Here is a 46,940-nt window from a genome sequence, read left to right on the forward strand (position 1 = left end):
AAGCATCACCGTAGTCAGGTGCCTGTCGACAGCCTCACGGGTTAGCTGCTTGTAAACGTTGATTTCCCGCTGTCGCACACGCTCCTGCAGCCGGCCGATTTCAGTGGACGAGGCTTCGGCTTCGATCAGCGCCTCCAGTTCATCATGCAACGACTGCGGAACACTGAGCCGCCCGGAATATTTTTTCGCCAGATATTCTCTCCAGAAGCGGGTCGTCGACAGGTAGTCCACCAACACATCCCTTGACTGGACTGCCCTGACACTGCGTACTGCAGCAAGAAGGTCTTGCGCCGACAGGCTGGCGACACCGGGGTTCAGCATCTCGTCATGCTCGATGGGCAGGTCGAGCTCATCGACAAGGCTCAGGCGATACGCCAGGGCAAATTCAAGCGATTCGTCAGGCCTGCCCACCCGTATGGCATGCCAGCCACCGACATCATCGAGCACCTCCATACGCCAGCACTGCGCGCCCAGGTGCAGCAGTACCCGCTCCTGATCGCCCGAAACGTCATCGTGCAAAGCCTTCCATTGACTGACACGCACCTCCAGGTCACTGAAGCGCAATGTGGCATTGTCCTGACAGTGCTCAGTCAACGCATGCTCGTACAGCTCGGTTTGCAACGCCGGCCGCTCAGCCATGTAATCGAGCATTCGCAACATGCGTAGTGCCAGGTAGCGGGACAGGAACTCATTCTGGAAATCCGCCGAAGTGGTCAGCCGCCCCAACAAGTGAAAGAAGTCTCTTGAAGCACTGTTGCCGTAGAGTTTGCCCCAGGTGTTGGCCATGCGATCACGTTGATCCTCAGCCACCCGATCAAGCCAGCGCTGCTTGAAGGGTACTTGGTCATCCGGCGCCTCCCCCCATACATCCTGTACTTCCAGCAACGGGTTACCCGTGAGCCTGACCCGGCCTGAACGCCACAATCTCGAACGATAGAATGCAAAAGGCAGCACACGGATGCTGTTATCGCCTACATCGAGCGTGTGCAGGCTCATGGACTCCACCACGCTGCCAGGCATCTGCGTCAATTGCGCATTGCGCAGCATCAGGGCATTGAGGTTGGGCATCCCGAAAATGGAAAACGCACGTTGCAATGGGTTATGCGAGAGATTGAGATAAATCAACCGCCTGCAGCGTACAAGCACATCAAGACCATCGGCGCCCAGGTGAATCTGGTTGCCGGACAGGTCAAGAATACGCAGGCGCTCGGCCAATGCGGCCGTCAACGGCAGGCCGCTCAAGCGGCAATTGGTGATGCTCAATGAGGTCAGCCCATCGAACGCCCGTAGAAACTTCTCTGGCACGCTGCGTAGCTGCAAGGAACGCAGTGCCATGTCCGAGACGTGGGCAAAACTGACGTTCGCAGGAATACTCGGCAGTTCATCAAGATCACTGCCGTAAGTGCTCAGAAGATAGCCACGCCCTTCTTCTAACCCGGCGGGCAGTTGAGGTACCAGATAACGCCAGCAATCGATCAGCCCTCGTGCAAATTCACGGCGGGCACGCCAACACCAGACTTTTACGGTCGCGGTCTGCCAGCTACCCAGGCGGGTGCGCAGGGCCTCGAGCTGCCGCTTCAGCTCAGACAACTCACTGGCAGGATTTCGTTGCAACACGCGAAGGCGCGCTAGCCATTGATCGACTTCTGCATCATCGAAGCCCGGGTACAGGTCCCGTAATTCGGCGGCCAGGTTTCTCACCGCACCTCTACCAGCGCCAAAGCGCTGCCGCCAGCCACTCAACGGGTACCCGAGCCGGCCATTGACCAGTCGTGGCGGCGCCAGGAAGGTATCCCCCGGCTGGACGATACCAAGCGCTTCGGCGATCAGCGCCTGTCGTTGTGCGACACAGCGTGCCATGTACGCGCGCAGATGCACGGCAAAGGGTTTGCCGACCAGCAGCGCATCCTGTTGCTCGGAGCAATACCCGGCAGCCAGTTGCTGAAACAGCTCGCCCGGCTCAACCAGCGCATTGCCCTGCTCGTCGCTACACTCAAATTCGCCAGCCCGAAAACGAAGGCGCCGTAACCCCTGCGTGCCAATGCTGCTCGACAGGGGCGCTGCCACGTCACCATTGAACAGTTCCCATCGTGGGCCGCTGGCGGCCCCCGGCATTTGCTCAAGCAGCTTGAGCACGACACGGGCCAGGTCAAGGTTTTGCGGTGTATCGAACAGCAATGCCTCATGCACCCGAATACAGCGAATGCGCTTGACCAGTGAAGCAGCCGACGCGTTCAGATGCGCCTCCTCGACGGTCCTCAACAACGCTTCGGCGCCCAGTCGATGAAGGCTGGCGAAGTCACGCTGCAGCACTCGCGTGTCAGCCGTCACAGGATACTTCTCGTAATAGAGCTGCTGGAACAACGACCGTCTGCGGCCCCACACCCGCTCGGCCAACCCAACATCTGTAACTGTTTCGCTGTCAGCCCAACGGTGAACCTTGGCAAGCAGTGCTGAGTCCGTTGTTGCCCTGCCCGTGCGCAGGTCAGCGACCAGGGCCAAAATGCGGTTCACCACTTCGACGCGGCTTACGGTATCGACCAGGCAGGCGTCCGGCGCCTGACCACACATATGCAAGCCGCGCAGATAGCCGCCATCCAGACCATGAATGGCCAGCACCTGGTCGACATGCCCATCTTCAAGGCGACTGAATTCATTGCCCAGACGACGAAACAGTGCCCGTGGCTCGTCCCACTCGATCGGTTGCTCGCACCAGACCCGCCAGGCACCGGCGCCGTTATGCCGAAGCTGCGGGCCATGACCCTGCTTCGGCACTATTTGCCACTGCTCGTCGCCCCGCTGAACCACCTCGTAGAAGTAACCATGCATGCTCACCCAGCTACGGCCCTGCAACCGGTAAACGCCCTCGCTGTCGACAAGCGCCTGCACCGGCGGCGGCGCAGCGCGAAACGGCGTGAGGTCGAAGCGCCAGAGTTTCTCACTGCCGTCTTCCAGGCGGGCTGTCGCCATTTCGTCAACCGCGCGCCACTCGCGTGCCACCGCCGTCGCAACCACAGACGTGACGCCGACCATGACCACGGTCTCGGCAAGGTTTACCAGATGCTCAACCGCTGCGTGAACGTCACCTGCGCGCCAATCCTCCACGGCGTGAAAAGCCTCCTTCAGCATGTCCCAGATCAGCACGGCGCCCAAGACCAGGCCAACGCCAGGCACGATCAGGCCTACCGCATTGACGATCATCCACGCCGCCGATACCCGGCGTTCATGCCTGGCCTGGCTGAGCAAGCTGTCGATAGCCTTCACAGGCACGGCAACCACTGCGGCATCATCCTTGATCTGGTCAACCTGCGCTTGCGCCAGGTGGTCGAACAACGGCAATGGATAGGCGACCATGTGCTGGTCCATGTCGCGCGAGGCCCACGCGGCCACATCCATCAGTTCGTCAGCCACCATGGCGAAGAACATCGCGCTGTCGCGGCGGCGTATAAAGCGGCTGAAGAAGCGCTGATAAGGCTCATCGCCCAGGCGCTTGCCTAACGTCCGTCGAATGAATGTGTCGAGGTCTGCTGCGGCATTCCAGGGGCTGACCGGGTCCCCCGGGATGTACACCAGCACGCGCTGGCTGGACGAAAAGCCTAACGTGGTGGTGGTCTGGTCAAGCACGAGCACCTGTTCGACCTTGCATCCATACACGCTCAGCTGTTTGGCGATCACCGCTTTGCCGCCAAGTAAACCTGGCCGGGCGTCGCGGCACAGGTCGAAGATCAGCACCAGTTCGTCCGCTGTGAGGGCCCCCTCGGTCTTGGCCTTGCAGGCGTCAAGCAACATCGTCGCGACCTGCAATGCCTTGAAGGAAGACTTGAAGCCTGTCCCATCCGCAGCCGAGGTATCGAGTACCGAGGCCAGATGCTGCTGATATCGCCCGCCCAGATCTATCTGCCGACAACGCTTGGCGAACGCTGATATGGACAGCTGCATGAAGGTGCTGCCGTCGGCTTTCACCAGACGATCATCGCGTGGCAAGCCCCCAACCAACGACTCGTCCTCGGTGAAATTGGCCAGTGCTGCATCGAGCAGAGGGATGTCGTAGCTGCTTTTTTCCTGTTGCGGTACACGCCCCATGCTCCCTTCAGGCGCGGGGGATACGCTGAAGTAGAAGTGTCGAAAAAACAGCGTATCGCAATCGACCGGTATGTTCAGCGCACGCTGCAAGAGCGGCCTGCAATACTGATGAACATCCTCGATCCGACTGGTTTCACGGAGAAGGCGCTGGTGGCTGACGTAACTGGTTTTCAGTGCCTCGAAGACTTTCGTCAGTTGCTCGACAGTCAGTGAATGACTCGCAAGGTTGCGTATCCATGCCGGCAGACGACGGGCGATCACGCCGTCCTGAAACGCTTGCTCGATGGCCGTATTGGCATTTTGCAGTTCAATCGGGCTTTCGCTGGTTTTCATATCGCACCTCCGAAAATGAGAGGAGCGAAGCTAATCTCCAGCATTGGCGGGTAAGTGCTAGATACCTACCCCAAGTTTCAGAACAAGAGAAGCTGGCGATCGGTCAGAGCACTGAAATCGTCCCCGACAAACGGCAGGATGGCATCCGCCACTGGCTGCAGCTGGCGGCGCAGGTAATGTTCGTAATCGATGGACGCCTGCAGGTTTTCCAGCGGCTCGGGGCCGGCAGTGGTGATCAGGTAGCTGATCCAGCCACCACGCTGGTATTGCCGGGGGCGACCGAGCCGAACGTTGAAATCGTCCGCCAGGCGCGCAGCACGCACGTGCGGTGGCACGTTGCGCTGATAGTCGGCCAATGGCCTGCGCAGGCGCTTGCGATAGACCAGCAGCTCATCCAGTTCACCCGCGAGGGTCTGCCGCACGTACTCACGCAGGTAGTCGCGATAAGGTTGGCCACGAAAAATCCGCCCGTACAGTTCTTGCTGAAACCGCTGGGCCAGCGGCGACCAGTCGGTGCGCACCGACTCCAGCCCCTTGTAGACCACGTCTTCGCTGCCATCGGCGCGCTGCACCAGGCCGGCATAGCGCTTCTTGCTGCCCTCGTCGGTACCGCGGATGGTCGGCATCAGGAAACGCCGGTAATGCACCTCGAACTGCAGCTCGAGCGCGCTTTCCAGGTTCATGGACGTAAGCAGGTGATCACGCCACCACTGGTTGACCTGTGCCACCAGGTCCCGACCGATACGGGCCGCCGCTTCTTCGCCATGGGCGCCCTTGAGCCAAACAAAGGTAGAGTCGGTGTCTCCATAGATCACTTGGTAACCCTGCGCCTCGATCAGCGCGCGGGTCTGACGCATGATCTGATGGCCGCGCATAGTGATCGACGAGGCCAGGCGCGGGTCGAAGAAGCGGCAGCCACTGGAGCCGAGCACGCCGTAGAAGGCGTTCATGATGATTTTCAGCGCCTGCGACAGTGGCGCGTTGCCCTCGCGCTTGGCCGCCTCCCGGCCTTGCCAGACACGCTCGACGATAGCCGGCAGGCAATGCTGGGTACGCGAAAACCGCCCGCCACGAAAACCCTCCACCGAGTGCTCGTCATCGGGCAGGCGCAAGCCCTCTACCAGGCCCACCGGGTCGATCAGGAAAGTGCGGATGATCGACGGGTACAGGCTCTTGTAGTCCAGCACCAGCACCGAGTCGTACAGCCCCGGGCGCGAATCCATGACGAAGCCACCGGGGCTGGCTTCGTCCGGACGGCTGCCGAGGCTGGGTGCGACAAACCCCATGCGGTGCATGTGCGGGATATACAGGTGGCAGAATGCGGCGACCGAGCCGCCACTGCGGTCCACCGCAAGCCCGGTGACCGACGAACGCTCCAGCAGGAAGTCGAGCAACCGGGTGTGGGCAAAGATGCGCGTGACCAGCTCGCAGTCCTTGAGGTTATAGCGGGCCAGGGCCGGTTTGTCCTCGGCGAAACGACGGTTGATCTCGTCCATGCGCTGGTAGGGCGTGTCGATGGCCTTGCCTTCGCCGAGCAGGGTCTGGGCAACGCTTTCGAGGCTGAACGAGGGGAAGCTCCAGGTCGCCGAGCGCAGGGCTTCGATGCCGTCGATCAACAGGCGCCCCGGGGCATCGGCGAATACGTGGCCACCACCGGCATGGCTGCGCAAGGTCATCGGCGCGCCATTGCGCCCCAGCGCCAGCGGCACTTGCAGCACCTTGGCGTGCTCGTGCAGCAGGCGCAGGTCGAACTGGATCAGGTTCCAGCCAATGATCGCATCCGGGTCATGCTCGGCCATCCACTGGTTAAGGCACGTCAGCAGCTCGGCGCGGTCTGCGCAGTAGCGCAGGTCGAAATCCACACCTTCGGCATCACCATTCGCCGGGCCGAGCATGTAGACCTGGCGCTGGCCACAGCCTTCCAGGGCGATGCTGTACAGCTCGCCGCGCTCGCTGGTCTCGATGTCCAGCGAGGCCAGGCGCAAGGTCGGGCGATAGTCTGGCAGCGGCTTGAGCTGGGCCTCGCAGTACACGCCCTGCGCGTCCCGCTGGCCGGTGAACTGCACGGGCGCTGTGATGAAGCGCTCCATCAGGTAACGCTCTGGCGGGCGGATATCGGCCTCGAACACGTCGATGCCAGCCGTGCGCAAGCGTTGCTCCAGCTGCATCAGCTGGCGGTGCTGGCGGGTGTAGAGGCCCAGCATCGGACGCTGGTCGAAGTCCTTCAGGCGCAACGGTTTGAGCTGAGCGCCCTGCTCCTTGGCCAGCAACACCCGGGCGTGCTCGGCCTGCGCCTGCGGTATGAACGCCACCGACTCCTGTGGCGCCAGGCGCAACAAGCGTGGCCCGGCATCGGTGGCCAGCCAGAATTCCACGCAGGTGCCTTCGGGCGTGTCATGCCAATGCCGGGTCAGGACAAAGCCCTGCTGCAACTCCACCGCGTCAACCTCTGCTGAAAACGTCGATTCTACGCTAGCGCGGCCCGGCCACGAAGCCGCTTCTGCGCGTCGCCAGCACCATCAGCAAGGCCGCTGCGATCAATGCCAACACCACACTGCCGAATGCCTCGACGCCCACGCCGGCCAGCAGCACCCCTCCGACGATCCCGCCCAGGGCAATAGCACTGTTCCACACCGTCACCAGCATCGACTGCGCAACATCGCCGCCCTCACCCGCCGCATCGGCGCAAGCGGTCTGCAACAGGGTCGGCGCACCGCCGTAGGTCAGGCCCCACAACGCCACGCTCAGGTAGATGGCCCAGGACGTGGCCTGCCCCAGCAACAGCGTGGCCAGGGCAAACCCTGCCAGGCTTAGCACGACCAGCTTGCGCAAATGGCGATCGACCATCAGGCCGACCATGACGATACCGGTCAGCGACGAGAGGCCAAACAGCATGAGTATTTGGCCGACATCGGCCGCCATCCCTGCCGCCGCCAGCACCGGCACGATATAGGTGTAGAGAATGTTGTGGCCTAGGATCCAGGCAAGGATCACCAGCAGCACCACGGCCACGCCGGGTGTACGCAACACCTGTAGCGTCGATGGGCGCTTGCCGGGGGCCTGCCCCGGGTAATCCGGCACCGCCCGGAGCACCCACACCACCAGCAGCAGCGCCACCAGCGTGACCACGGCAAAGGTGGTGCGCCAGCCCAGACCGGCGCCCAGCCAGGTCGCGATCGGCAAGCCCAGCGACAGGGCAATCGGCTGGCCGAGCATGGCCACGGCCATTGCCCGCCCCTGCAGGGCTGCCGGCACCATGCGCCGGGCATGCCCGGCGATCAGGCCCCAGGCCAGGCCGGCAGCGGCACCGGTGAGAAAGCGCAGCAACAGGGTCAGGGTGTTGGAAGGCGAAACGGCGGTCAGGCCGTTGAACAGAACAAAACCGACAATCGCCAGTAGCAGCGCCCGGCGCCGGTACCAGCCCTGGGTCAGGGTCACCAACGGGATGGCAGTGAGCAAGGAGCCGAGCGCGTAGGCCGTCACCCATTGCCCGGCCATGGCCTGGCTGATGTGCATGCCATCGGCGATCTGGTCGAGCAGGCCTGCCGGCAGGGTTTCACTGAGGATGGCGATGAAGCCAGTCATGGCCAGCGCCAGCAGCCCGCTCAAAGGCAGGCGCTCGGTGCTGGCAAGTGAAGCAGTCGATGTCTGGGACATTTCAGGATGCCTTGTGGTTGCGATCAAGGCCCACAGTCTGCAAGGCCGCGCATTGCGGAAAAAGACGGTTACAATGCCGCTCACCCAGGACGTGGATGTCCGTAATCAGGAGCGAAAATGGACAGCCTCAGCGGCTTCGTAGTGTTCAATCGGGTCGCCGAAACCCGCAGCTTCGTCGCCGCCGGCCAGTCGCTGGGCATCAGCGCCTCGGCCGTGGGCAAGCGCGTGGCGCGCCTGGAAAGCCGCCTGGGTGTACGCCTGTTCCACCGCAGCACCCGCAGCATCACCCTGACTGCAGAAGGTACGCTGTTTCTGGAGCGCAGCCGGCGCATCCTGGCCGAGATCGAGGCCACCGAGCAGGAACTGTCCCAGGCCAGTGAAACACCGCGCGGCCGCCTGCGCGTGAGCCTGCCCCAGGTAACCGGGCTGGTGATGCCGGCCTTGGCCGAGTTCATGGAACGCTACCCGCAGGTGGAACTGGACCTGGAGTTCACAGACCGCATGGTCGACATTGTCGGTGAAGGCTTCGATGTGGTGATGCGCGGCGGCCAGCCGCTGGATTCGCGGCTCAACGCCAAGTTTCTCGGGCACTTCCAGCATTGCCTGGTGGCCTCACCCGAGTACCTGCGCGCGCGTGGCACACCGCTGCACCCGCGCGAACTCAGCGCACACACCTGCCTGCACTACCGCTTCCCCAGCAACGGCAAGCTGGAAGCCTGGCCGCTGCGCCAGGAGCACCCCGAGCAGGGCTACGACATTCCCATCTCGATGGTCTGCAACCACGTCGAGACGCGCATCTGCTTCGCCCTCAACCACCGCGGCATCACCTGCCTGCCGGACTTCAGCGTGCGTCGCGAACTGGCCGCTGGCACCTTGATGAGCGTGCTCGACGGCTTCATCGAACGGCGTGGCAGCTTCTACCTGCTATGGCCGTCAGGGCGCCACGTGCCGCCCAAGTTGCGGGTGTTCATCGACTTCATGCTGGAGCGCGTGTTCAGCCGTACAGGTAGTTGATGTCCTTGTAGCTCAGCGGTGGCACCTGGCTGAGCAGAAAGTCGCGCAACTTGTGCATCTGTCGCGCCTTGGGGCTGCTCTTGAGCCAGGTCATGTAGTAACCGTCACCGGTCGATACCGCATGCTTGAACGGCGTCACCAGGCGCCCGGCCGCGAGGTCGGCACTGGCCAGCACCAGGTCGACCACCGAAATGCCGAGGCCCTGTTGCGCCGCCGAGATGCCTTGGTCGAGGGTATCGAATACCTGGCCCTGGTCGATGCTGATGTCCAGCGCATCCATGCGCGCCAGCCAGCGCCGCCAGTCGCGGCGGTCCGGTGAGGGGTGAAGGAATTCACACTGGCGCAGGTCGGCCAGTTCCGGTTGCGCGTGCGCCATGTAGTCCGGGTGGCACACCGGGATCAGCCACTCATCGAACAGCTTGACGCTCTCGACATCGGCCGGGAAACGGCCGTTGGCCAGGAGAATGGCGCAGTCGTAGGGTTCGGAGTAGAAGTCCACCGAGTCGATGTCCATCCACACGCTCGACAGCTGCACGCTGCAGTTGTCTTCGAGCTTCTTGAAACCGTCCAGCGCCCGCAGCAGCCAGCGCACGGTCAGCGTCGAGGGGGCCTTCAAGCGCAACCCATAACGGTCCTGGCGCAGCAGCGCACAGGCGTTTTCGATGATCTTGAAGCCGACCTTCAGCTCCTGAGCCAGCACCCGTCCATGCTCGGTGAGGCTCAACTTGGGGCCGCGTCGCTCGAACAGGTCGCAGCCGAACATGGATTCGAGGGTCTTGATGTGATGGCTGACCGCGCCTTGGGTCAGGGCCAGCTCTTCGGCGGCCCGGGTAAACGAGCCGTAGCGCGAGGCTACCTCGAACGCACGCAGGGCGTGCAATGCTTGAATCCGTTCCGACATGGCGCCCTCGAAGCATGAGTGAGACTAATAGTAGGTCATAGTTCCACGCGTTTTACAACGTGAACAGCGTCTCAGAAAATGCGGGTAAATAACAAAGATAAGTATCCAACCTGCCTGCATATGAGTGGAACGCTCACTTACTTGAATCTCCTGGGGAAATCATGTTTACGGTTTATGGAAACTGCTATCGCCTGGATGCGCTAGAGCTGGCCGAAGAACATGTACGGAACACTCAGCACTGGACGCACCAAACCCTACAACATTTTCGCAGCGTACTCGCCAACCCCGACTTCCCGTGCCTGTTCGGGCGTAAAGCGGTAGCCGGCGCATCCTGCCACATCCTCTTCGCCCGTGCCGAACAACTGGCCGATGATATCGCCCAAGGCCTGGCCGAGTATGTCCGCACCATTACCCCCGTGCCGATCAAGCAACGCATCGGCAGCCCGCTGGTGGTGTTTCTCGAAACCGCCGCCGACAGCGCCCTGGCCGAACAACAGGCGCTGGCCTGGAAAGTCCTGCGTGGGGTCCACGCCCGTGACCCGCACCCGTGGCCACAGGCGATCCCCACCGACCCGCACGACAACGCCTGGTCGTTCTGCTACGCCGGCATGCCGCTGTTCATCAACATGAATTTCCCCGGCCACCAGCAGATGAAAAGCCGCAACCTGGGCCCGCACATCACCTTCGTCATCAATCCCCGGGAGAACTTCGACGAGGTGGCCAACGCCAGCACCGAAAGTGGGCAACGCATTCGCGCCCGCATTCGTGATCGCGTGCGCCACTACAACGATGGGGTCATGCCTGAAACCCTGGGCTTTTTTGGCCAGGACGACAACTTTGAATGGAAGCAGTACCAACTGCAGGAAGCAGGCTCGCTCAATCCGTCGCGCTGCCCCTTTCATGCCCACGCACATGCGACATCTGACACCCTGACCGAGAACTGACCGTGAATACCGCACTGACACTGACTTACGCACTCACCGTGCTGCTGTTGATCGCCACCCCCGGCCCGGTGGTGGCGCTGATCGTCAACACAGCCGCGGCCTCCGGCTCGCGCAAGGCCATGTTCACCGCCGTCGGCACCAACTGGGCCTCACTGGTGCTGATCGGCGCCGCCGCCTGGGTCATCCTCACCAGTGCGGCCATCGACAAGGCCTGGCTCAGCGGCATGAGCCTGCTGGGCTGCCTGTTCATCGGCTACATCGCCGTGGGTACCTTGCGCGAGTGCCTGCAGGCGCCGGCCATCGACGAAGCCGAACTGCAACCGGCCAAAGCCGGGCGCGGCGGTTTATGGCAAGGCTTCATGGTGGGCATTTCCAACCCGAAGGACATCATCTTCTTCATTGCCTTCTTCCCGCAGTTCATTCAAATCACCGAATCGTTCGGCAAGAGCATGGTGGTGCTGTCGCTGTTGTGGGTGCTGATCGATTTCGCCGTGCTCAGCCTGTACATCTTCACCATCGGCAAGATCACCTCGCAGCGCAGCAACCGCATGATTTCCCTGGCCTCGGGGGTTGTGCTGCTGCTGATCGCCGCCGGCGGCCTGGCCTATAACCTCAAGGAGCTGGCGGGCTGAACGTCCTGCGCCGCTGCAACGCCCGCCGAGAAGGAGCGCCCATGACACCGTCCGCAACCACCACGCACGCCCAGGGCCTCGCTTCGCCACTGCATCAGGACTACCAGCGTTTTCTGTTGCTGGGTAGCCGCCGCGCACCGCACACCCTGCATGTGCACGAAAGCGGCTACCGCTCCAGCACCATCAACACCGACGCCCTTGGCCTGCGCTACAGCCACTGCGCCGGCAAGCGCTTCTCGGCCGCCGAACGCGGCGGTGCGCCGCGCATCAACCTGCTGGTGGGCGGCTCGACCGCCCTGGGCATCGGCGCCAGCTCCGATGAACACACGGTGGCTTCACACCTGTCGATGCTGACCGGTGAGGTGTGGCTGAGCCTGGCGGGCTGCGGGCTCAACGCGAGTCAGGAGCTGCTGATGTTCCTGACCCACCAGCACCGCTTCGGCGAAGTGGGCCATGTGGTGCTGCTCAGTGGCTTGAACACCTTGGCCCATGAAGCCCTCGGCGAAGTCCTGGCCGGCCCTCACGACCCACAGCAAGCCAAGGCTCACCAGGCTTACCTGAACAGTTTCAACGAAGGCATGCCGCCAACTGGCCCGGCCCGCCGCGAGTCATTGTGGCAGCGCCTGGGCCAGGCACTGGCACCGCGGCGTAACGAGCCTCCCCCCACCTGGTCGCTGTCCGCCCCGGAAAAGCGCCTGGCACGCGCGGCCGACAGCATCGGCCGCACCTTGCGCCAATGGGACCGCATGCTGGCTGACAGCCACGCCACCCTGACCTTCATCCTCCAGCCTCTGCTGCCCTGGTGCCGGGAAACCCTGCCGGCAGGTGAACAAGCGATGCTCGCCGCCCTGAAGCAGCAACCGGCAAATTTCGATCGCCTGCTCGAAGACACCTTCGACAGCCAGCTGCACATGGCCTTCTTCCGCCGCATCAAGAGCCAGGCCGACCCGGTGCCCTGCTACGACATGAACAGCATGCTCAGCAGCTCGCCGGTTTTCGGCGCCGACCTGTTCGTCGACCGCTTGCACCTGAACGACCTGGGCAACAATGCCTTGGCTAAAGTGATCACTGCCAAACTGGGGCTGGCCCAGGAACGACACGCCCAACGCAAGGTCACACCGATCAAGCTGGTCTGACAGACGACCGTCGGGGTTTCGGTTTCTGCCCGCGCTTGGCTAGAATAGCCCGTCGTTCCGATTCACCCGAGGCGTACGCGCAGTCGTGACCCATCATCAAGCCGCCCACCCGTACCTGGCAGCCTGCCGGCTCCGTCCGTTGCTTGGGGCACGCCTGTGAGCCGCATCACGCTGGCACCAGCATTGTTCATCGCGCTGACCCCGGTTGCCGCTAACGCGCTCGAAGTACGCATCGACCCACACGCCGACCTGCTTTACCGCCAGGCGCTGCCATTGCTGGAGCAGGCCGACAACCAGGACGACAACAGCACCCTGCGCACTGCCCTGGGCGTCGACCCGGAGCTCAACCGCCAAGGCCGGGCGATGGCACACACTCTGCCGACGGCAGTGGCCTTGCTGAAGAAGTCGGTGGAGCTTGGCCACCCGGTGGCGCAGTATCGCCTGGCGCTGTACTACACCACCTACCTGCCTGCAGCACAGATTGCCGATGCTGCCTGCCCGTTGCTCGAAGCCAGCCTGAATCAGGGCTTTGCACCACCGGCGACAGCGATTGCGACCTGGTGCCCGGGCTACAACGCCAGCCCGGCCTACCGCGAAGCGCTGGAAGCGATCCCGAGCATGGCCACCCTGTATGCGCCCTACTACCCGCAGCCAGCCGCCCGCCTGGCCTGCAGCCGCGCCCACCCGCAGGGGTTGGAGATGCAATGGGGTCGCCAGCGCGACTACCAGGCCGAGGTCTACCGGCTGCTCGGTGACCTTGATCCACAGCATCGCCAGGCACTGCTGCAAAAGGCCGTGGACATCAATGGCTGTGTGGCGGCGCAGCATCGGCTGACTACGCGTTAATCACCTGCCCACCACTAGTACAAAAATGACGCTATTCCTGCAGGAGCGGATTTAGCCGCGAAGAGGCCGGCACAAGCAGCAAACAAGCAAGATCGTTCAAGCCACCCGCCCCACCGCTCTGTCATGCTGACCTACCTAGCAAAGTGTGTCGCAGCCATCATGCCCAGCAGCCCCCCCATCGCCCGCCAAGCCTTCTTGCACGGCGCTATTGCCATCCTGCCGCTGTCCCTGGCCGTCGCCCCGTGGGGCCTGCTCGCCGGCTCCATGGCCATCGAGGCCAACCTCAGCGCCTGGCAAGGCCAGGGCCTGTCGGCGATCGTCTTCGCCGGTGCCGCGCAACTGGTGGCCATCGGCATGCTCAAAGGCGGCGCCAACCTGCTGTCGATTCTGCTCACCACTCTGCTGCTGACCTCCCAACACCTGCTCTACGGCCTGTCCATGCGCCCGGTGCTGTCGAACCAGCCGTTGCGCTGGCGGCTGGGCCTGGGCTTCCTGCTCACCGACGAGTTCTTCGCCCTCACCAGCCACTATGATCAGCAGCAGTTCAACCGCTGGTACGCCCTCGGCGTGGGCCTGACCTTCTACGTTGCGTGGAACCTGTTCACCCTGGCCGGCATCGTGCTGGGCCAGAACATCCCGCACCTCGACCAGCTCGGCCTGGACTTCTCCATCGTCGCCACCTTTGTCGCGCTGATCGCGCCCCTGGTGCGCAACCTCGCCACCGTGGTGTGCGTGGCGGTATCGCTGTTCTGCTCGGTACTGTTCAGTTATTGGCACTGGGAAACCGCGCTGGTCGCGGCCGGCCTGCTGGGCATGGCGGCCGGTTTCATCTGCCAGAAATTCACCGGAGGCCGCCCATGACCTGGCTGCTGATCTTCGCCATGGGCGCCGTGGTATTCCTCAACCGCTACGCCTTCCTGGAACCACGCCTGCCCCTGCGCCTGAGCTCCAACGCCCGGCAGTTCCTCGGCTTTGCCGTGCCAGGCATGCTCACTGCGATCTGCGGGCCGATCATTTTCATGCCCGGCCACCAGCTCGACCTGAGCCCGCTCAACCCCTACCTGCTCGGCGCGCTGGTGGCCGTTGCGCTGGTCCTGTTGACCCGCAGCGTGTTGCTGAGCATGCTGGTGAGCATGTTGATCTTCTTCCTGCTGCGCAGCTGGCTGGCATGAGCACGCCCCTGCGCGAACAGACCCACCTCTGGCAGGCGCCGGCCCTTGGCGACGTCGAGATGTTGCATGCGCGCTACTTTCAGCAGCGCTTCGCCCCCCATGTGCATGAAGGCTACGTGTTCACCGTGATCGAGTCGGGCGCGCAGCGCTTCTGGCACCGCGGCAGCGAACACCTGGCGCCGGTCGGCAGCATGGTGCTGATCAACCCGGACGAGCTACACACCGGCGCCACCGCTCACGAGGCTGGCTGGCGCTACCGGGGGTTTTACCCTGAGCATGAGCGGGTCACCGGCGTGCTGGACGAGCTGGCGCTGGGCCGCCACGGCATGCCGCGTTTCAAGGACAGCGTGATCCAGGACCCTGCCCTGGCATGGGCCTTCAGCCAGCTGCATCAGCTGTCGGAAGCCGGTGCCAGTGCCCTGGAGCAGCAGACCGCCTGGCGCCAGGCAGTGCTGGCGCTGGTACAGCGCCACGGCCATTGCCCCGAACCTTCAGCCCCTGGTAATGAACCGCTGGCAGTGGCACGTGCGCGGGAATTACTCGAAAGCCAGTTGGCGGACCCGCCATCACTGGAGGCCTTGGCAGCTGCAGTCAATCTGTCGCCCTTCCACTTTGCCCGGGTGTTCCGCCAGGCCACCGGCATGCCGCCGCATGCCTGGCTGAAGCAGCGGCGCTTGGCACGGGCACGGGAGTTTTTAAAAAGCGGCCTGACAGCCTCTGACGTGGCGTTTGCATTGGGTTTTGCCGATCAGAGTCACTTGAGCCGACAATTCAAACAGGCGTATGGCGTGACACCTGGCGCCTATCGCAGCGCTTGCTTGCACAACTAGCGCGTGCGACAGCGGGCCTCAGGCAAGCCGGCCAGCCACTGCTACACTGACAGAGCTGAACGGAGGATTCCGCCATGTCCGAAAGAGAGCTCACCACCCTGATATCGCTGATGAACCAGCGCCAAGCCTGCCTGAGCAGTGCCTGCAAGGAAATTGCCGACTGGATCGACCGCCAGGGCGATGTGCCCGCTGCGGGCAAGATCCGCGCCAGCCTCAAGGCGCTGGAGGCCGATGAGGCCCAAGTCCGCAAGACCTTGACCTCACTGACCCTCGAAAGGCCGCTGCCACGCTTCCGTAGCTGAAGCGCGCAGCACAATGAAGAAGGGCCGCTTATGCGGCCCTTTTTGTCAGTCAGTGGTTCATGTGCATGTGGTCATGCCCACCGCCGGCCTCGGCGTTGAGCGGGCGCACTTCTGCCTGCACTTCCACGGTTTCCTTGGCGCCCTTGGCATCTTCGATGGTCAGGGTCAGCGGTACCTTCTCGCCTTCCTTCACCTGCTGGGTCAGGCCCATGAGCATCACGTGGTAGCCATCAGGGTCCAGGCTCACCGGCTTGCCGGCAGGCAGCGCCACGGACTTCGCTTCCTTCATGCCCATCACGTCACCGTTCATGGTCATCTCATGCACCTGCACGGTCTTGGCCACTGGTGAAGCCACGCCGACCAGCTTGCTGTCGGTGCTGGCAGTCAGGGTCATGAAGGCCCCGGTGGAAGGCTGGTGCGGCACACTGGCGCGCACCCAGGCGTCGCTCACGGTGGTCTGCGCAAGGGCCGGCAGGGCCAGGCCCAGCAGGGCGATGGCGGCTAGGCCGCGCTTGATCGGTTGCAGTGATACAGCCATTAGCAAATCTCCATCAGGGTAGCCAGGTCTTCGGCGCATTCCTTGGCATTCAGCGAATGGCCCAGGCTCAGGCGCAGGGTGCCACGTGTATCGTAGACGTAGCTGGTGGATGAATGAGAGATGGTGTAGGTGTCACCGGCCGGGACCTTTTCGTAGAACACCTTGAACTCCTTGGCCACCGCGGCGATTTCTTCCGGGGTACCGGTCAGGGCGGTGAACGACGGGTCGAAGGCCTTGACGTAGGCATCGAGCACCTCGGGGGTGTCGCGCTCCGGGTCCAGGGTGATGAACACCACCTGGAAGATCTCGCGGTCGCGGCCCCTGAGCAGCTTCTTGATCTGGGCCGCCCGCGCCAGGGTGGTCGGGCAGACGGCCGGGCACTGGGTGAAGCCGAAGAAGATCATCGGCATGCTGCCGTAGAAGCTCGACAAGGTGCGGACATTGCCCTGAGGGTCCTTGAGGCTGAACTTGCGCCCCAGGATTTCGTTGCTCATGTTCTTGCCGTACTTGAACTCGAGCCCCCGGGCCGGGTTGCAGCCTGCCAGCAGGCCGAGCCCGAGAACGCCCATCCCGGCGACAACCGCGCGCCGGGTAAACTGATCATTCATGGAACCATCCTTTACAGGGAAGGTGCCGGCCCTTGGGACGGGCCGGCCGAAAAACCGGGGCATTCTGGCATGACACCCGGTGGGGTTCTACCCGACCAAGGCGGTGATGGCCCGCAGCCCTTTGAATACGGGCTGCGGCCTGTTGTCGCAGCGGTTGAAACCGTAACACTTTGTTGCTATGCCTTGACCTGACGCGATCGCTGTAGGAGCGCGTCCGGATCAGTAGTAGGCGTTCTCTTTCTGAGTGTGGTCAGTCACGTCACGCACACCTTTGAGCTCTGGAATGCGCTCGAGCAGGGTACGCTCGATGCCTTCCTTCAGGGTTACGTCGGCCTGACCGCAGCCCTGGCAACCGCCACCGAACTGCAGCACGGCAATGCCGTCGTCGACCACATCGACCAGGCTCACCTGGCCGCCGTGGCTGGCCAGACCGGGGTTGATCTCGGTCTGCAGGTAGTAGTTGATGCGCTCGTTGATCGGGCTGTCTTCGTTGACCATCGGCACCTTGGCGTTCGGCGCCTTGATGGTCAGCTGGCCGCCCATGCGATCGGTGGCGTAGTCAACCAGCGCGTCTTCCAGGAACGGCACGCTGACCGCGTCGAGGTAAGCGGTAAAGCTCTTCAGGCCAACCGGCTCGTCGTCGGGCTTCTCTTCGCCCGGCTTGCAGTAGGCAATGCAGGTCTCGGCGTACTGGGTGCCCGGCTGGGTGATGAAAATACGGATGCCAATGCCAGGCGTGTTCTGCTTGGAAAGCAGATCGGCCAGGTAATCATGGGCGGCGTCAGTAATGGTTATAGCGCTCATGGAAGTTCCTCACAGACTTGCGGCCAAGTGTACGCCAACCTGGCCTTTGTACAAAGTCCTAGTATTTGACTCGGGAAAGCGCAAATTCCTGTGTTTGCTCCCGTGGAGCCGCCAGCCAAGCCTGCATCCGCCGGTACAGCCCGCGCTCCAGCCACTGATAGCTGAACCACGACATTAGTCCAATGGACGGTACGCACAAGGCGAACACCAGGTACGGGTTCAGGTGCAGGCGCTGGCAGGCGAACCAGCCAGCGTACAGCACCAGCACGTGGATCAGGTACACCGAGTAGGAGCAGTCACCCAGTGCCTTGAGCAGGCGGTTACCCTTGAAGTACGGCTCCAGGGCGATGAACGCCAGCACGATCATCGCGCTCGGTACGCCCCAGTGCAGCAGGCGCTGCGAGGCGTCCAGGTGATAGATCGCATAGCCCGCCACGCCCAGCACCGCCAGCGGCAGCCACAGGCCTTCGCGGATCAGCCCGCGGCGATGGATCACGCCCAGGCCGATGCCCAGCAGGAACTCGTAGATGATGTCGTTGTTGTAGAAACGGCTGAGCACGCCCATACGCCCCAACACTTCACTGACCAGCAGCAGCGCAGCGGTCACCAGCAACACGTGGTGGCGCTGGCGCACCAGGAAGGCCAGGCCGAACAGCAGGTAGAAGAACATCTCGAAATTCAGCGTCCAGCCGACGTTCAAGGTCGGGTACAGGCCGTACCCACCGGGGTTTTCAGCCGGGATGAACAGCAGCGACAGCAGCAGGTGGTGCCAGTCGAACGCTTGGTGCGGCATCCATTGGCTGAATGCCAACAGCAACGCCGCCATCAGCGCGGTATAGAACCAGTAGGCGGGAACGATGCGCAGGGCCCGGTTGAGCAGAAACTGGCGCGGTTCGACAGGTTTGTCGCGGGTCGACAGGTAAATAACCAGCCCGCTGATGACGAAGAAGATGTCGACGCCAACGGCGCCGCGGTCAGTGAGCAATTGGCCGATGGGGCCGGTGGCATGGAAGTCGAAAAAGATCTGCATGAAGTGGTGGCAGACCACCACCCAGGCGGCGAACGCCCGCAGTGCTTGAAGCGAATACAGCATGGAATACCTGCGATTGCCGGTGCATTGAGGCCCGAAGGCTGAAACAGCCTCCGGGCCACCCATACGTTCCGACCGCAGCGCATTGGCAAAGGTCAACCGACCCGATCAGAGGTTTTCGTAGCGGTTCATGTCCAGCACCCCGGCCTCTACCGGCTCGGTCTCCTTGATGTAGGTGTTCAGGTCGTGGAAGTAACGCCAGAACTGCGGGTGGCTGCGGCGCACCCCCCAGCGCATGACGATGCGCTCGAACTTGGCCGCATCATCCTTGGCGTACTCCATATCCTCGACGAATTCCGGCACATCCTTGGCCGGGATGTTGAAGATGAAGTTCGGGTAGCTACTGAGCACCCCCGGGTACAGCGTCAGGGTGTCGAGCCCTGGCATGTAGCGGTACGCCTCACCAAGCAGGAACGCCACGTTGCTGTGCGCACGGTTGCGCAGCAGGCTGTAAACCTGACGCTGGCCGCCCTCGCCTTCGATGCGCAGCATGGTTGCCTCGGGCAGTTGGCTGATCACCTTTAGGCCCGCGGCCGGGCGCGACACCAGGCGGCTGAGCGACTGTTCGACATCGCGGAATTCCTCGTTCATCTGCGGCCGCGAGCAGTAGGCGCCGGTGCAGCGGTTGATCGGATCTGGCGCAGCGTTCAGGCTGCCGGTGCGCTGCAGCAGTTTCAGGCCGAAGTCGCGCTTGGGGTCGCGCGGGTCGAGCTTGATGCCGCTCGGCGTATCGGTGTCGATGTCTTCATAGTCCAGCCACATCTTTACCTTGCCGCTGTTCTGGTACCAGCTGCCAAGGATCTTGCTGCGCTGGTCAGCGGGCATCAGACGCAGGAAATTGACCTCGGCGCCATTGCGGATCAGGTCGAAGTACAGGCGTGTCTGCAATTGGTGTGAGACGTTGCCGTACACATCGAAGTTGACCGCCAGCTGGTAGTAAGTGCGCTCGAACAGCGGGTAGTCGAACAGCCACACGGTCAGCGGCACATCGCCAATCAGGCCCTTGGTCACCGAGGCGCTGTCGAAGTGACGGAAGATGCTCAGCAGCGCGTTGTCGTTGCCAGCCCACAAGGTTGCCCAGCCCGGCGCGGGCATTTCGGCATAGGCCTCGCGGCGCAGTTTCTCGTACTCGTTGCGCTTGTCGCGGTAGGCATGCCACAGGTTCAGCACGCTGCCGACGTCGTCGATCTGCCCCGGCATGGCCAGCAGCGGCGTGGCTTCGCCGCGGTACTGGGCATCGGTGATGTAGCGGTCGTGGGCCGGCTCCTGGAACAGCGCCCAGAAGTTGTCGCGGATCACGTCGGTGGCGATCTGACCGCGGCACACCGGGCCACGGATGAAGGTGCGCACGAAGTATTCGGCGTTATCCAGCATGAACTGGTAGCGCGCCACCGCCGGGATCGCCTCGAAGGTTTCGAACGGGTTGGCCCGGTGACGCGGGCCATAGCCCGGCAGTGCAGTGGCATGCCAGTCGCCAGCGTAGAACAGCTGCTTCACGCGTTTGAGCTTCTGCGGCCCCATCGGGTAAGTGATGTGGGTCTTGTGCACGATCACGCCTTGCACCGGAATCAGGCGGTAATAGAAATCGGTGCCTGGCGGGTCATTGGGGCGGCGTGTGGCGATGATGTCGACCGGTTTGCCGCTTGGCGTGCGCGAACGCACCCATTGGAAGAAGTGGCCTTGCTCGCCACCGACGAAGTAGATATGCGCGAGGAACAGGTGCTCATACAGCCAGCGGGCGATCAACGCCTCGGTGGAACCGGGGCGGTTGAGCAGCGCTTCCCAGTCGGTGATCTGCCGGGCCTCGGCTGCGCTTGGCTGGATCGGCTGGTACTCGACCGGCGCGCCGGCGGCCAGCCAACGGCGCAGGGTGTCGTATTCCTTGTCGGTCAGGCCAGTGACCGCCAGCGGCATGCCCTCCTTGGGGTGGGCGCCAGCGTAGGCGTCGAACTCTTCGGGCAGCGGGCACATGTTGTTGCGGTTGAGCCCCAGGACGATCTCTTCGGGCAGCTTGGCATTGGGCGTGAGCGGGGCCTTGTGCCCCAGTTCGAGCATGCGTGCCATCAGCGCCGCCTGGCTGCCCTGGTTGTCGAGCACCGAATAGAAACCCTTCTTGCGCCATTCTTCTTCGCTATGGGCGTCGTAGAACAACCGCGTGGGGGGCACGGCCGTGCTGCGCTCGCCCTGGTAAACCGGCACCTTGGTGGCTCCGCGCACTGCGCCTTCGGGGCTTTCCAGCTTGAGCTGGCAGGCGGCGTCATTGCAGGCGTGGCAGGCCACGCATTTCTCGGTGAAAATCGGCTGGATATCCCGGGTGTAGGAAATCACCGGGCTCGACTGGGGGGCTTGTCCGAACGCCACGCTACTGATGAGCAGAGCGAAGGCGCTGACAAGGATACGATGCACCATGTGCGGAAAGTCCTGGGTATTGAAAGCCATCACGATTTGCCTGGTCGTCCTTGGGTGCTCTGTATCAGTAACGCCGAAACAACATGAACAGAATTCATGTAAATGGGCAGTGCGCCTAAAAACCGCGCAGGTTTGTTATGATTCGGCACCTTCTGTTATTTGCCCGACCAGGTAGTTCCTATGTCCGACCGCAGCGCTCGTCTCCAAGCACTCCAGAACGCACTCAAAGAGCGCATCCTGATCCTCGACGGCGGCATGGGTACTATGATCCAAAGCTATCGCCTCGAGGAACACGACTATCGTGGCACGCGCTTCGCCGATTGGCCAAGCGATGTGAAAGGCAACAACGACCTGCTGCTGCTCAGCCGCCCGGACGTGATCGCCGCGATCGAGAAAGCCTACCTGGATGCCGGCGCTGATATCCTCGAAACCAACACCTTCAATGCCACGCAGATTTCCCAGGCCGACTACGGCATGGAATCGCTGGTGTACGAGCTGAACGTCGAGGGTGCGCGCATCGCCCGCCAGGTGGCCGATGCCAAGACCCTGGAAACCCCGGACAAACCGCGCTTCGTCGCTGGCGTGCTCGGCCCGACCAGCCGTACCTGCTCGATCTCCCCCGACGTCAACGACCCCGGCTACCGCAACGTCACCTTCGACGAACTGGTAGTGAACTACATCGAGGCCACCCGTGGCCTGATCGAGGGCGGCGCCGACCTGATCCTGATCGAGACCATTTTTGACACCCTCAACGCCAAGGCGGCAATCTTTGCCGTGCAGCAGGTGTTCGAGGACGATAACGTCGAACTGCCGATCATGATCTCCGGCACCATCACCGACGCATCCGGCCGCACCCTGTCGGGTCAGACCACCGAAGCATTCTGGAACTCGGTGCGCCACGCCAAGCCGATCTCCGTGGGCCTGAACTGCGCCCTCGGCGCCAAGGACCTGCGCCCATACCTGGAAGAACTGGCGACCAAGGCCGACACCCACGTGTCTGCCCACCCCAACGCCGGCCTGCCGAACGCCTTCGGTGAGTACGACGAAACCCCGGCCGAGATGGCCGCGGTGGTCGAGGAATTCGCCGCCAGCGGCTTCCTCAACATCATCGGCGGTTGCTGCGGCACCACCCCGGGCCATATCCAGGCCATCGCCGAGGCCGTGGCCAAGTACAAGCCACGCGAGATCCCGGAAATCGCCAAGGCCTGCCGCCTGTCGGGCCTGGAACCGTTCACCATCGACCGCCAGTCGCTGTTCGTCAACGTCGGCGAGCGCACCAACATCACCGGCTCCGCCAAGTTCGCCCGGTTGATCCGTGAAGAGAACTACACCGAAGCCCTGGAAGTCGCCCTGCAGCAGGTCGAGGCCGGCGCCCAGGTGATCGACATCAACATGGACGAAGGGATGCTCGACTCCCAGGCCGCCATGGTCCGTTTTCTCAACCTGATTGCCGGTGAGCCGGACATCTCCCGCGTGCCGATCATGATCGACTCCTCCAAGTGGGAAGTGATCGAAGCGGGCCTGAAGTGCATCCAGGGCAAGGGCATCGTCAACTCGATCTCCATGAAAGAAGGCGTCGAGCAATTCAAGCACCACGCCCGCCTGTGCAAGCGCTATGGCGCCGCCGTGGTGGTGATGGCCTTCGACGAGGTCGGCCAGGCAGACACCGCCGCGCGCAAGAAGGAAATCTGCCAACGCAGCTACGACATCCTGGTCAACGAAGTGGGTTTCCCGCCAGAAGACATCATCTTCGACCCGAACATCTTCGCCGTCGCCACCGGCATCGAAGAGCACAACAACTATGCCGTCGATTTCATCGAGGCCTGTGCCTACATCCGTGATCACCTACCCCACGCGCTGAGCTCGGGCGGTGTGTCCAACGTGTCGTTCTCGTTCCGCGGCAACAACCCGGTGCGTGAGGCGATCCACTCGGTATTCCTCTACCACGCGATCCAGAACGGCCTGACCATGGGTATCGTCAACGCCGGCCAGCTGGAGATCTACGACGAGATCCCGGCCGTGCTGCGCGAGACGGTCGAGGACGTGGTGCTCAACCGCACCCCGCACGGCACCGATGCTCTGCTGGCGATTGCCGACGACTTCAAGGGCGGCGGCGCAGCCAAGGAAGTGGAAAACGAAGAGTGGCGTTCGCTGCCCGTTGAAAAACGCCTGGAGCACGCGCTGGTCAAAGGCATCACCGCCTTCATCGTCGAAGACACCGAACTGTGCCGCCAGCAGTGCGCGCGCCCGATCGAAGTCATCGAAGGCCCACTGATGAACGGCATGAACGTGGTCGGCGACCTGTTTGGCGCCGGCAAGATGTTCCTGCCGCAGGTGGTCAAATCGGCCCGGGTGATGAAGCAGGCCGTGGCTCACCTGATCCCGTTCATCGAAGCCGAAAAAGGCGACAAACCCGAAGCCAAGGGCAAGATCCTGATGGCAACGGTCAAGGGCGACGTGCACGACATCGGCAAGAACATCGTCGGCGTGGTACTGGGCTGTAACGGCTACGACATCGTCGACCTCGGCGTGATGGTGCCGGCCGAGAAGATCCTGCAGACCGCCCGCGAACAGAAGTGCGACATCATCGGCCTGTCCGGCCTGATCACCCCGTCGCTGGACGAGATGGTTCATGTCGCCCGCGAAATGCAGCGCCAGGGCTTCCACCTGCCGCTGATGATCGGTGGCGCCACCACGTCCAAGGCACACACCGCGGTCAAGATCGAACCCAAGTACAGCAACGACGCTGTGGTCTACGTCACCGACGCCTCGCGTGCGGTGGGGGTGGCCACCCAGCTGCTGTCCAAGGAACTCAAGCCAGGCTTCGTCGAGAAGACCCGCCAGGACTACGTGGAAGTGCGCGAGCGCACCGCCAACCGCAGCGCCCGTACCGAGCGTCTGAGCTACACCCAGGCCATCGCCGCCAAGCCGCAGTACGACTGGGCCGGCTATCAGCCAGCGGTACCTTCTTTCACCGGCGTCAAGGTGCTGGAAAACATCGACCTGCGCACCCTGGCCGAGTACATCGACTGGACGCCGTTCTTCATTTCCTGGGACCTGGCCGGCAAGTTCCCGCGCATCCTCACCGACGAAGTGGTCGGCGAAGCGGCCACCGCGCTGTACAAGGATGCCCGCGAGATGCTCGACAAGCTGATTGACGAGAAGCTGATCAGCGCCCGTGCGGTGTTCGGCTTCTGGCCGGCCAACCAGGTTGCCGATGACGACATCGAAGTCTACGGCGATGACGGCAAGGCCCTGGCCACCCTGCACCACCTGCGTCAGCAGACCATCAAGCCCGATGGCAAGCCGAACCTGTCCCTGGCCGACTTCGTCGCGCCGAAGGGCAGCGGCGTGACCGACTACGTCGGCGGCTTCATCACCACCGCCGGCATCGGTGCCGAGGAAGTGGCCAAGGCGTACCAGGACAAGGGCGACGACTACAGCTCGATCATGGTCAAGGCGCTGGCCGACCGCCTGGCCGAGGCCTGTGCCGAGTGGCTGCACGAGCAGGTGCGTAAAGAGCACTGGGGCTACGCCCGCGATGAACACCTGGACAACGAGGCGCTGATCAAGGAGCAGTACAGCGGCATCCGCCCTGCCCCGGGCTACCCGGCCTGCCCGGATCATACCGAAAAGGAAACCCTGTTCCGCCTGCTCGATGGCACGGCCATTGGCGAGACCGGGCCGAGCGGCGTGTTCCTTACCGAGCACTTCGCGATGTTCCCGGCGGCGGCAGTCAGCGGGTGGTACTTTGCTCACCCGCAGGCGCAGTACTTTGCCGTGGGCAAGGTCGACAAGGACCAGATCGAGCGTTACAGCGCGCGCAAAGGTCAGGATATCAGCGTGAGCGAGCGCTGGTTGGCGCCAAACCTCGGGTACGACAACTAAGAGCGCTGGGGCTGCGCAGCAGCCCCAAAGGCCACCTACACTGTCCCTGATTGCCTCTGATTCTTCAGGAGCCACCATGGACGATTCCAGCCAGGGCAAGCCCCCGACTTTCTGGCAGATGCTGCACAGCGTCCTCGCCGCTGCCTTCGGCGTGCAGAGCGGCAAGAACCGCGCTCGCGACTTCACCCACGGCAAGGCCAGCCACTTCATCGTGCTGGGCCTACTGTTCACCCTGGTGTTCATCGCCGTGCTGATTGGCCTGGTTCAACTGGCGCTGCACCTCACGGCCCGCTGAACGCTCTGCGAAAAAACGAAAACGCCTGCGCGATTCCCTCCCGCAGGCGTTCTGGTTGCATCACGGTCTTGAGTTTCAAGTCACTGGTGGCTGACCCAATACACGGCAGTGACCACCACCAGAACGATCAGGCACAGGATCGCCCAGGCATCGACACTGCTATCAGCTTTGCGGACCTTGGTAGAGTTTCCCATTGCATTGCCTCTTGTAGTGGTTATGGGAATGCACTTCACCACCAGCAGTTAAGACGAGCAATGCCCTTCTCTCAAGCAAGGTCTTTCAATAGTCGACGGGTGACGTCAGAAACGGGTACTGATAGCTCGGCGGCTGCCCTTCAGCGCTGTAATGCAGGAAATCAACACCGTAGTCGTCCCGTTCCAGCAGTTTCAGCCATCGCCGCGCCCTGCCCTGGTCGATCGACTGCAGCACCGGCAGCACGTGCTCACGCTTGCCGTCGCGATTCACCTCCAGGCCCTGCGCATCGTCGTGCAGCAGCACCATGGCCCAGCCGCCCAACGTGGTATGCCCACCCATCAGCACGCCCAGGCGCCCATCGATGCGGGCGCGCAAGGCTTCGGCCGAGCTGTTGACGGCGCCGAACACCACGTCGCGCCCTGGCTTGCGCCCGGCCTCCTCGAAAGCGCGCATGGCGCCAAGGGCCATCTGGTCGTTGGCTGCCCACACCAGCCGGGTATTCGGGTAGCGCTGCAGCAACTGCTGCGCCTGCTCGTAGGCGCGCTCCCGGTTCCAGCCGCCATACACCACCTGGCGCAGGCGCACCTGGGGGAAGTCGGCCAACGCCTGGCGCATGCCCTCTTCGCGCAGTTGCGACGCTGGGGTGGTCTTGACCCCGGCAAAGGCCACCAGGTCGATCGGCTCATTGTCACGGGGCAGCAAGGCGACCATCTCGTGCAGCATGCGAAAGCCGGCCTGCTGGTCGTTTGCGGTCAGGGTACCGAGCACTTGACCGTATCTGTCAGGCTGGGCCTGGATGCTCTTGGCCTGGCTGGCGGTCAGGCCGTTATTGACCAGGAACAGCTTGACCCCGGTGCCCCGGGACAGACGGATGATCTCTGGCGCCACATACTGTTCGTTGACCAACACCAGGTAGTCCGGCCGCTGCGGGCCGTTGAGAATCGCCCGGGCCTGGCTCATCGCCAGGGCGGCATCGCGCTCGCTGTATTCCACGCGCAGGTTCATGCCCAGCTCATCGGCGGCGGCCTGCATGAAACGCGAGTAGTGGGTCCAGAACGTCTCGTTCGACTGGCCAGGGTTGAGAAAGACCACCGTAGCGGCCTGAGCGGAGGCTGCCAGCGGCAGGCCCAGGCACAAGCTTTGGCAAAGCGCCTTGAGCATGCGGATACACCCTTTGAAACAAACCATCGAGTATAAACCCGTCGCACGCAGGGGTAACAAATGCCAGTCAGTCTCACTTAGTTCGTTTGGTTCTTTTCATATGCTAAAACATCACTTTAGCGCATAAACCCAACCTGCTATCGTTCCCCGGCTCCGAACCGGAGTGCGCGGCCGTGCGCGCGAATAGCTGCATGCAGCCTGAGACAGGACTTTTATGTACGTATACGACGAGTACGATCAGCGGATCATCGAGGACCGCGTCAAGCAGTTCCGTGATCAGACCCGCCGCTACCTGGCCGGTGAGCTGAGCGAAGAAGAATTCCGCCCTCTGCGCCTGCAGAACGGCCTCTATATCCAACGTTTCGCGCCGATGCTGCGTGTCGCCGTGCCGTACGGCCAGCTGAACGCCAAGCAGGTTCGCACCCTGGCCAAGATCGCCCGCGACTACGACAAGGGCTACGCCCACATCTCCACCCGCCAGAACGTGCAATTCAACTGGCCAGCGCTGGAAGATATCCCGGACATCCTCGCCGAGCTGGCCACCGTGCAGATGCACGCGATCCAGACCAGCGGCAACTGCCTGCGCAACACCACCACCGACCAGTTCGCCGGTGTTGCCGCGGATGAAGTCGTCGACCCGCGCCCATGGTGTGAAATCGTCCGCCAGTGGACCACCTTCCACCCGGAATTCGCCTACCTGCCGCGCAAGTTCAAGATTGCCATCAACGGCTCGAAGGAAGACCGCGCCGCCATCGAAGTGCACGACATCGGCCTGGAGCCGGTGCGCAACGCCGCCGGCGAGCTGGGCTTCCGCGTGCTGGTCGGTGGTGGTCTGGGCCGTACCCCGGTGGTCGGCTCGTTCATCAACGAGTTCCTGCCGTGGCAGGACCTGATCAGCTACCTGGACGCCATCCTGCGCGTGTACAACCGTTACGGTCGCCGTGACAACAAGTACAAGGCGCGGATCAAGATCCTGGTCAAGGCGCTGACCCCGGAAGTGTTCGCCGAGAAGGTCGAAGCCGAAATGGCCCACCTGCGTGGCGGCAGCACCACCCTGACCGAGGAAGAAGTGCAACGCGTTTCGCGCCACTTCGTCGACCCGGAATATCTGGCCCTCGACCACGTCGACTACAGCGCCCAGGATGCCGAATTCCCAGGCTTCGCCCGCTGGCGCTCGCGCAACACCCGCGCCCACAAGCGCCCTGGCTACGTCTCGGTGACCCTGTCGCTCAAGCCGACCGGCGTTGCCCCGGGCGACCTGACCGACAAGCAGCTGGACGCCGTGGCCGACCTCGCCGAGCGCTACAGCTTCGGCTTCCTGCGGACTTCCCACGAGCAGAACATCATCCTCGCCGACGTCGAGCAGCGTCAGCTGCACGCGTTGTGGATGGAACTGCGCGAAGGCGGCTTCGCCACGCCGAACATCGGCCTGCTGACCGACATCATCTGCTGCCCGGGTGGTGACTACTGCTCGCTGGCCAACGCCAAATCGATCCCGATTGCCGAGTCCATCCAGCGCCGTTTCGACGATCTGGATTACCTGTTCGACATCGGCGAGATCGACTTGAACATTTCTGGCTGCATGAACGCCTGCGGCCACCACCACGTCGGCCACATCGGCATCCTCGGGGTGGACAAGAAGGGTGAGGAGTTCTACCAGGTATCGCTGGGTGGCAATGCCGCGCGCGACGCGAGCCTGGGCAAGATCCTCGGCCCGTCCTTCGCCCAGGACGCCATGGCTGACGTGATCGAGAAGCTGATCGCCGTGTACGTCGAACAACGTACCGAGGAAGAGCGTTTCATCGACACCTACCAGCGTATCGGCATCGACCCCTTCAAGGAACGCGTCTATGCAGCGAATCATTAAGAACAACCAGATCGTCGACGAAACCTGGCACCTGCTGCCCAAGGACTTCTCGTTCGACGAGCTGACCAACTGCGACGATTACATCGTCCCGCTGCAGATGTGGCGCGACCATGCCCACGTGCTCAAGGCCCGCGACGGCGGCCTGGGTGTGTGGCTGGACAGCGATCAGGAAGCGGAAGAAATCGGCGACGACGTGCAGCACTTCCAGGTTATCGCCCTGAACTTCCCCGCCTTCACCGACGGGCGCAGCTATTCCAACGCGCGCCTGCTGCGTGACCGCTACGGCTACAAGGGCGAGCTGCGCGCCATCGGCGACGTTCTGCGCGACCAATTGTTCTTCATGGCCCGTTGCGGCTTCGACGCGTTCGCCGTTCGTGCCGACAAGGACCCGGAAGACGCGCTGCAGGGCCTGAAGGACTTCTCGGTGACCTACCAGGGCGCCACTGACGAGCCGCTGCCGCTGTTCCGCCGCCGCTGATCGTCACATGCAATGCCCGACGGCCCGCCTTTTGGCGGGCCGTTTCGTTTGTGCGCGCGACGTACTCAGGTTTCCTGATGGCAAGCCGATAGCATGGATACCCACAGAATCCGCATGGAGCGCCGATGATGAACCCGATTGCTGCCGTCCGCCCCCTCCCCGTCCAGATCCCGCTTGCAGCGACTGCCCAGATGACCGCAACCAGCCAGGCTGCCGGCACGTTGACCCGTGCCAGTACACAGGTGGTCCTCGGCCAGCCATCGATCAGCATGGGCAGCGACGTCTACTCTGCCAAAGGCACCCTGGAGAGCGCATCCGGCCGCTACGTCTGGGAAACGCCAGGTGTCGACAAGCTCAGCCAGTACATGGCCAGTGCCGTGCAATCGGGCTCGACCAGCGCGCGCTTCCAGGGCCTGGGCGCGGCGCTGCTGGCGCAACTGGCCGCCAATGGCGGAGGGACAATTGCCCAATCCGGCCTGCTGGTGAACGACGCGTCTGTGCCAGACGAACTGATACTGGGCCTGCAGCAGTCGCGCCTGCGCGAATTCGCCAGCAACAGCATTACCTTCAACCTCACCACAGCCTCCGGCGCCACCGTGTCCTTGGGGCTGTACAGCAGCGAGCACGGCCTGGCCGTGGATGCCCAGGTGCAAGGCGGCACACTTAACGCCAAGGAACTGGATGGCCTGGCCGCGCTGGCCAGCAGCTTCCAGTCGGCCATCAATGGCCTGACCCAGGAACCACCGAGCCTCCAGCTGGGCGCCCTGGTCAAGCTCGACCCGAGCCTGTTCACCGGCCTGCAACTCGACGCGAAGCTGGAAACCAGCAGCGGCGAACAGCAAACCTTCGCACTGCGCCTGGACGACCAGACCCGCAGCCTGAAACTGCAGGGCCCCAGTGGTGAAGTGAAGATGGACTTCGACACCCAGGGCGGCACTTTGCTGGGCAGCCAGGCCATGCGCCAGGCTGCAGTGGCCAACTACCTGACGCAATTTGACGCCGCGCAAGCGCGCGGCCATGGCGACGAACAGCTGATGGGCCTGTTCAAGGATGCCTTCAGCCAGCTCAACCGTGTCGATGACAACAGCCTGGCCGGCTCGGCAACGCCCCTGAACAAGAACAGCCGCCTGCTGCTCAGCGGCTTGGCCGACTTCAACGCATCGATCAGCCAGCCCACGCAGCGGCTCAACCCGGCGAAGCCAGAAGAGTCGGACAGCTTCAACTACCAGGTTTCACAGTCAACCAGCATCAAGGGCGGCGCCAAGCTCAGCGTGGAGCAGCAACAACAGGCTAACCTCAAGGCCGCCTGGCATGTAGGGCTCAACCCACTGGTGGCCCTGCAGCTGACCCGCGACAGCGAATCGCAGAACTACCGCTATCACGAAGTCAACGACCAGTCGAACAGCACTACCCGCCTGGGCTTCAACAATGGCGTGCTGACCGACGCGAGTGTGTCGCAGCTGGCCATCCAGAAAGAGCGGGTTCGCACCTACCAGCAAGGCATCGAGCTCTCGGACGTCACCAACAGTGCCTTCAGCCACAAGGACCGTGACCTGCTGAGCGTCCTCGACGCACTGCTGCGGCAGGACCGTGAAGCACAGCGCATCGGCGCGCAGTCGACGCTCGAGCAACAGGTACTGGAGCTGAGTCATCTATGGTTGCTGCAATCCAACCCGACGCTGATCACGGGCTGATGGCATCGCCTTGCCGGATTTGCATGAGCCAGCACCCTATTCATGACTTCAAGTCAAATGACCTTGGCCGTACCCTGCCTTAATCAAACGCGTTGAAACCCGCACACTGCTCCCCATTCGAAGAGCGACCGAAGCTGAGCGACTACGCTCACTTCGGTTCACCTTTCACTCACCAGGAGCAAATTCATGAGCATTCCATCCTTCGGTCTCGGCACGTTCCGCCTCACCGGCCAAGCCGTCATCGATTCGGTCAAGTCGGCACTGGAACTGGGTTACCGAGTCATCGACACCGCACAGATCTACCAGAACGAAGCCGACGTCGGCCAGGCCATCGCCGAGAGCGGCGTGCCGCGCAGCGAGCTGTTCATCACCACCAAGATCTGGGTTGAAAATTACGCCGCCGACAAGCTGGTCCCCAGCCTGCGCGACAGCCTGAAAAAATTGCGCACCGACTACGTCGACCTGCTGCTGATCCACTGGCCGGCCCCGGGAAACGGCGTCGAACTGGCCGAGTACATGGAAGCCCTGGCCGAAGCCAAGAAGCTGGGCCTGACCCGCCAGATCGGTGTGTCCAACTTCAACATCGAACTGACCCGCCAGGCCATCGCCGTGGTCGGCAAAGGCGAGATCGCCACCAACCAGATCGAGCTCAGCCCGTACCTGCAGAACAGCAAGCTGACCGCGTTCCTCAAGGAACAGGGCATCACCGTCACCTCGTACATGACCCTGGCCTACGGCAAGGTCCTGAAAGATCCGGTGCTGACCGAGATCGCCAACAAGCACAAAGCTACCGTCGCACAGGTTGCCCTGGCCTGGGCCCTGCAGCTGGGTTATGCGGTGATCCCGTCTTCGACCAAGCGCGAGAACCTGGCCAGCAACCTGCTCGCCCGCGACCTGCGCCTGGACGACGAGGACATGGCGCGTATCGCCGAGCTTGAGCGCAATGGCCGCGAAGTCAGCCCTGAAGGCCTGGCGCCGATCTGGGACTGATGCCATGACCACGCCCCTCGAACGCCTGACCGCTGGCGGCTTCAGCATCGGCCTGGAAGCGCCGCTGGACCACGACTGGACGCCTGCTGGCGACCAGGCCCGGCGCCGCGATGGCCGCCAGTTCGGCGAGCCGGACCTGCGCCAGCACGCCGAATTGGCCACCCTGGCCGACCGCTTGGGCTACCGCGCCCTGTGGGTCCGTGACGTGCCGCTGTACGACCCGGCGTTCGGCGATGCCGCCCAGGTGTTCGAGGTGTTCAGCTACCTCGGCTACCTGGCCGGGGTCACCCGCGACATCCTGCTCGGCACCGCTGCGGTGGTGCTGCCGATCCGCGAGCCGCTGCTGACCTTGAAATCGGCCGCGAGTATCCAGCGCCTGTCGGGCAACCGCTTGCTGCTGGGCGTGGCCAGCGGCGACCGGCCAGTGGAATACCCACTGTTCGGCCGCGACTTCGAAGGGCGTGGCAACCACTTCCGCCAACAGGTGGCGCTGCTGCGTGACGGCGCCCACGGCCACCTGCCCGAGGGCATGGCCGTGCTGCCATCTACCCAGGCGCCACTGCCGTTGCTGGTGGCGGGCCTGGCGCAACAGAGCCCGGCGTGGATCGGCGCCAACATGGACGGTTGCCTGGCCTACCCCGGCACGCCCGACGACCACCAGCGCCGGGTCGCAGCCTGGCGAGCGGTGGCGGGCAACAAACCGTACAGCAGCTTCATCCACCTGGACCTGGCGGAAAACGCCGATGAACCGCTGCAGCGCTGGCGCTTCGGTTTCCGCGGCGGGCGCAAGGCGCTGGCCAGCGAGCTCGCCGCCCTGCGCACTGCCGGCGTCGACCACGTCGGCCTGCACCTGCGGCGCAATGTGCGGCCGCTGGACGAAACCTTGCATGAAATCGCCGAATACGTACTGCCGCAATTCCACGAAACACAACTGACACAGGCCACCCGATGAGCACTGCCTCCCCCTTGCCGGCCTTCGCTGGCCGCAGCTTCCAAGTCGAATACCCCGGCCTGGCCGCGCACAACCGCTACTCCGACGACGGCCGTCACGTGCATTACGCTATCGTTTCTGGCCCTTATGCTGGCGCCAATGGCGCAGCCGAATGCCAATGGCGACAGATCGCCAAAGGGGTCTACGTCATCTCCTGGCAGGAAGCCGATGGCGCCACCGTGGTGCATGTCGATGACTTCAGCAACGGTCGCTCGCAGTCGTTCTTCACTGCCAGCGACCTGAGCTTCCATCGCATGGAAGGCCCGCTGACCGAGCTCGACACGCAGGAGCCTGCCCAATGAAAGCCGGACGCGTGCTGTTCGCCCTGGCCATCGGTGCCTTTGGCATCGGTACTACCGAATTCACGCCGATGGGCCTGCTGCCGGTGATCGCCCAGGGCGTCGACGTCAGCATCCCTAGCGCGGGCATGCTGATTACCGCCTATGCCATCGGTGTGATGGTCGGTGCGCCGATCATGACCTTGCTGTTCAGCCGCTTCGGCAAGCGCGCGGCGCTGATGGCACTGATGGCGATCTTTACCCTGGGCAACCTGCTCTCGGCGCTGTCACCGGACTACTACACGCTGCTCGCCTCGCGCCTGGTCACCAGCCTCAACCATGGCGCCTTCTTCGGCCTTGGCGCGGTGGTGGCCGCCAGCGTCGTCCCCAGAGAGAAACAGGCCAGCGCCGTGGCGACCATGTTCATGGGCCTGACCATCGCCAACATCGGCGGTGTGCCGGCGGCCACCTGGGTTGGCCAGCAAGTCGGCTGGCGCATGGCGTTCGCCGGCACGGCGGTGCTCGGCCTGCTGGCCATGGCCGCCTTGTGGTACGCCCTGCCCAAGGGTGAACGCGGCAGCGTGCCGCATGTGCGCAAGGAACTGGCGGTGATCGCCCGCCCCAGCGTGCTGCTGGCGATGGCCACCACGGTACTGGGGGCTGGCGCCATGTTCACGCTGTACACCTATGTGGCGCCAGTGCTGGCGGAACTGACCGGTGCCTCGGACAGTTTCGTCACCCTTGGCCTGGTGCTGATCGGCGTTGGTTTCACCTTGGGCAACAGCCTGGGTGGCCGCCTGGCCGACTGGTCGCTGGATGGCGCGGCGCGGATCTTCCTCGGCGTGCTGGCAGTGATCATGTTGCTGATGCCGCTGGTGCTGGGCAGCCATGTCGGCGCCGCCATCGCCTTGCTGGTGTGGGGCATGTTCACCTTCGCCGTAGTGCCGCCACTGCAGATGCGGGTGATGACCGCCGCCATCGAGGCGCCTGGGCTGGCATCTTCGATCAACGTCGGTGCGTTCAACCTGGGTAATGCCGTGGGCGCGGCCCTGGGCGGCGCAGTGATCAGCCTGAACCTCGGTTACGCCGCAGTGCCGATGGCCGGTGGCGTGCTGGCGGCTGCCGGGTTGTTGTTGGTATGGCTCGGTGGGCGCAGCCAGGCTGCGGATAAAAACGTGGGCGCCGCCTGACCTTATGGAGAGCGCCGAACCTCTGGGAGCGGCGCTACCTGTCAGAACCTCAACCCCACGTTGATCATCCCAGCAGCCCCTCCCAGCACCACGAACTCAGCCCCCACCGGCCCCCAGTGCACGCCGAACGACGGAATGATAACCGGCGCAACACCGAAGTGGTTCAACGGGATCTTGTCATCATATTCGCCCTTGTAGCCCTCGATCATGCCGGCGCTGAGCTTGGCGTACACGGGATAACGCTCGTGCTCCCAGACCTTGCCCAGGTAGGCGTAATAGGAGCGCTGGGAGAACGAGTTCTTGAAGGTCGCTGCGCCCCACAGCAGGCCGTCGGTGTAGATGCGCTCGATGCCGACCAGTTCCTGATGGTTGTTGTGCTCCGGGTCGTGGGTCCAGTGCTTGGTATAGGCGCTGGTCTGCACGTACCAATAGTCCCCCTCGCGCTCGCCTTCTTCGGCAATTGCAGCCAGACTCACTGCCAGCAGCCCGATCGCTGCAATTGACGTCCTGTTCATGCTCGATGCCTCGCTGGACAATCCAGTGACACTAGCCGGGCCCGCTCGATCGCGCCATAGGAAAAGTCCAGGGAGCAATGATGCCGATACACCGTTTGCTGGTGGCTGTGGTACTCGTGGTACTGACCCTGCTGGTCACTGCGCTGTTCGCCTTGCGTATCACCGCGATTGCCGATTTCCAGCTGGAGCCGTGGCACATTTATGTACCGGACGAGATGCCAGCCAGCGACATCGACCACGCCAGCTGGGGCGATTACCTCGCGGCCGAGCAACGCGTGTTCAACCAGGTCAACCGGGTAATGCGTGAGCAACTGTCCAGCGAGCAGCCCTCAACCTACAACCGCTTCGTAGCCAGCAGCCGGGTATTCCCGGGCAATCTCAGCCATGACTGGAACCGCTCCTATATCGCCGAACCCCGACAGACTGCCAAGGGCGCGGTGGTGTTGCTGCACGGCCTGACCGACTCGCCGTACAGCCTGCGTCACTTCGCTCGGCACTTTCAGGACCTGGGCTATGTGGTGGTCGCCCCGCGCCTGCCCGGGCATGGCACGGTCCCGGCCGGCCTGACCGCGGCCCACTGGGAAGACTGGATGGCTACCACCCGCCTGGCCGTGCGCGAAGCAACCCGACGCGCCCCCGCAGGTACGCCGCTGTACATTGTCGGCTTTTCCAATGGCGGCGCTCTGGCCGTCAAGTACAGCCTCGACGCGCTGCAAGACCAGCACCTGGCCAGCCCCGCCCATCTGGTGCTCATCTCACCCATGATCGGCGTCAGCCGCTTTGCCCGATTTGCCGGCATTGCCGGCCTGCCAGCGCTGTTCCCGGCATTTGCCAAGGCCGCCTGGTTAAGCGTGCTGCCCGAGTTCAATCCGTTCAAGTACAACTCGTTCCCGGTCAATGCCGCGCGCCAGTCCTACGAGCTGACCGAAGCGGTGCGCCAGCAACTGTTCGCTCAAACCCGCGAACCGCAGCGCCTGGCCACGCTGCCACCGATCCTCACCTACCAGTCGCTGGTCGATGGCACGGTCAGCACCGAAGCCATCCAGACCGAGCTGTACGATCGGCTGCCCGACAATGGCAGCGAATTGGTGATCTTCGACACCAATGGCTCGCTGGGTATCGACGACATGCTCAGGCCTTCGGTAAGCGCCCTGCGCGACAGGATGTTCGCATCCCAAGGCCGCCCCTATGCGCGAACCTTGATTGCGGCCGGAGGCCCGGGTAATGGGCAGCTGAAGTCGATACGCTTTGCAGCCCAGGCAACCACGGCCGACGAGCAGAGGCTGGATGCGGTGTATCCGCCCAGCCTGATCTCGCTGTCCCATGTGGCGCTGCCCTTTCCCATCGATGATCCGCTGTATGGACAGCAGCCTGGTAGGCATGAGAATTACGGGGTGAATCTGGGCAATTTGAACATGCGCGGGGAGCGCGGGGCGTTGATCGTGGACGCGGGGAGTTTTTCGCGGGCCACTTCGAATCCGTTTTTCAAGGTGATGCTGGAGGAGATGGATAAGGCGTTGCGGTTGCATTGAGAGGCTGGCTTAAGGCAGCCACTGTTCCAATCAGCGCAATAATGAAATGCCAAACGCACTGATTCTCGGGAACGCTGGCGAGTACTACCCTACTTCCTGCCACCCACTCCCGAGGAACCACCCGATGTCCCGCCCTCCACTGCCTCCGTTCACCCGCGAAACCGCCATCCAGAAGGTCCGCCTTGCCGAGGACGGCTGGAACAGCCGCGACCCTGCCAAAGTGGCACTGGCCTACACCGTCGATACCGTCTGGCGCAACCGCGTCGAATTCCCCCGTGGCCGCGCCGAGGTCGAGGCGTTTCTGACCCGCAAGTGGAACCACGAACTGGAATACCGCCTGATCAAGGAACTGTGGGCCTTCACCGGCAACCGCATCGCCGTGCGCTATGCCTACGAATACCACGACGACAGCGGCCAGTGGTTCCGTGCCTATGGCAACGAGAACTGGGAGTTCGCCGAAGACGGCCTGATGGAAAACCGTTTTTCCAGCATCAATGAACACCCCATCACCGAAGCAGAGCGCAAGTTTCGCTGGCCGCTGGGCCGGCGCCCGGATGATCACCCAGGCCTGAGCGACTTGGGGCTCTGAGCAGCCCGCATTGCTCAAGTGAATGGCCAGGGCAGGCAGGCCCCCCAGTACCGCTTCGTGATCGATACCGCTAACGGTTGAATGTCCGAATCGCGACACCGAGTGCCTGTTCCGCGTGAGACAGGCATTGCCCGGCTGGATAACCTCCTTCGGGCAATGCCTTGCCATCACACGAAAAAGAGCCTCGCCCATGACGACTCCTGCTGCCACCTTGGCCCCACCCGCCAACGCTGCCGACCAGCCCCAGGGCTTCTTGGTGCGCATCGTCGGCGCCGCCGCCTTTGCCCACCTGCTCAACGACCTGATCCAGGCCGTGCTGCCGTCGATCTACCCGATGCTCAAGAGCGACTTCTCGCTGAGCTTCGCCCAGATCGGCTGGATCGCCCTGATCTACCAAGTGACCGCCTCGTTGCTGCAGCCCTGGGTCGGCCTGTACACCGACAAGCGCCCCATGCCCTACCTGCTGCCCACCGGCATGCTGTTCACCCTGGTCGGCATAGCCTTGCTCGCTTTCGCCAGTAGTTACGAGATGCTGCTGTTCGCCGCAGCCGTGGTGGGCATCGGCTCAGCGACCTTCCACCCGGAAGCCTCTCGGGTGGCGCGCATGGCCTCCGGCGGTCGCTTTGGCACCGCGCAGTCGACCTTTCAGGTTGGCGGCAACACCGGTTCCGCGATCGGCCCGCTGCTGACCGCTGCCATCGTCATCCCCCACGGTCAGCCGGCCATTGCCTGGTTCATGCTGGCTGCTGCCCTGGCCATCATCGTGCTGCTGCGCGTCACCGGCTGGACCGTCCGCCACGGCCAGACCCAGCTCAAGGGCCTGGCCGGGCAGCAGGCACCTGGGCTTTCGAAAGGCGCCATGTGGCGCGCCGTTGGTGTGATCTCGGTGCTGATGTTCGCCAAGTTCGTCTACATCGCATCGTTCACCAACTACTTCACCTTCTACCTGATCGAACACTTCGCCCTGACGGTGCAGCAAAGCCAGCTGTACCTGTTCGTGTTCCTCGCCGCCGTGGCCTTGGGCACCTTTGCCGGCGGGCCGGTGGGTGACCGCATCGGGCGCAAGGCGGTGATCTGGATCTCCTTCCTTGGCGTAGCGCCGTTCGCCCTGGCCCTGCCCTACGCCAACCTGGCCTGGACCGCCGTACTGGCGGTGGCCATCGGCCTGGTGATGTCGTCGGCCTTCGCCGCGCTGGTGGTGTACGCCCAGGAGGCCGTGCCTGGCCGCGTCGGACTGGTCTCGGGGGTGATGTTCGGCCTGATGTTCGGCATCAGCGGCATCGGTGCTGCGGGCCTAGGCGAACTGGCCGACCTGCATGGCATCGAGTGGGTGTACCAGATGATCTCGTTCCTGCCGCTGCTGGGCCTGGCTACCGCGCTGCTGCCGGCAACCCGCTCCAAAGCACGGCCCACTCGCTGCTGCTAAGATGGCGCGCCTGTCGGACTGCACGAGCGCATCATGGTCAAACCCCAGCACGAATTGTTGTTGGAGGTCGATGAGTGGACCTGGGAGGTGGGCAGCCGGGCAACCGACTACCCGCCAGACTGGTACATCGCCCCTCACTCGCACACCAAGCACCAGCTGATCTACGCCATCAAGGGATTGATGTTGGTGGAGTCCAAGGCCGAGCGCTGGACTGTACCACCCAGCCGCGGCATCTGGATGCCCTGCGGCCAGGTGCACGCCATTCGCTGCGTCGGTGACGTGAAGATGCGCAGCGTGTTCGTACGCACCGATGCGACGGCGAATCTACCGCAACAGAGCAAGGCGATCAGCATCTCGCCGCTGCTCAGCGAACTGATCAAGGCCTCGGTCGACTTCGCCGGGCCGTTTGTCGAAGACTCGCGAGCGGCACGCATCATGCGCCTGATCCTCGACGAGATCTGTGTGCTGCCGACCTTGCCGCTGAAGCTGTTGCAGCCCAGCGACAAACGCCTGCAGGCTATCTGCTCGAGCCTGCAGGCACGCCCCCATGACACCTCGACCGTGGCCGACTGGGGCGTGCACCTGGGCATCGATGAGAAGACCATCCAGCGCCTGTTCCGCAAGGAAACCGGTATGACCTTTGGCCAGTGGCGCCAGCAGGCGCGCTTGATGCAGGCGCTAGAGCGCATCGCCCTGGGCGAACGCATTGTCGATGTGGCCGGAACGCTGGGCTACGACAGCCCCAGCGCCTTTGCCAGCATGTTCAAGCGCCAGTTCGGTATCACCCCGAGCCAGTTCTTCAAGTAGACCCAACGGCGCTTCAGCTCGGATGCCGATCATAGGCTTGACGGGTCAACTGCAACACCAGGGCCCGTTCCGCCAACAGCCGCTCATTCTACACAGCGTCAACAGCCTCGCGGTAGTCTTGGTCACTCATCTGATGGCGCTGCTCGTACAAAGCATCCAACCGCTCGTGGAACGGTTCGTTTGTGTTCTCGAACCAGTCGTCATGCAGGGTGCGCAGGTAGTTTTGCCAAAAGTCGCGTTCGGCCAGAGAACGACTGAGGGCATCACGGGTTTGCGCAGCCCAGACCTCGCGCTCGGCACGCTCCAGATCATAGCTCTGGACGCCGCTGGCGCCTGGGTAGTTCATGCGAGTGGGCTGGCCTGGCAATGCCAGGTTGTTGGCCAGGCCCACCCGGTAGGCCAAGTGCACTTCGACATCGTCGACCTCCAGATGAGGATTGCTCGCGCGCATCTGCTGGATATGCTCTGAGGCAATCCGGTCAACCTGGTCCAAGCGGAACAGCTCGCGGCCCAGGCGCAGCAACGGGCGCATGGCATAGACTCCCTCAAGCCCTGCAGTGCGCTGCGCCGCCAACGTCCTGACCTCCAGGGCACTGAGGATCAACAGCATCTGGTCGGCGCAGCTGCGCGGCCCTGCCGCTTGCAGAAACACGGCCTCGCGCACTTCACTGTTCAGTTCGCAGGCCTCGATGATGCTCCAGACCCTGCGGCTCATTTCTGCGGGTTGTCGCGCGAAATCCCGCGAGCGGGAAAGGTCAGCGAAGAAACGGAACAGGTCCTGCGCGCCCTCCTCGGCCTCCAGGCGGTCCCACTGCGCTATTCGTCGCGGGCGGTCCGCCATGGCGAGCTCGTTCAGCCAGCGTTGGCGTTCGTCCTCCAGCACCTGCACATGTTCGCGCAGGGGCAGCGGCTCATCGAGGCCGCTTTCGAGCAACGCACGAATACGCCCGACCGCGCGGTTCGACAACGGGTTGTCATGCAGGTAAACACGCTGCGGGTGATGACGCATCAATTCGAGCACCGCATCCGACACCTCGCCGATCTGGTTTTCGCGCAGGTCGATCAAGGTTAGGGAGGAGGACTCCAGCAAGCCCAGGGGGACTTCGCGCAGGCCGGTGCCACGCAAGTGCACACTGCGCAATTGCGACAGCGCACTGACCTCGGGCGCGCGGCCGATCAGGTTGCCGCTCAGGACAAGCGTTTGCAAACGCCGCAACGCATTGATACGCCTGGCATCGGCGGCTGTCAGCAGCATGTGGTTACGCGCCAGCTGCAGCTCCCTGAGTTCCACCAGATGCTCAATGCCATCGGGCAGTGCGGACAACAGATTGCCCTGCAGGTCGAGCCTCTGCACCTGACTGAAATGCTGCAGAAAGCTGGCCTCGACACTGAGCAGGTCCAAGTGGGTCAGGCTCAAATGGGTAATGTGACTGAAGTCGACCTGCTCGGGCAGGCTCGGCAGCGATCCAATCCGCCAGCCATGGATACGTAACCGGTAACCGCCGCGCGAATCCCGGCCTTGACGTTGCCACGCCTGGCGAATGCGTCGTGCTACCCAGCTGCGGCGCAAGGCCTGTACGCTACCGACCGATCCACGCCGCCAGCTGCGCAGGGCATTCTCCAGCTGGCGAAACTCTTCCTGCAGTTGAAATAAGCGGTTCCAAGGCGTCAGCCCTTCGCGATGTGACGACGCCAGAAATTCCGCGACCTGGCCGTCGCTGAAGCTCGGGAACAGGCGCATCAGGGCGCGGCGCAGCGCGGCCTGGCTACTTTCCCCACGCCCGCTCAGCGGGTAACCCAGGCGGCCGTCCGGCAGGCGCATGGGCGGGTGCAAGCGGCCGCCAGGCGGCGCCATGCCGAGCAGTGCCGGCAGTTGCCCGCGCTGGTCGCAAGCACGCTGAGCCAGCGCTCGCGCCAGTGACCCTGCGTCCTGGCCGGCAGCGCCGAGGGCTTGCCGTTGCGGCTCGTCAAGCTGCAACCACAAGGCCTGCATCAGGCTGTCGTTCGGCACAGCGTTTGTCAGCGCCTTGCCCGAGCCATCCCGAGCCTCATAGCCGAGCTCACCCTTGACGATCACGCGAACCTCGCTGGCGGCCTGAGCGCCCAGTTCCGCCAACGGCGCAACGGCGTCCTGCGCGCGCAGCTCCAGTCGGGTCGATTCTGGCCATTGCAACCATTGCCCAAGCAGCCCCAAAGCCAAACGCTCGGTATCGGTATTGATCGCCGCGGCCTGCCCTAACCCGGCGCAGGCACGGTCCAGTCGGCTTTCACGGATCGACCACCAGGCCTGCTCGGCCAGCTGCAAAGGTACTTGCTGCCGCTCAAGCATCCGCTCGACCAGCAGCTCGTCAGCCTGGTCGACGATCTGCTGCGCACTGCGGACCGTCAGGCCCGGAAAATCACGGCGCAGCAACTGTTGCGCGGGCGTTGGGTGCACTTGCCGTTCGGCGAGGTGTTGTTCGAACGCGTCCCCGCGAAGGCGCGGGTAGCGTTCATGCAATTGATGACGTTGCACGGCATCGAGCAGGCGTGCCGGGGCACTCGCCTCGTTCACGTGCAACAGCCGCAGTTGGTCCGCACTGAAGCCCGTGGCCAGCATCACTTCATGCGCGGTTTGCCCATCGACCTGGGCCAATGTGCTACTCAGGCGCTGCACCAGTGCGCTGCCCTGCCAGGTCTGTGGCAGCTCGAACTCATGCCGCCAGTTCCCGGCCTGCACGCGCCGCAGTACTGGCGAGTAGGCAACGTCACGCTGCGGGTGACGCACCTGCAGTGTTTCATCGGCCGGATCACCCTCCACCTGATAAGCCGCCTGATGAGTCCTAAGGCGCGGCTGGCCGTCAAACGTCGCGTGTTGACCGATGGCCGTTTCGCTTTCCGCCAATGCGTAAGCACCGAGCCTGGGATCAATCAACTTGCGCTGCCCTCCGGCTGTGACCACGGGCGCCAGGCCATCGACGAATGTCGAACGCTGCAACAGCCGCGCACCCAGTGCGCCGGCCCCCACCGTCAGGGCCGTTTGCGTGACGTTGGCCGCCACGCTGAACACGTGTTCCAGGGCGCCCTGGCGATCACCCAGTGCCCAGTCACCATAACCCTCGTACAGATCATCCACACACTGCAAGGCAGCAATGGCCAGGAGGACACCGCCCAAACCGGGCACGTAGAAACTCGCAAGCCCCAGCAGGTCGAGACCTGCACCGAGGTAGAACTGCAAGCGCCCGATACGCTCGGCCTCATCAACGGCCGCAGTCGGCATGCCGAGTACCTGAGCATCGTCGAACAGCACATCCAGCAGTCGTTTGCGCAAATGAAGGTACAATGACTCGTCGATCGCCTGCCGCCGGCCATCCAGTACCACCGCCAACTGCGCTTCTGCCGCTGACAGGGCACGGGCAAGCGCGCTGGAAAATGCCGCACGGTCACGTTCGCCGATAAAGCGCTGAAAGAACGCGGGATAACCCGGCAAACGCATGCGCTTGCCCAACACGTCGAACAGCGCATCCCAGGAAATGTGCCAACTCACTGCTCCCTGCGGGTCGTCGGGAATCCAGCACAGTACACCTGAGCGCACCGGCGGCTCTTGGCCTTTGCCACTCACCTCGAAGACCACCACCCCATTGACGCGCTTACCTAACAGGCGCAGCCCCATGGGCTGCACGCCATCGACGGTTCCCTTGTCAGCCCTGATGGCTGCCAGGCAGCGCAAGAACACCTGCTCGTCGATCTCACCACGCATTGCGGCCAAACGCACGGCGCATTCCAGCGTGTAGCGCTGGCCGCGCTCAAGCAGTTCTGCGATGGCCTCGCCAGCCTCGCCTGGAGGGGTCATGTAGCGCTTGAGGTACGCCTGGTACTGCCCGCCCAGGTCCAGCGTGCGGCAGAGCGCTGCAAACGCTTGGGCTGTGAGCGCCAGTGGCTGCCCCTGCTCATCCAGCAAGCGCGTGCCCTCGGCCAACCCCAGTGGCAAGGTTTCGACATGGCTGAAGTTGTGCAGCGCCGCAGCCAACAAGCTGTTGCGAAAATGGTGGGTACGGACTGCGATGGGTACTTCCGCGCGGGCTACGGGAAAGCGTTGTAACCAGTACAGGTCGAACATGGCCTGGCGGACATTCACCGACCGTTTCAGGCGCTCAGCCAGTGCAGGTGCCAGCAACGCTTCGGCAAAACTGTCCAGCGGTGTGACACCACGAAACAACGCCTGCAACTGGTGCTGGATATCCTGCTGCAATTGCAGGCAGTGACTCAGCTCGTGCAAACGTGAGACGGGCGCCTGGCTCAGCCAGTCTGGCAGGCGGCTGGCGATGAATGCATCGATGGAGTGTTGCGGGATGGGTGCGCTAACCATGTTTGGCCTCTGCCTTGTGCAAAGCGCACATCACAGCGCAGCGGCCAGATCACCCTGCGGTACTTACCGCTTGAGGTCGGATGCCTCACAGGCGAAATCGAGAAACCAAGGCGCTTGGGCGGCAGTCGGCGGCCCGGCGTGAGGGTGACGGGCTGACAATTGCTACATAACGTTGCAGCCCTGGCGATAAGGCCTTGGCTGCGCCGCCCCTTCTCGTCGGATCGGCATTTCACCAAGGCGCTCAATGAATACGGGCCTGTGGCGCTCATTCGATGTACATGAATTGAAACAACGCGTCCGCCAATTTGTAGGACGCTTCCTCACGACCATGTAGGTAAATTCGCGACAACGGCAGTTTCCTGTATGAAACCTCAGTTTCCGTCGGTTTTTAGGGCTGCTACGGTCCATTTTTCCTACAACGGCATGGACGCCATCGGCACGAGAGAAACATGGATCAATACAATAAATCTGGCCTCGCCTTGCAGAAGAACTTGCTCAACTTGCGTCGCGAACGCGATCACCTGAAGGCCCAGGGTGAGCTCGAAGAAGCTGAACGGCTGGGAAAGGAAATCGCGCGAATAGAAGCCGTGGTGGCAGCCCTGCCTGAAGCAGCCAAACCGCCTACGTTGCAGTAGCCATGAAAACGCCCCGTCAACACGGGGCGTTTTGCTGTGACCGTCAGCTCAAGCACAGCGCTTGAGGAGAATGACCATTACCGGCGAGTGATCGATCAGACAGCCGCTTTGCTGCGCAGTACCTTGGCCCCTGCTCCCAGGCAGGTCACGGCAAAGGCGATCACCAGCGCCCCTGTGCCCAACAGGAAGATCAGCTGCTGGTTGGAACCCTCCACCAGCAGGGCGATCAATGCCGGGGTCACCGCCGCCGCGCCCATCAAGGTGATACTGACCAGCGGCGTGAGCTTGCCGGTCGGGTCGTTGGTGGTGATCAGCGCCATGTAGTACGACAGCGACAGCACCCAACCAAAGTTGATCAGCAACAGCGCGACGAACAACTGCATCGGCGTGCGAGTGTGGCCAGTGAGCATGGCAATCGAAATGAACACCGCCACCAGCCCCACCGCGATCATCAGCTGGCGGTTGACCCGTGCTCCCAGCAAGCTTGGTAGCCCCGCCCCCGGCAAGCCACCGATGGCCGACAGGCCGAACGCCCAGCCAATGTCGACACCGTCGATACCTTGATCACGCGCCAGCTGGTCGATGAAGCCCCACACGCAGTAGATGGCGATCTGCATGAACAGCATGCCCAGCAGCGCCGTGCGCCCCGTGCGCGCCGAGCCACCCTGGGCGGGCGAGCCTTCGCCGCTTGCCAGCGCGACTGCCGGGCGACGCGGCAACACCAGGCTGGCGCCGCAGATCAGCAGGTACCACAGGCCGAATGCGCACAACGCGGTCACTGTCCCGCTCTGAGCGGCAAGCAATGGCAGCGCGGCGGAGAACAGCGAGTACTCCGGCGTCTGCAGCAACAGCATCAGCCCGAACGAACGGTCCTGGTTGGGCAAACGGCCCAGCGTCGATACCGCGTAGGCATACACCAGCCCTGCACAGGTGCCAGCCGCCAGACGCACCAGCAGCAACATCGGGTTGCTGCTGGTGAAGGCCGTGGCGACGCTCAGGGCCACGCACAACGCGCCGACGATCAGGCACAAGCTGCGACCACCGTGGCGCCGCATCAGGATCGGGCACAGCAAGGTGCCCAGGGTCATGCCGATCATTTCGACCGACACCACCCAGCCCTGCTGGTCGAGCGACAGGCTCAGTTGCTCGGTGACCAACCCCATGAAAATGGGTTGCACACCACAGACGATGAATGAAGTACAGGCAATGAAAATCAAGGCGGCACGCAGCAGCTTGGAATCATGGGTCATTGGGAAGACTCCGACACGGCATTTGTTTTTATTGTGGGTGTTGACCCGCCCCGAAAGCGCCGTAGCAGGCGGCCGGGCGGGCCACGCTGGCCATCCTGGGCCGAGTGCGGAGGCTTTGAAAGTTAATTATCGGAATCGACATCAGTGGGCTTTTTAATGCAGGCCCGCTGCCCTGCCTGCATCAAGAAATGCACTGTGGTCGATCCTGATAATTAATTTGTGAGGGCGCGGGTTCCTCCCTACCGTATGACGCTACTTAAGCCTCGGAAAAAAAGGCCCCCATCATGAACGACCGTGAGTTCATCAATGCCATCGACGCCGATGGCCAGCCCCTGAACATCGCCGTGCACAACGGCCGCATCAGCCACATCGGCCCGCAACGCGCCAGCGTCGCCGCCGCTGAAACTGTCGACCTCGAAGGCCTGCTGGTGCTGCCTGGCTTCGTTGACGGGCACATCCACCTGGACAAGAGCTTCGTCGGCGACCGCTGGCGACCGCATCAGCCGGTCGCCAGCCTGCGCGAGCGCCTGGCCGTGGAGAAGCGCGAGCTCGCCAGCGCCCCGCCGATCGTCGAGCGCGCCGACGCGCTGATCCGCCAGGCCGCCTCGTTCGGCACCCTGGCCATGCGCTGCCACGTGGACGTCGACGCCACCACCGGCCTGACCAACCTGCGCGCTATCCTCGAAGCTCGCGACACGTGGAAGGACCTGATCGACATCGAACTGGTGGCCTTCCCCCAAGCCGGCGTGGTGACCTGCCCTGGCACTGCCGAGGTGATGGAAGCCGCCGTGCGTGAAGGCGTGCAGGTGGTCGGTGGCATCGACCCGACCACGTTGGACGGCGACGCCGACGCGCAGCTCGATATCGTGTTCGGCATTGCCGAACGCCATGGCGTGAAGGTCGACATCCACCTGCACGAGCCAGGCGACATCTGCATCGCCCAGCTCGAACGCATCGCCGCCCGCAGCCAGGCGCTGGGCATGCAGGGCCTGGTGGCAGTCAGCCACGCCTACGGCCTGGGTGACGTCAGCGACGCGGTGGTCGACCGCACCGCCGAAGTGCTGGCCCATGCCGGCGTATCGATCATGACCAACGCCCCCGGCGAACATGCCTTCCCGCCTGTGCTGCGCCTGCGCGCCGGTGGCGTGCGGGTGTTCACCGGCAACGACAACATCCAGGATGCCTGGTGGCCGTATGGCAACGGCGACATGCTGCAACGGGCGATGCTGGTCAGTTACCGTTCGGGCTTCAATACCGACGAAGAACTGCGAGTAGCGCTGGAGATGGCGACCGTGGCCAGTGCCGGGGTGATGGGCAAGCAGGATTACGGGTTGAAGGTGGGCCATGAGGCCAGCTTCGTGCTGTTCAAGGCGCCGAATGCAGCGGCGGCGGTCGCCGCGGCGATCCATGAGCGGGTGATCGTGCGCCATGGTGCGTTCTGGGGCGGGCCTGCGCAGTTGCAGTTGAAGGCTGCGCAGTTTGCTGCAGAATTGCGTCGTTAGGGAGATCGCC

Annotated in this window: 37 protein-coding genes (1 of these 37 only partly in view); 24 read left to right on the forward strand and 13 right to left on the reverse strand. The window is 63.3% G+C overall.

Going from position 1 to position 46,940, the window contains the following annotated elements:
- The 3 genes from APH28_RS16250 to APH28_RS16260 all read right to left on the reverse strand — a co-directional run.
- Window positions 1-4,416: the 5' portion of an NEL-type E3 ubiquitin ligase domain-containing protein gene (locus APH28_RS16250; RefSeq protein ID WP_060511013.1), read on the reverse strand. The gene continues 24 nt to the left of window position 1, outside the view; only the first 4,416 of its 4,440 coding nucleotides appear in the window; the start codon lies at window positions 4,414-4,416; the stop codon falls past the left edge of the window.
- 77 nt (window positions 4,417-4,493) lie between these two features.
- The gene (locus APH28_RS16255) at window positions 4,494-6,854 is read right to left on the reverse strand and encodes a DNA polymerase II (protein ID WP_060511015.1); all 2,361 of its coding nucleotides are present in this window, start codon (window positions 6,852-6,854) and stop codon (window positions 4,494-4,496) included.
- 34 nt (window positions 6,855-6,888) lie between these two features.
- On the reverse strand, window positions 6,889-8,073 hold the full coding sequence (locus APH28_RS16260) for an MFS transporter (protein WP_060511016.1): 1,185 nt from the start codon (window positions 8,071-8,073) through the stop codon (window positions 6,889-6,891).
- Window positions 8,074-8,190: 117 nt separating this feature from the next.
- Between APH28_RS16260 and APH28_RS16265 the strand changes: the two genes are divergently transcribed.
- A complete protein-coding gene (locus APH28_RS16265; protein WP_060511019.1) occupies window positions 8,191-9,087 on the forward strand; it encodes a LysR family transcriptional regulator in 897 nt (298 codons plus the stop codon).
- Here APH28_RS16265 and APH28_RS16270 read toward each other — a convergent pair.
- Window positions 9,068-9,988, reverse strand: coding sequence for a LysR substrate-binding domain-containing protein (locus APH28_RS16270; RefSeq protein WP_060511021.1), 921 nt, complete (start codon window positions 9,986-9,988; stop codon window positions 9,068-9,070). The genes APH28_RS16265 and APH28_RS16270 overlap by 20 nt on opposite strands.
- A 161-nt stretch (window positions 9,989-10,149) precedes the next feature.
- Between APH28_RS16270 and APH28_RS16275 the strand changes: the two genes are divergently transcribed.
- The 8 genes from APH28_RS16275 to APH28_RS16310 all read left to right on the forward strand — a co-directional run bounded on the left by APH28_RS16275 (window position 10,150) and on the right by APH28_RS16310 (window position 15,850).
- Window positions 10,150-10,932: a YqcI/YcgG family protein gene (locus APH28_RS16275; RefSeq protein ID WP_060511024.1), complete on the forward strand. Its 783-nt coding sequence runs from the start codon at window positions 10,150-10,152 to the stop codon at window positions 10,930-10,932.
- A gap of 2 nt (window positions 10,933-10,934) precedes the next feature.
- Window positions 10,935-11,564, forward strand: a complete 630-nt coding sequence (locus APH28_RS16280) for a LysE family translocator (protein ID WP_060511026.1) — start codon at window positions 10,935-10,937, stop codon at window positions 11,562-11,564.
- Window positions 11,565-11,605: 41 nt separating this feature from the next.
- The gene (locus tag APH28_RS16285; protein ID WP_060511028.1) at window positions 11,606-12,700 is read left to right on the forward strand and encodes a hypothetical protein; all 1,095 of its coding nucleotides are present in this window, start codon (window positions 11,606-11,608) and stop codon (window positions 12,698-12,700) included.
- A gap of 156 nt (window positions 12,701-12,856) precedes the next feature.
- Window positions 12,857-13,546 (forward strand): hypothetical protein, encoded by a 690-nt coding sequence (locus APH28_RS16290; RefSeq protein ID WP_060511030.1) that lies wholly within the window; start codon window positions 12,857-12,859, stop codon window positions 13,544-13,546.
- A gap of 159 nt (window positions 13,547-13,705) precedes the next feature.
- The gene (locus tag APH28_RS16295) at window positions 13,706-14,407 is read left to right on the forward strand and encodes an AzlC family ABC transporter permease (protein WP_156340899.1); all 702 of its coding nucleotides are present in this window, start codon (window positions 13,706-13,708) and stop codon (window positions 14,405-14,407) included.
- The gene (locus APH28_RS16300; RefSeq protein ID WP_060511034.1) at window positions 14,404-14,718 is read left to right on the forward strand and encodes an AzlD domain-containing protein; all 315 of its coding nucleotides are present in this window, start codon (window positions 14,404-14,406) and stop codon (window positions 14,716-14,718) included. Before APH28_RS16295 ends, APH28_RS16300 begins: the two co-directional genes overlap by 4 nt.
- The gene (locus APH28_RS16305) at window positions 14,715-15,548 is read left to right on the forward strand and encodes an AraC family transcriptional regulator (RefSeq protein WP_060511036.1); all 834 of its coding nucleotides are present in this window, start codon (window positions 14,715-14,717) and stop codon (window positions 15,546-15,548) included. Before APH28_RS16300 ends, APH28_RS16305 begins: the two co-directional genes overlap by 4 nt.
- Window positions 15,549-15,622: 74 nt before the next feature.
- The gene (locus APH28_RS16310) at window positions 15,623-15,850 is read left to right on the forward strand and encodes a hypothetical protein (protein WP_012313790.1); all 228 of its coding nucleotides are present in this window, start codon (window positions 15,623-15,625) and stop codon (window positions 15,848-15,850) included.
- 49 nt (window positions 15,851-15,899) lie between these two features.
- On the opposite strand, the gene APH28_RS16315 is transcribed toward APH28_RS16310, so the two are convergent.
- From APH28_RS16315 to APH28_RS16335, 5 genes are all read right to left on the reverse strand, one after another.
- Window positions 15,900-16,388: a copper chaperone PCu(A)C gene (locus APH28_RS16315; RefSeq protein WP_060511038.1), complete on the reverse strand. Its 489-nt coding sequence runs from the start codon at window positions 16,386-16,388 to the stop codon at window positions 15,900-15,902.
- Window positions 16,388-16,996: an SCO family protein gene (locus APH28_RS16320; protein WP_060511040.1), complete on the reverse strand. Its 609-nt coding sequence runs from the start codon at window positions 16,994-16,996 to the stop codon at window positions 16,388-16,390. Before APH28_RS16320 ends, APH28_RS16315 begins: the two co-directional genes overlap by 1 nt.
- 219 nt (window positions 16,997-17,215) lie before the next feature.
- The gene (nfuA, locus tag APH28_RS16325) at window positions 17,216-17,800 is read right to left on the reverse strand and encodes a Fe-S biogenesis protein NfuA (RefSeq protein WP_027919855.1); all 585 of its coding nucleotides are present in this window, start codon (window positions 17,798-17,800) and stop codon (window positions 17,216-17,218) included.
- 58 nt (window positions 17,801-17,858) lie between these two features.
- A complete protein-coding gene (locus APH28_RS16330; RefSeq protein ID WP_060511042.1) occupies window positions 17,859-18,893 on the reverse strand; it encodes an acyltransferase in 1,035 nt (344 codons plus the stop codon).
- Between the two features lie 105 nt (window positions 18,894-18,998).
- The gene (locus APH28_RS16335) at window positions 18,999-21,299 is read right to left on the reverse strand and encodes a fatty acid cis/trans isomerase (protein WP_060511091.1); all 2,301 of its coding nucleotides are present in this window, start codon (window positions 21,297-21,299) and stop codon (window positions 18,999-19,001) included.
- 180 nt (window positions 21,300-21,479) lie between these two features.
- Here APH28_RS16335 and metH point away from each other — a divergent pair, with 180 nt between their 5' ends.
- Window positions 21,480-25,187: a methionine synthase gene (gene metH, locus APH28_RS16340; RefSeq protein ID WP_060511045.1), complete on the forward strand. Its 3,708-nt coding sequence runs from the start codon at window positions 21,480-21,482 to the stop codon at window positions 25,185-25,187.
- A gap of 76 nt (window positions 25,188-25,263) precedes the next feature.
- Window positions 25,264-25,482, forward strand: a complete 219-nt coding sequence (locus tag APH28_RS16345; protein ID WP_060511047.1) for a DUF2970 domain-containing protein — start codon at window positions 25,264-25,266, stop codon at window positions 25,480-25,482.
- Between the two features lie 279 nt (window positions 25,483-25,761).
- Here APH28_RS16345 and APH28_RS16350 read toward each other — a convergent pair whose 3' ends face one another.
- Window positions 25,762-26,838 carry an ABC transporter substrate-binding protein gene (locus tag APH28_RS16350; protein ID WP_060511048.1) on the reverse strand — a complete coding sequence of 359 codons (1,077 nt, stop codon included), beginning with the start codon at window positions 26,836-26,838 and terminating at the stop codon, window positions 25,762-25,764.
- A 214-nt stretch (window positions 26,839-27,052) separates the two neighbouring features.
- Between APH28_RS16350 and APH28_RS16355 the strand changes: the two genes are divergently transcribed.
- The 7 genes from APH28_RS16355 to APH28_RS16385 all read left to right on the forward strand — a co-directional run bounded on the left by APH28_RS16355 (window position 27,053) and on the right by APH28_RS16385 (window position 34,326).
- Complete coding sequence (locus tag APH28_RS16355) at window positions 27,053-28,705, forward strand: nitrite/sulfite reductase (protein WP_060511050.1); 1,653 nt, start codon at window positions 27,053-27,055, stop codon at window positions 28,703-28,705.
- A complete protein-coding gene (locus APH28_RS16360; RefSeq protein WP_060511052.1) occupies window positions 28,689-29,183 on the forward strand; it encodes a DUF934 domain-containing protein in 495 nt (164 codons plus the stop codon). The genes APH28_RS16355 and APH28_RS16360 overlap by 17 nt, the downstream gene beginning before the upstream one ends.
- A 191-nt stretch (window positions 29,184-29,374) precedes the next feature.
- Entirely contained in the window at window positions 29,375-30,877 is a 1,503-nt protein-coding gene (locus APH28_RS16365) for a hypothetical protein (protein ID WP_256249688.1), read from the forward strand.
- A 186-nt stretch (window positions 30,878-31,063) separates the two neighbouring features.
- Complete coding sequence (dkgB, locus tag APH28_RS16370; RefSeq protein ID WP_060511054.1) at window positions 31,064-31,867, forward strand: 2,5-didehydrogluconate reductase DkgB; 804 nt, start codon at window positions 31,064-31,066, stop codon at window positions 31,865-31,867.
- A gap of 4 nt (window positions 31,868-31,871) precedes the next feature.
- Window positions 31,872-32,819 carry a TIGR03571 family LLM class oxidoreductase gene (locus APH28_RS16375; protein ID WP_060511056.1) on the forward strand — a complete coding sequence of 316 codons (948 nt, stop codon included), beginning with the start codon at window positions 31,872-31,874 and terminating at the stop codon, window positions 32,817-32,819.
- The gene (locus APH28_RS16380; protein WP_060511058.1) at window positions 32,816-33,160 is read left to right on the forward strand and encodes a hypothetical protein; all 345 of its coding nucleotides are present in this window, start codon (window positions 32,816-32,818) and stop codon (window positions 33,158-33,160) included. Before APH28_RS16375 ends, APH28_RS16380 begins: the two co-directional genes overlap by 4 nt.
- Window positions 33,157-34,326 carry an MFS transporter gene (locus APH28_RS16385; RefSeq protein WP_060511060.1) on the forward strand — a complete coding sequence of 390 codons (1,170 nt, stop codon included), beginning with the start codon at window positions 33,157-33,159 and terminating at the stop codon, window positions 34,324-34,326. Before APH28_RS16380 ends, APH28_RS16385 begins: the two co-directional genes overlap by 4 nt.
- A 41-nt stretch (window positions 34,327-34,367) precedes the next feature.
- On the opposite strand, the gene APH28_RS16390 is transcribed toward APH28_RS16385, so the two are convergent.
- Entirely contained in the window at window positions 34,368-34,841 is a 474-nt protein-coding gene (locus APH28_RS16390; RefSeq protein ID WP_060511062.1) for a hypothetical protein, read from the reverse strand.
- Window positions 34,842-34,921: 80 nt separating this feature from the next.
- Between APH28_RS16390 and APH28_RS16395 the strand changes: the two genes are divergently transcribed.
- From APH28_RS16395 to APH28_RS16410, 4 genes are all read left to right on the forward strand, one after another.
- Window positions 34,922-36,373 carry a carboxylesterase gene (locus APH28_RS16395; RefSeq protein ID WP_060511095.1) on the forward strand — a complete coding sequence of 484 codons (1,452 nt, stop codon included), beginning with the start codon at window positions 34,922-34,924 and terminating at the stop codon, window positions 36,371-36,373.
- A 124-nt stretch (window positions 36,374-36,497) separates the two neighbouring features.
- Window positions 36,498-36,962, forward strand: a complete 465-nt coding sequence (locus APH28_RS16400; RefSeq protein WP_060511064.1) for a nuclear transport factor 2 family protein — start codon at window positions 36,498-36,500, stop codon at window positions 36,960-36,962.
- Between the two features lie 190 nt (window positions 36,963-37,152).
- Window positions 37,153-38,388 (forward strand): MFS transporter, encoded by a 1,236-nt coding sequence (locus APH28_RS16405; protein WP_060511066.1) that lies wholly within the window; start codon window positions 37,153-37,155, stop codon window positions 38,386-38,388.
- Between the two features lie 33 nt (window positions 38,389-38,421).
- Window positions 38,422-39,195 carry a helix-turn-helix domain-containing protein gene (locus APH28_RS16410; protein WP_060511068.1) on the forward strand — a complete coding sequence of 258 codons (774 nt, stop codon included), beginning with the start codon at window positions 38,422-38,424 and terminating at the stop codon, window positions 39,193-39,195.
- Window positions 39,196-39,283: 88 nt separating this feature from the next.
- On the opposite strand, the gene APH28_RS16415 is transcribed toward APH28_RS16410, so the two are convergent.
- Complete coding sequence (locus tag APH28_RS16415; protein ID WP_060511070.1) at window positions 39,284-43,543, reverse strand: NEL-type E3 ubiquitin ligase domain-containing protein; 4,260 nt, start codon at window positions 43,541-43,543, stop codon at window positions 39,284-39,286.
- Window positions 43,544-43,992: 449 nt separating this feature from the next.
- Here APH28_RS16415 and APH28_RS16420 point away from each other — a divergent pair, with 449 nt between their 5' ends.
- Window positions 43,993-44,178, forward strand: a complete 186-nt coding sequence (locus APH28_RS16420) for a hypothetical protein (RefSeq protein ID WP_060511072.1) — start codon at window positions 43,993-43,995, stop codon at window positions 44,176-44,178.
- A 95-nt stretch (window positions 44,179-44,273) separates the two neighbouring features.
- Here APH28_RS16420 and APH28_RS16425 read toward each other — a convergent pair whose 3' ends face one another.
- Complete coding sequence (locus APH28_RS16425; protein WP_060511074.1) at window positions 44,274-45,428, reverse strand: MFS transporter; 1,155 nt, start codon at window positions 45,426-45,428, stop codon at window positions 44,274-44,276.
- Window positions 45,429-45,712: 284 nt separating this feature from the next.
- Here APH28_RS16425 and APH28_RS16430 point away from each other — a divergent pair, with 284 nt between their 5' ends.
- Complete coding sequence (locus tag APH28_RS16430; protein ID WP_060511075.1) at window positions 45,713-46,930, forward strand: amidohydrolase family protein; 1,218 nt, start codon at window positions 45,713-45,715, stop codon at window positions 46,928-46,930.
- Window positions 46,931-46,940 lie beyond the last annotated feature (10 nt).

It is taken from the genome of Pseudomonas sp. NBRC 111124, assembly GCF_001320245.1.
Taxonomy (GTDB): Bacteria; Pseudomonadota; Gammaproteobacteria; order Pseudomonadales; family Pseudomonadaceae; genus Aquipseudomonas.

Coding starts and splice junctions, on each gene's coding strand:
- APH28_RS16400 (WP_060511064.1), top strand. CDS start 36,498: ATGTCCCGCCCTCCACTGCCTCCGTTCACCCGCGAAACCGCCATCCAG.
- APH28_RS16320 (WP_060511040.1), bottom strand. CDS start 16,996: ATGAATGATCAGTTTACCCGGCGCGCGGTTGTCGCCGGGATGGGCGTT.
- nfuA (WP_027919855.1), bottom strand. CDS start 17,800: ATGAGCGCTATAACCATTACTGACGCCGCCCATGATTACCTGGCCGAT.
- metH (WP_060511045.1), top strand. CDS start 21,480: ATGTCCGACCGCAGCGCTCGTCTCCAAGCACTCCAGAACGCACTCAAA.
- dkgB (WP_060511054.1), top strand. CDS start 31,064: ATGAGCATTCCATCCTTCGGTCTCGGCACGTTCCGCCTCACCGGCCAA.
- APH28_RS16265 (WP_060511019.1), top strand. CDS start 8,191: ATGGACAGCCTCAGCGGCTTCGTAGTGTTCAATCGGGTCGCCGAAACC.
- APH28_RS16310 (WP_012313790.1), top strand. CDS start 15,623: ATGTCCGAAAGAGAGCTCACCACCCTGATATCGCTGATGAACCAGCGC.
- APH28_RS16335 (WP_060511091.1), bottom strand. CDS start 21,299: ATGGTGCATCGTATCCTTGTCAGCGCCTTCGCTCTGCTCATCAGTAGC.
- APH28_RS16300 (WP_060511034.1), top strand. CDS start 14,404: ATGACCTGGCTGCTGATCTTCGCCATGGGCGCCGTGGTATTCCTCAAC.
- APH28_RS16380 (WP_060511058.1), top strand. CDS start 32,816: ATGAGCACTGCCTCCCCCTTGCCGGCCTTCGCTGGCCGCAGCTTCCAA.
- APH28_RS16375 (WP_060511056.1), top strand. CDS start 31,872: ATGACCACGCCCCTCGAACGCCTGACCGCTGGCGGCTTCAGCATCGGC.
- APH28_RS16315 (WP_060511038.1), bottom strand. CDS start 16,388: ATGGCTGTATCACTGCAACCGATCAAGCGCGGCCTAGCCGCCATCGCC.
- APH28_RS16360 (WP_060511052.1), top strand. CDS start 28,689: ATGCAGCGAATCATTAAGAACAACCAGATCGTCGACGAAACCTGGCAC.
- APH28_RS16395 (WP_060511095.1), top strand. CDS start 34,922: ATGCCGATACACCGTTTGCTGGTGGCTGTGGTACTCGTGGTACTGACC.
- APH28_RS16355 (WP_060511050.1), top strand. CDS start 27,053: ATGTACGTATACGACGAGTACGATCAGCGGATCATCGAGGACCGCGTC.
- APH28_RS16275 (WP_060511024.1), top strand. CDS start 10,150: ATGTTTACGGTTTATGGAAACTGCTATCGCCTGGATGCGCTAGAGCTG.
- APH28_RS16420 (WP_060511072.1), top strand. CDS start 43,993: ATGGATCAATACAATAAATCTGGCCTCGCCTTGCAGAAGAACTTGCTC.
- APH28_RS16285 (WP_060511028.1), top strand. CDS start 11,606: ATGACACCGTCCGCAACCACCACGCACGCCCAGGGCCTCGCTTCGCCA.
- APH28_RS16425 (WP_060511074.1), bottom strand. CDS start 45,428: ATGACCCATGATTCCAAGCTGCTGCGTGCCGCCTTGATTTTCATTGCC.
- APH28_RS16270 (WP_060511021.1), bottom strand. CDS start 9,988: ATGTCGGAACGGATTCAAGCATTGCACGCCCTGCGTGCGTTCGAGGTA.
- APH28_RS16390 (WP_060511062.1), bottom strand. CDS start 34,841: ATGAACAGGACGTCAATTGCAGCGATCGGGCTGCTGGCAGTGAGTCTG.
- APH28_RS16305 (WP_060511036.1), top strand. CDS start 14,715: ATGAGCACGCCCCTGCGCGAACAGACCCACCTCTGGCAGGCGCCGGCC.
- APH28_RS16415 (WP_060511070.1), bottom strand. CDS start 43,543: ATGGTTAGCGCACCCATCCCGCAACACTCCATCGATGCATTCATCGCC.
- APH28_RS16365 (WP_256249688.1), top strand. CDS start 29,375: ATGACCGCAACCAGCCAGGCTGCCGGCACGTTGACCCGTGCCAGTACA.
- APH28_RS16330 (WP_060511042.1), bottom strand. CDS start 18,893: ATGCTGTATTCGCTTCAAGCACTGCGGGCGTTCGCCGCCTGGGTGGTG.
- APH28_RS16260 (WP_060511016.1), bottom strand. CDS start 8,073: ATGTCCCAGACATCGACTGCTTCACTTGCCAGCACCGAGCGCCTGCCT.
- APH28_RS16410 (WP_060511068.1), top strand. CDS start 38,422: ATGGTCAAACCCCAGCACGAATTGTTGTTGGAGGTCGATGAGTGGACC.
- APH28_RS16295 (WP_156340899.1), top strand. CDS start 13,706: ATGCCCAGCAGCCCCCCCATCGCCCGCCAAGCCTTCTTGCACGGCGCT.
- APH28_RS16345 (WP_060511047.1), top strand. CDS start 25,264: ATGGACGATTCCAGCCAGGGCAAGCCCCCGACTTTCTGGCAGATGCTG.
- APH28_RS16350 (WP_060511048.1), bottom strand. CDS start 26,838: ATGCTCAAGGCGCTTTGCCAAAGCTTGTGCCTGGGCCTGCCGCTGGCA.
- APH28_RS16405 (WP_060511066.1), top strand. CDS start 37,153: ATGACGACTCCTGCTGCCACCTTGGCCCCACCCGCCAACGCTGCCGAC.
- APH28_RS16385 (WP_060511060.1), top strand. CDS start 33,157: ATGAAAGCCGGACGCGTGCTGTTCGCCCTGGCCATCGGTGCCTTTGGC.
- APH28_RS16430 (WP_060511075.1), top strand. CDS start 45,713: ATGAACGACCGTGAGTTCATCAATGCCATCGACGCCGATGGCCAGCCC.